Below are 56,763 nucleotides of genomic sequence, written 5' to 3'. Positions count from 1 at the left end.
GACCGGCTCGACTGTCCAAAACGACAGTTCGCAACCGGACCGGCCCGTCGGAACAAATGTCGCCCGCCACGACGGGCAAGGGAGAGGACCGGCATGACCAGCGAGCCCAACTTCGACTATCTCGGCGTCGACGTGGCCACCCGCGCGGCGCTGACCGCGCTGTGCACCGAATATGTCTGGCGGATCGACAATGGCCATGCCCAGACCGTGCCCGAACTGTTCAGCGACGATGGCGAGTGGATCGGCCCGTGGGGCACCATGGCCGGGCGCGCCGCGCTCGACGAGGCCTGGGCCGCGCGTTCGCTCCGGACGGTGCGGACCCGCCATATGCTGACCAATCTGCGCTTCACCCAATCGGCTCCCGACCGCGCCCATGGCCAGATCGGCCAGATCGTGTTCGTCGCCGACGGCCCCGATCCGATGCGGCCGACCCCGTCCATCGTCGCCGAGAATATCGACGACTATCTGCGCGGCCCCGACGGCGTCTGGCGGATCCGGATGCGCCGCGTCGCGATGCTCGCCGAATAAGGAGACCGACCATGCCCACCTTCATCGCCATCGGCTTCGATCGCCGTCCCAAGGAACGCGGCGCCCGCGACGCGATGCGCCCGGAACATCGCGCCTATGTGCTCGACCATGTCCGGCCGATCATCTGCGCCGGCAGCATGTATGACGACGACCGCTCGCAATGCGGATCGGTCTATATGTTCGAGTCCGACAGCATCGACGCGGTTCACGCCTGGCTGCGCGCCGAACCCTTCTTTTCGAACGGCATCTACGAATCGATGCAGGTCCGCGAGATCGAGGTCGGCCCGCTGTGGACGCTGCCTGCCCAGGCGCCCGAGCGCTGATCGTCAGGGCGCGGGGGGCGCCAGCGTGGCGATCGCCGCCGCGGGCGCCTCGCACGCCCACAGCGCCTCGTGCCGGCGGTGAGCGAAGCGCCACACCCCGTCTTCGCGCACGCAGCGGTCGACATAGCGCAGCCCGCGGATCGTCACGACGCCGGGCCGGTTGGTCAGGCAGGCGATCGCGCCGGTGCGCAGCCGCGCGACGTCGCCGTCGAGATCGACGAGGACATTCCCCATGACATGGGTGGATGGCGTCGCCATGCCGATGCCGTCGCGAAACGCCCTGTCCATGAAGGCGCGGATCGCCGCCCGCCCCTCCAGCCTTATGCCGCCCCCTTCCCTGGCGTCATATTCGGCGACGGCATCCTCGGCGAAGCAGGCCGCAACCCCGTCGAGGTCGCGATCGTCGATCGTCGCCGCATAGCGCGAGACGAGGTCGATCAGCGCCTCCCGGTCGGTCATCAGCGCAGACTCAGCACCTGCTTGCCGAAATTCTCGCCCTTGAAGAGCCGCAGCAGCGCGTCGGGCGCGTTCTCCAGCCCGCGGACGACGTCCTCGGCATATTTGAGCCGCCCGTCGCGCAGCCACCCGGCCAGCCGCTCGCGGGCCCAGGGAAACTCCTTCTCGTGGTCGAGCACGATCAGCCCTTCCATCTTCGCGCGGCGGAAGACGAGCTGCATATAGTTGGATGGTCCCGGCGGCAGGCTGTCGGCCGAATAGATCGAGATCGCCCCGCACACAACGATGCGGGCATGGTCGGCGATCCGCGGCAGCAGCCCGTCGAAGATCGGCCCGCCGACATTGTCCCAGAGGATGTCGATGCCGTTCGGTACCAGCGGCTTGATCTCGCGCCGGACATTGACCGCGCGATAATCGAGCGCGGCGTCGAAGCCGAGCTCGTCGACCAGCCAGCGGCATTTGCGCTCGCCGCCGGCAATGCCGATCACCCGGCAACCCGCAATCTTCGCCAGTTGCCCGACGGTCGATCCGGTCGCGCCGGCGGCACCGGTGATCACCACCGTGTCGCCGGGAAAGGGCCGACCGATCTTGTTGAGCCCGAAAAAGGCGGTGTAGCCGGTGACGCCGAGCACGCCCAGATTGGCGGTCAGCAGATCGTCGTCGGGAACCAGGGTCGCGTCCTTGGCCGCTACAGTCGCATGATCCTGCCAGCCGAACATGCCGCTGACCTTGTCGCCGGGCGCGAAGCCGGGCGCGGCGCTCTCGACCACCTCGCCGATGCCGAAGGCGCGCATCACGTCGCCGATCTGGGTCGCGTCGAGATAGTCGGCGACATTCTCCATCCAGCCCTTCTGCGCCGGATCGAAGCCGAGATGGTCGACCCGGACGAGAATCTCGCCCTCGGCCGGTGCGCGGACCTCACCCTCGCCCCACGAAAAATCGCTGGTCTCGATGCCACGCCCCAACGGGCGCGCGGCGATCCGCCACTGGCGGTTGATCATATTGCCTCCTCTTCGATCCGGATGAGCAGTCGCTCGGTCGCTTCGCGCACCAGCACCGCGTGCCGCACCGCGCCCAGCGCGGCGATCCGCGCGACATTGGGAACCTCGACGCTTACCGGCATGTCACCGGGCATCGCACGGACGAGCGCCGCAACGTCGAGCCCACCTTCACCGGGATCGAGTCGGGCTTCGCGCGCCTGGCCCATCAGTCCGGCAAGATCGCCGGGTGCGGCGAGCGGCGCGTCGCAAAGCTGCAGATAGCGGAACAATGGCCGCGGCATCGCCGCGACCGTTGCGGCATCGCCCCCCGATCGCGCGAGATGCAGGGCATCGACAAGGATCGCGGCATTCGCGGCGCCCGACGCCGCGAGCAGCGCGGCCGCCTCACCGATCGTCCGCAAATGCGTATAAGGCACGAATTCGATGTCGATGAAGAGGCCGAGTTCGCCCGCCAGTGCCGCGGCTTCGGCCAGGCGATCGGCGGCGCGGCCGCGATCGGCATCGTCGATGCACAGCACCAGCTCGCGCGCGCCCAGAGCGGCCCCCATCTCGAGCATCGGCCGGCTCGCGGCGATGTCGGTGGCGGGCGCGATCGTCAGCACCTCGAGTTCGTTGACGCGGAGCCCCTCGCCGTCGAGGATCGCGCGCAGTTCGGGCAATTCTCCGGCGTGTCGCACCAGCGGGGGCATATCGGCGGGCGGATCCAGCGGATCGCCGCCGATCACGCGCAGCGCAACCTCCCGATAGCCGGCGGCGGCGGCGCAGCGCAGAAACGCCGCAGGTCCCAGCGCCGGAAGCGTCAACGGTGCAAGCGACATGCGCCTCATCGGCGGGGTCGCGCGCGCCGCGGCCCATGGCCGGGCGTGACGATGACGAGGATTGCAGGGGCGGATCGCATGATTTCGGGTCCGGACGGCGCACGGTCGTTGGCGCCGCGCAGATCGCCACGCTTCTGGACCTTATTCACCGCCATGGCACCCTGCATATTGGATAGGTGGGCGCGTGGCCGGCTATTGGGTCATGCTGCGCCCCGACATGTGCCGAAGCGCAGCGCGCAGGAGAGTGAATTTGGCCGATCCATATGAGCTGCCCTTTCCGCGCGACCCCGATTATGGCGCGCGCATCCTGCGCCGGCGTATCCGGCTGACCAACCGCCCGGGACAGGTCGAAGCCCATCTGTCGGACGTGTTCCACGAGATGCATTGCATTCTCGACCATCGCGGCGGCATCGTCACCGACATCGATTGCCGAGCGCTGCGTATTCCCACCACCGCCTGTCCCGGTGCGGCTGCGGTGATCCGCGAACTGATCGGGCTGCCGCTATCGATCCCGCGCGCAGAGCTCTACCAGTCGTCGCGCGTGCGCCGTAACTGCACGCATATGTTCGATCTTGCCGCGCTCGCCATCGCCCAGGCCGCGCGCGGCGGCGAACCCGCCCGCGTCTACGACGCCGAGGTACCCGACGAAACCGATGCCCCGGTCTGGGTCGAGGTCCGGCGCGACGGCACCGTCGCCCATCGCTGGCAGGTCCGCGACCGACACATCGTCGCACCACCGAACCTCGCCGGCCGCCCCCTCCTCGCCGGCTTCACCCACTGGGCGAGCGAGGTCTTCAGCGGCGACGCATTCGAAAGTGCCTCGGTCCTTGCCAAGACCTGCTTCATCGCGGGCGGCGCGCCCTATCTGACCGAAAGCTTTACCGGCCGTACCCTTGGCCTCAACGACGCGATGACCGGCGTCTGTCACGCTTATGCCGCCGACCGGATCGACGACAGCTGGTTCATCGCCGGCGCGCGGCGCGACTTCACCGACGGTATCGTCGAACAGGCCGTCCATGCGACGCCCGCGGCGCCCCGGAATTGAGCCGTCTGGATTATGAAGACGACATGTCGTAGCGACGAAGGTCGAACAGCACCGGCACCACGCCGTTGGGAGGATGGCAGCCGCATGGCGCATGGAGAGACGAAGGCCGAGCCCGGTCTGATGCGCGGCGGCGGGCAACCCGAAGGTTCGCGCCGCGGCATGAAGACCGCCGAATTGGTCGCGCTCGACATCGTCCGCGATATCGTCGGGCAGCAATTGAAGCCCGGCGACCGGCTGCCACTCGAAGCCGAGATGCTCGCCCATTATCGCGTCAGCCGCTCGTCGCTGCGCGAAGCGCTGCGCCTGCTCGAAACCCAGGGCCTGATCATGATCCGGCCTGGCCCCGGTGCCGGCACGGTCGTCAGCGAAGCTTCGCCGCGCAGCCTCGGCCGAACGATGACGCTCTATTTCCATCTCGCCGACGTCAGCTACGACGAACTGCTGCGCACCTGGGTGGTGACCGAACCCCTGCTTGCCGAGCTCGCTGCCGGCAACCCCGACAAGGAACGGCGCGTCGCGCTGATGTCGCCATTTCTGCCGTCGGAGAAGCCCGACGAGTCGATGAGCATCTCGACTGGCTTGAGCTTCCACGATGCGGTCGCCGAACTCGCCGACAACAAGGCGCTATCGATCATGTTCCGCGCGATCGGCTTCATCGTGTCGGATCATATGCTGGTCCACAAGGAACGGACCGCGCTCGAGCCCTTCATCATCCGCGAGCATGAAGAGCTCGCCCGGGCGATCATCCTCGGCAATGCGAAGAAGGCCGGCAAGCTGATGCGCGAGCATGTCGAGCATGTCTCGGACGACTTCAAGGCCTATTGGCCGCGCAAGGTCGGCGAACGCGTCCTCTGGCGCTGAGCACGGTAAATTAGACCGCGCATAGTTCGGCGGGACGGTATCGGTGCGCGCCGATTCAGCCGTCCGATCGCAGCATGTAGCCGGCACCCCGCACGGTCTTGATAAGATCGAAATCCGACCCCTCGTTGATCTTCGTCCGCAAGCGGCTCACCTGGGTCTCGACCACGTTCGTTTTCGGATCGAAGTCGAACTCCCACACGGTTTGCAGCAACATCGTCCTTGTGACGACCCGGTCGGCGTTGCGCAGCAATATTTCGAGCAGCCGGAATTCCCGCGGTTGCAGTTCGATCACGCGACCGCCACGGGACACCTCCCGCCGCAACAGATCCATCGTCAGGTCGCGCGCTTTCAGCGCCGTCACCGTCGCTGTCGCGTGAGGGCGTCTTGTGAGGGCATTCAAGCGTGCCACGAGCTCGACGAGCGCAAAGGGTTTGGCGAGATAGTCGTCGGCACCGACATCCAGCCCCTCGACACGATGTTCGATCCCGCACAGTGCCGAGAGCATGAGGATCGGCGTCTCGACGCCGTCCCGCCGGGCCGCACGTACCACCGCGAGCCCGTCCAGGCTTGGGACCATCCGATCGATTATCGCAACATCCGCCTGCCGGCTCGTCAATTCGGCGAGCGCCTCAAGACCATCGCAAACCCATAGGACGTGGTGACCCAATTCCTGCAAGCCGCGCAGGATATGCTCACCGACTATCCGATCGTCTTCCAGCAAAATTATCTTCATTGCCCATTGACGTTAACGACGCCCGATTTCCGCAGCCTTGTCGTTTCTATACGATTTGGAAAGCTGTTCGGCGACGCGATATCGCCGGAAAATCGCCGTTCCTATACAATTGGGCAATGTTTGCGGCGGACGATGGACAGTCGATCCGCCAGCGCTAATGGCCGCCCTGAACTGCGAATTCGTCGCAGTAGCAAGATGAAGCTGGGGAGCCCTATGACGAAATTGATTTCCTTTACTGATGCGTCGCTTGTAGCCTTGGGCGCGGGCCTGTCATCGGTGGCCGCGTTCGCCCAGCCGGCCAGCGTCGAGCGCGATCTTGGCGGCACGACGGTCACCGCGACCGCGATCGACGCCGAAGAAGCCGACAAGGGCTATGCGGTGACGCGCAGCCGGACCGCGACCAAGACCGACACCCCGCTGATCGACGTGCCGCAGGCAGTCAGTGTCGTGACCGTGCGCAATATCGAGGATCGCGCCGCCAACAGCATCGGCGAGGCGATCGCCTATGTCCCCGGCGTCCAGACCGCGCAGGGCGAGAACAACCGCGAGACGCTGGTCTTCCGCGGCAACCAGACCACCGGCGACTTCTTCGTCGACGGCATTCGCGACGACGTCCAGACCTATCGCGATCTCTACAATATTGACCGGCTCGAAGTGCTGAAGGGGCCGAACGCGATGATCTTCGGCCGTGGCGGCATCGGCGGCATCGTCAACCGCGTCACCAAGCAGGCCAATTGGACCGCCGGCCGCGAGGCCCGGATCGAGGGCGGCAGCTACAGCTTCCTGCGCGGCTCGGTCGACCTCAACCAGCCGCTCAACGACCAGGTCGCGCTGCGGCTGACCGGGGTCTACCAGAATGCCGACACCTTCCGCGACGACACCAGGCTCGATCGCTGGGGCATCAACCCGACGGTCTCGGTCCGGATCGGCGCCGACACGACGCTGATGGCCGGTTACGAGCATTTCAAGGACGAGCGTACCGCCGAGCGCGGCATCCCGTCCGAGGCGCGGATCAACGGCATCACCGCGACCCAGGTGATCGGGCCGATCGCCACCGGCCGCTCGACGATCTTCGGCGATCCGAAGAACAGCCCGACCTTCACCAACACCGATGCCGGCACGATCGCGATCGATCATCAGATCAGCCCCGGCGTGTCGATCCGCAGCCGCCTGCGCTATGCCGACTATGACAAATTCTACCAGAACATCTTCCCCGGCACGGTCAACGCCGCCGCGTCGACCAACCCCGCCGGCCTGCCCGCCGGGGTCTACGCCCCGGGGACGATCGTCCAGATCTCGGCCTACAACAATGCGACCCGCCGCAAGAACCTGATCAACCAGACCGACTTCAACGCCGAATTCGAGACCGGGTCGATCAAGCACACACTGCTGATCGGCACCGAACTCGCCCGCCAGACCACCGACAATGTCCGGCTCGAAGGCTTCTTCCCGACCGCCACCGCCCCGGCCGGCGTAGCGACGATCTTCGTTCCGGTGGCATCGCCGAACATTCGCCGGCCCGACGCGATCTGGCGCGCGCAGGCGAGCAGCAGCAACAATTACAGCGTCGCCGAAGTCTATGCCGGCTATATCCAGGACCAGATCGAGATCACCCCGCAGATCCAGATCGTCGCCGGCATCCGCTACGATCATTTCAACGTGCGGCTGCACGACCGGCGCAGCGTCGCCTTCCGCACCTCTGGCACGGTGGTCTCGCCCGAATATTATGACGTGACCGACAATCTCTGGTCGCCACGCGCCGGCCTGATCTTCAAGCCGGTCGAGAATGCGTCGCTCTACCTCGCTTATTCGCGGACCTATCAGCCGCGCGCCGGCGACCAGCTCGCCTCGCTGTCGCTGACCACCGCGACCTTCGCGCCCGAGAAGTTCGACAATTACGAGGTCGGCGCGAAATGGGACGTGATGCCGGGCCTCAACCTCGGCGCGGCGGTCTACGAGCTCAAGCGCACCAACGTGATCGTGCCGGTCGATCCCAACAACGCCGCCCTCGGCAACGAACTGGGCGGCGCCCAGCGCACCCGCGGCGTCGAATTGAGTGCGGTCGGCAACATCACGAAAGAACTGAGCGTGATGGGCGCCTATGCCTATCAGGACGGCAAGTTCACCCGTGCGATCTCGACCACGGTCGTCGCCGGCAACCGGCTCGCCAACCTGCCGAAGCACAGCGCGTCGCTGTGGACCCGCTATGACGTCGGCGCCTTCGGCATCGGCGCGGGCATCATCCACCAGGGCGCTCGCTTCGCGTCGACCGACAATCTGGTCCGGCTTCCCGCCTTCACCCGGGTCGACGCGGCGCTGTTCTACGCCATCACCGAGAATCTGCGGGCGCAGGTCAATGTCGAGAACCTGCTCGACGAGAAATATTATATCAACGCCAACAGCAACACCAACATCTCGCCGGGTTCGCCCACGGCCTTCAAGGCCGCGATCACCGCGAAGTTCTGAGCCCGACGCGCGCGATGGGGCGGGTGCACCGCACTTTGGGCACCCGCCCGCATCACGAACGCCGCGTGATCGAATTGCTGCGCAACATGAATGCCGATCAGGCCGTGCGCGGCGAAACGGCCGCGTTCCCGGCCTGGCCGCGGGACGACATCATCGTCTTCGGCCGGTTCGCGCACATTGCCCGCCTCGTCGGCCTGCGGATATTGCCGCCGGGCGGGCGCTACATTTCCGACGACGAGGTGCGGACGATCGGCTGGATGGCCTTTCGCCAGCGCGAAAGCGGCCCCGGACCGATCAGCGACCCGGCGCTCGACGCCGCGATACGCGATTGCGCGGAGATATTGCTCCGGCATCGGATCAGGCTCTCCTACAAGGCCGCGCTCAAGGTCGTTTTACGCGAGGACATCGACGGCGAGACGTCCGTTGCCGAGCGCCCGCCGCTCCGTACGGGCTGCTCATCCGGCGCGCGGCGAGGCTCGCTGCGCGCGCGGGCACTCGACATGGCGGCAGGCCGCGATCATGTCCACACCAGCGAGTTCCGGCGCGCAGGCATCTCGCGGCAGACCGTCAGCGCGATGTGCACGGCCGGTCTTTTGATAAAGATGGGCTGTGGTTTCTATCGTGCCCCTATCGATCACAACGAACGAGCCAACGGGGAAGCAGAATAGACCGTGGCAGCCCCGGCCCCGTATCCCGGCTGATCGTCCCGTAGCGGCGACCGTCAGTCGAGCCTTGGCGAGAGTTCATCGCGTCCGCCGATCAGCGGCGAGCTTCGGGTCGGCTGCAGGCGATAAGATACCATATAGCCGACATGATCGGACAGCATCCGGTTATCGCGGTCGTGGCCGAACGGCGTCGCGATGAGTTCGGTACGCAATTCCACCCCCTGCCCTGCCCGCAGGAATTGCCAGTCCTTGGCGCGGCGCAGCGAACCGCGCGCATCGGTCGACATATGGTCGCGGCAATCCGCCTGCGTCAGGCATTGGGCGAAGGCATTGCGTGGGCCATCCCCCAGCCAGTGCGCGAGACGCGCCGCGGCGTAGCTGCGCCGGCCCGGATATCTGCCGATGTTGAAATCCCCGCCGAGCAGCACAGGCATGCCGGCGGGCACCGCCCGGTGGAGGAAGCCGACAAGATAGTCGATCTGCCCGCGATAGGCCACGAGCGAACGGTCACGCGGCACGCCCGCAGCCTTGCCCGAATTGAGATGGACGTCGATGACGGCGATCGGGTCGGCCTGGCCCGGCACCTCGACCACCGCCATCACCATGCCCTTGTTGGCCATGCAATCATAACCGGCGCATAGATTGGCCGGGAAAGCCTCACGCCGTGTCTGCAATACGCGATAGTCCGACAGGATCTGAAGCCCGCTGCCGACCAGCTTGCCTGACCGCTCCCCCTTCCAGAAGCTGCGCGCTGCGGCGAATTCCCGATTTTCGGCCCGCAGCGGTCGACCGCCGGGGGTCTCCGCATCCGGGCCGTCGACGACATAGCGATAGCCGGCCTGCGCACCGATCGCGCGCGCCTGGTCGGCGAATGCTTCCTGCAGCAGCACGATATGGGGTTGCGCCCCGGCATCTCGCAGGTCGCGCAGCCGCGCCGCGATGCGATCGAATGCAGCGGCACGGCCGAAACGTACCGGCCAGGGCAATCCTTCGATGTTGTAAGTCATCACCGACAGCGGCGAATTGACCGACACCGTATCGGGTCCTTCGAGCAGCGCTCCACGGGCCGGGCGCGGCAGATCGGGCAGCGCCAACGCCGCCGTCGACAGCAAGGCGAGCACCGCAATCCGCCATCCCATGGACCGCAATCCCATCGTCCGTCTTCTCGCCAATTCGCATGTTCAACCGCGATGACGGTGCCGGACGCCGAAAGCCGCAATCGATAATTTGTGGAAATATCTCCTGCGGGTCGACGCCGGGTGCGGCGTCTTTCAGGATATTCGGCACCTTTGTCCAAACGCGGTGCCCTGGCTGTTTCTGGGGGACGAGAACTATGCGAAACCATCTGGCATGGCCGGGACCGATGGCCGTCCTCATGTTCGCGACCGCACCGGCCGCAGCACAGTCGATCGCGCCCTGCCTGGACTGCGGCTCACTCCCATCCGCCCCCGTACCGACGCAGGTGACGGGCTTTCTGCACCACACTTATCCCTCTGCCGGCTGGGATCGCAGCGACCTGTTCCGGCGCGATGGCAATGCCGTCCGCTTCAACCAGGCGGTCCGCAGCAGTCGCGCGCTGATCGTCGGCGACGACCATGACTCGCTGACGCTGCACGCCGTGCGCCGCTTCGCGCGCCACCGCAGCCCGGCCGAGGCATCGCTGGGCAGGCGCGACAAGATCTCGGCGGCGATGCTCGGTCTGCGCTACGATCTGCAGACCGGCGATGACGATCGGGTGGGACTTTCGATCGACGGCGGCGTCGAACGGCGACGCTTCGCAAGCGATATCCTCGAAGGCAGATGGTCGACCAGCCGGTCGATGCGGATCGGCGGCGACTGGACCCACGACCGCAACTGGCGCTTCTCGGCCGGCTATGCGGTCACCGCAGGCAGCCAGCGCCAGACCGGCCTGCAACGCAGCATCGAGCTGACCCAGGGCGGAGTTTCCAGCCGGCGCGGTTATCGTGCCGCGCTGGATTTCAGCCCGACCGGATATGAGGGGAAAGCGCGGCTGACGCTGGGCCTGGAGGCTGGTTCGGACCATTTGTCCCATCGCGATGCGCTCGCGCTGGGCGCCGCGAACGAATCCGACCGAAGGCTCACCGCCAATATGAAATGGGCTTTCTGACATGGCGGTCGCGATGATGGTCGAAATGCGGTTTGCTCCGCCCGCGACGCGCGCCTATGAGGCGTTCGAAGCCAAGGCAGCCGGACCTGCACAGATGAGCGACCACGGCCTCGAAGCCGTCTTCCTGAACAACCGACCGACGCTGCTGCGCTTCCTCGCGGCGCGTGGCGGCGGTGCCGATGCCGAAGACCTGCTCCAGGAATTATGGGTCAAGGCCTCGGCCGGCCAGAGCGGGCCGATCGCCAATCCGATGGCCTATCTCTACCGGATGGCCGACAATCTGATGCTCGACCGGCGGCGCGAGACCGATCGCCGGATGCGGCGCGACAAGGCGTGGAACGATGCCTCGACCGGGGCGACACCCGATGCATCGGACCAGCCTTCGGCCGAACGGGTGTTGATCGCCCGCGAAAAGCTGCGCGCGGTCGACGCAAGGCTCGACGCGCTGGGCGAACGCACCGCGACGATCTTCCGCAGCCACCGGGTCGACGGGGTGTCGCAGCGCGACATCGCCGCCGAGGTCGGGATCAGCCTGAGCGCGGTCGAGAAGCATCTCCAGAAAGCCTATCGGGCGCTGGTCGAATTTCGCGAAGACGCAAGTGCGGAATTGCCCGAGGCACGGCGTCATGCGATCGAAGGGATCGACGATGTCGCAGGATAAGGCACGAATGCGCGAGGAGGCGGCGGACTGGTTCATGCGCCAGGCCGATCCCGCGCGCGCCGACTGGGACGGCTTCCTCGCCTGGCTCGAGGCCGATCCCGCGCACAACGACGCCTATGAGGCGATCGCGCTCGCCGACGGCGCCTATGCCGAACTGGTCGAGGACAGCCGCGGCACCGCACCGGCATCGAACGACAATGTGCCGAACCGGATTCGGCGCGGCCGCTGGTTCACCGGGATCGGCAGCGCCGCGGCGGCGATGGTCGCGGGCGTGGTCGCCTGGCCGCTGATCGTGCCGACGGCGGCGACCTACGCGGTCGAAACCGGCGCCGGCGAACGGCGCGCGGTGACGCTCGAAGACGGCACCCGGATCGAGATGAACGGCGACACCAAGCTCACCCTGCGCAAGGGCGACGCGCGCTTCGCGATGCTCGACCGCGGCGAAGCGGCGTTCACCGTCGTCCACGACCAGGCCGCGCCGTTCGAGGTCCGGGCTGGCGACACCACTCTGCGCGACGTCGGCACCGTCTTCAACGTCGTGCGATCGGACGGCGAACTCGAGGCGGCAGTCGCCGAGGGCGCGGTGATGCTCAATCCCGATGCGGATGCGGTTCGGCTCGACGCCGGGCAGATCGTGCGTGTATCGGGCCAGCAGGTCGTGGTCGGGAAGATCGACCCGTCGACCGTGGGGACGTGGCGCAAGGATCGGCTGGTTTATCAGAATGCACCCTTGTCACGGATCGCCGACGACCTTGCCCGCAATCTCGGACATCCGGTCCTGCTCGCGCCCGAACTGGCGCGCGAGCGGTTCAGCGGCGTCATCATCCTCGGCGAGGATCGCGCCCATCTGCGCGCGCGGATCGGCGCGCTGCTCGACGTCGATGCGGTGCAGGACGGGCGCGCGTGGCGGCTGGGCCCGCGCAAGCACGCGAGCCGCTGACGCCGCTCCTGTTCGACCGATCGGCATCGCGAGCGTTCCATCATGACCGCCGGTTCGCGGCCGACCGGACATCGGATCGTGATCGTCGCGGCCGCACTGGCGACCCCGGCGATCGCCCAGACGGTGCCGCGCTTCGACATTCCGGCCGGACCGCTGCCCGAGGCGATCGTCGCGTTCGGCGCGCAATCGGGCCTGACCGTCGGCGTCACCGGATCGATCGCGGGTCTGCGCGGCCATGCGGTCAAGGGCCGGATGCCGCCCGATCGCGCGCTGCGCCGGCTGCTCGCCGGCACCGGGCTGACCATCGACCGGATCGACGCGCGGACCTTCCGGATCGTGCGGCTGGCCGTCGCGGCGGCGCCGACGCGCCCGGCGCCGGTCCCGGCCGTCGCGTCCGTTCCCGCCATCCCCCAGGAGATCGTCGTCACCGCCAGCAAGCGCGGCACCCGGATCGGCGACTATGCCGGGGCGGTCTCGATCCTCGACGGCAGGTCGCGCGCGCTGGCGCGGATGGCCGCGCGCGGCAGCGAGGCGCTGGTCGACAGCGTGTCGTCGCTGTCGTCGACCAATCTCGGCCCGGGTCGCAACAAGCTGATCATCCGCGGCATCGCCGACAGCAGCTTCACCGGTCCCAGCCAGGCGATCGTCGGCCAATATCTGGGCGACGTCCGGCTCAACTATAATGCCCCCGATCCCAATCTGAGCCTGTACGACCTCGACCGGGTCGAGATCCTCGAAGGGCCGCAGGGCACGCTCTATGGCGCCGGATCGCTCGGCGGCATCGTCAAGCTGGTGCCGAGTGCACCCGATCCGAACGGCTGGGCGGGGGCGGCATCGGCCGGCCTGTCGAGCACGCAGGGCGGCGCGAGCAGCAGCGATGCGTTCGGGATGATCAACATCCCGCTCGCCGCCGACCGCGCCGCACTGCGCTTCGTCGGCTATCGCACGATCGCTGGCGGCTATATCGACGATATCGGTCGCGGCTTGCGCGATGTGAACCGGTCGAAGACGCTCGGCGGCCGGGCGGCGCTGCGGGTACGGATCGGCGACAGCTGGACGATCGACGCCGGCGCGCTGATCCAGAACATCAACAATGCCGACAGCCAATATGCCGAGCGCGGACTGCCGCCCTATCGGCGATCGAGCGCGATCGCGCAGCCGTTCGACAACGACTATCGGCTCGGCGACCTCACGATCAGCCGGCACTGGAACGGCTTCGACCTGGTGTCGGCCACCGGCGTGGTCAGCCATGATGTCGAGGAAAAATTCGATGCGACCGGCTATCCGTCACCGCTGCCGAGCCTGTTCGACCAGGAGAACCGCATCGTCCTGATCACCAACGAGACCCGGCTGTCGCACCGCGCCGTCGACGGCGATGGCTGGCTGGTCGGATCGAGCTTCATCAGCAATGGCGAGCGGCTGACCCGCACGCTGGGACCGGTCACCGCACCGATGCGCATCGCCGGCATCCGCAACAATCTGACCGGCGGCGCGATCTATGGCGAGACCACCTTCGGCGTTGTTCGCCATGTCCAGATCACCGCCGGCGGGCGGCTGACCTATACGCGGCTCGCCGGTACCGTGCTCGACCTGCCAGAGGACAGCCGCAGCGAGCCCAACCGCAACGAATTCTCGGTACTGCCGCTGCTCGCGCTCTCCTGGCGGCCCGACCCGCGGCTCAGCATCTATGCCCGCTATCAGGAGGGCTATCGCGGCGGCGGCCTGTCGGTCGCCGCAACCGGCACCGGCGACGGCGTCACCTCGCAGCGCTTCCGCGGCGACAGCATCGCGACCCTCGAGTTCGGGGCGCGGTTCGCGGATCCGGCCAGCGACCCGCTGAGCGGAGCGATCGGGCTGACCTATGCCAAATGGGAGCATATCCAGGCCGATCTGGTCGATTCCGCCGGACTCCCCTACACCGCCAATATCGGCGACGGCCGGACGATCGGGCTTGAGGCCAAGATCGGCTGGCGGCCGCTGGCGGGGCTCGCGACCGAGGCCAGCATCTTCGTCAACGACAGCGACCTTACGCGGCCCGAAGATGCCTTCGCCGATTTCCGCCACGCCGAACTGCCCGATATCGCCCGGGTCGGCGCGCGTGCCGCGATCGCCTATCGAACCAACCTGCGCGGCGCGATCGGCCTGTCGATCGACGCATCGGTACGCTATTTCGGCCATTCCCGGCTCGGGATCGGCACCGGGCTCGACATCGTCCAGGGCGGCTATATCGACACCTCGCTGAGCGCGCGGGTCGGAACCGAGCGTTTCGGCATTTCCGCCGACATGACCAATCTGCTCAACGACGACGACAACCGCTTCTCGCTCGGCAATCCGTTCGGGGTGATGCTCGGGCGGCAGATCACCCCGCAGCGCCCCCGTACGATCAGGATCGGGGTCGATGGGCGCTTCTGACAACCCGCCGGCCAAGCGCATGCTCGCGTCGATCCACGATGTCGGGCCGCGCTTTTCGGACCCGGTCGACCGGCTCGCCGACCGTCTGTCGCGGCATCTCGGCGGTCCGCGCTTCGCGATGCTGGTGGTCCCCGATCATTGGGGCGAGGCGCCGATCGCGCACGACCGCGCCTTCCATCGCCGGCTGCGCGGATGGTATCGCGACGGCATCGAGATGTTCGTCCATGGCTGGTATCATCGCGACGACAGCCGACATCGCGGCATCGCCGGGCTGAAGGCGCGTCACATGACCGCCAGCGAAGGCGAATTTCTCGGGCTCGACCGGCGCACCGCGCTCGAACGGATGCAGGCGGGCAAGGCGATGATCGAGGATATCATCGGCGGCCCCGTCAGCGGCTTCGTGGCGCCGGCCTGGCTCTATGGCGAAGGCGCGCGCTGGGCCCTGGTCGAGGCGGGCTTCGCGATCGCCGAGGATCATATGCGGGTGTGGAGTCCGATCGACGGCCGGCAGCTCGTGCACGGGCCGGTCGTCACCTGGGCGAGCCGCAGCCCGGGCCGCATCGCCAGCTCGCTGCTGTTCGCGCGGGCGGCGCGGCAGGTGCTGCGGCCGATGCGCACCGTCAGGGTCGCGGTGCACCCCGGCGACGCCGGGGTGCCGGCGCTGCTCGACAGCATCGACGCCACCTTCGCCAGCCTGATGCGCGGCCGATCCGCCGCACGCTACGACGCGCTTCTGGAAGATTAGTCCCTGAATTCGTTATCCCGGTGCGGTTGGCCGTGCCGTCCCCTGTCGATTGTCAGGGGAGGCCAATGATGGCGGAACGGCGCGACATCGGATTTCTGTTCGTCGGCGGCATGCACCAGGCGATGCACATCGCGCCGCTCGCCGCCGCGCTGGCCGCCCGCGACGTCGCGGTCACCGCCTATGTCAACGACGCGGCGGATGCCGACGCCCTCGCCGCCCTGCTTGCGCGTCTCGACCGCCGTCCGGTGGAGATCGAGGTGTTGGCGCTTCCGCGCTGGCTCCGCTCACCGCTCAGACGCTATGGTGGCAAGGAATTGCGGCTGTTGCTCGCGCGCCGGCGGCTGCTGCGGCACGACGCGCTGGTCGCCGCCGAGCGCACCTCGACGATCCTCAAGCGCCTGCCGGGTCGCAAGCCCCGGATGATCCATGTCCCCCATGGCGCCGGCGACCGCGCCAAGGGGTTCGAACCCCGCATCGCGCTGTTCGATCATGTGATCACCGCCGGCGAAAAGGACCGGCGACGGATGATCGAGCACGGCCTCGTCGCTCCCGAGAGCTGCACCGCTTCGGGATCGTTGAAGGTCGCGGCGATCCTGCGCACCATCCCCGCCCCGATGAGTCCGTTCGCCGGTACGCGGCCGATCATCCTCTACAATCCGCATTTCGACCGCCGCCTGTCGTCCTGGACGCATTTCGCCTGGGCTCTGACCGAACGGATCGTCGCCGACGGCCGCTATAATCTGATCGTCGCGCCGCATGTCCGGTTGTTCGCCGCGCTCGACCCCGCGGAGCGCGCCCGCTGGCTGGGCCGCGACCCGGCCGACAATCTGCTGATCGACTTCGGGTCGGCGCGGTCGATCGACATGGGCCATGTCCGCGTCGCCGACATCTATCTCGGCGACGTCAGCAGCCAGGTCTACGAATATCTGGTCGAGCCCCGGCCGGCGGTCTTCATCGACGCGCACGATGCCGACTGGCCCGACAATCCCGACTATCTGATGTGGCGCTTCGGCGCGGTCTGCCGCAGCGGCGACGAGATCATGGCGGCACTCGCGTCGGCTGCTGCCCGACACCGCGACTATCGCGACGCGCAGGTCCGGGGCGTTCGCGACGCGCTGGGTCCGATCGAGGGCGCCCCCGAGCGCGCCGCGCGACAATTTCTGGCCGCGCTCGACCGCGTCCCGTCGGCTGCGCGCCCTGCGACGAAATATTCGTCGCAGGGCGATGCGGGTTGAACGGGCCCGTGCCGTCCCACCGCGGACAGGGCGAGCGGAAAGGTGTTTCGTGTCGACAGAATCGCTGACTATTTCATCGCAGCTTCCTTCGCTTCGCCTTCCCGAACGATCATGGCAAAAATGGCTTTCCGCGGCGATCTCGCTGGCGCTGCTCGGGGCGATCCTCCTCCAGTTCAACCGGATCGGCATGGCCCGATTGCGCGACGCATTGCCCACCGCACCGGGCTTCTGGATCGCGCTTGCGGCTTATTATCTCGCCCTCCCCGCCTCCGAGTGGCTGATCTACCGACGGCTCTGGGCGCTGCCCGCGTCGGGCTTCGCCGCGCTGCTGCGCAAGCTGGTGAGCAACGAAGTCCTGCTCGGCTATAGCGGCGAAGTCGCCTTCTACGGCTGGGCACGCGCGCGGATGCGGCTGGCGTCGACCCCGTTCGGCGCGATCAAGGATGTCAGCGTCACCTCGGCACTGGCGGGCAATATCGCGACCCTGTTGATGATGGCCGCGGCCTGGCCGTTCCTCGACCGGCTCCATATGCCGGTGTCGGGCCACCAACTGGCGGCGTCGGTGACCGCGGTGATCGCGCTGACCGCGGTCGTCGGCTTCCTCAAGGGGCGGATATTCTCGCTGCCGGCGCGCGACCTGCGCTATGTCATGGCGGTGCATCTGGCGCGGGTGGCGCTGACGACGGCGCTGTCCGCGCTGCTGTGGCATTGCGCGCTGCCCGAGGTCGCGCTGTCGACCTGGATATTGCTCGCGGCGCTGCAACTGCTCGTCACCCGGCTGCCGCTGGTCCCCAACAAGGATCTGGTGTTCGCGGCGACGACCTGCTGGGTGGTCGGCGCGGCCAGCGGGATCGGCCCGCTGATCGCACTGGTTGCCGCGCTGATCCTCGCCGCGCATCTGATGATCGGCGCCGCCCTGGCGATCGTCGACCTGTTCGATGCGGCCGACGCGGCATGATCGCGCAGGCGCTGGCGATGGCGGCGGTGATCGCGTCGAACCCGTCGCTCGGCATCGCCGAAGGCCGGTGCCGCTCTGGCGAGCCGGGCCCGGCGTTCGAAGTGACGGTCGAAGGACTGATGGACCGCAGCGGGCAGTTGCGGCTCGAACTCTATCCCGCCAACGACACCGACTTCCTCGCCGACGACAATCTGCTGATCGCCGCCGGCAAGCCGTTCGCACGCGTGGTCGCCGCCCTACCGGCCCAGGGGCCGGTGACGCTGTGCATCCGCGCGCCGCGACCGGGGCGCTATGCGCTGTCGCTGCTCCACGACCGCAATGCGGATCACCGCTTCACCCTGAGCAGCGACGGGATCGGCTTCGCCGGCAATCCGCGGCTCGGCTGGTCGAAACCCAAGGCGGACAAGGCCAGCGCGACGGTCGGCCAGGAACTGGCCCGAATCGCGATCCGTCTCAACTATCGGCGCGGTCTCGGCATGCGCCCGCTGGAGGCCCCATGAAGATCGTCGACGTCTGCGCTTTCTACACCCCGCATGGCGGCGGCGTGAAAACCTATATCGACCAGAAATTGCGGATCGGCACCGCCATGGGGCACGAGATCGTCGTCATAGCCCCGGGCACCGAGGACCGGGTCGAAGCGCGTCCCGAGGGCGGACGCATCGTCCACCTTGCCGCACCCGCGCTGCCGTTCGACCGGCGCTATCGCTATTTCAACGATCCGGCTCGGGTCCATGCGCTGCTCGACGCCGAGCGTCCCGACATGGTCGAGGCGTCGTCGCCATGGCGCACCGCCTCGATCGTCGCCGACTGGCGCGGCGACGCACCGCGTGCGCTGATCATGCATGCCGATCCGCTGGCCGCCTATCCCTATCGCTGGTTCGGGGCGGTCGCCGACCGTCCGGCGATCGACCGGCAGTTCGCCTGGTTCTGGAATCATCTGCGCCGGGCGGCGGCGCGCTGCGACATGGTGGTGAGCGCCAATCCCGGCCTGTCGCGCCGGCTGCAGATGGGAGGCGTCCCGGCGGTGTCGACGATCCCGCTCGGGATCGATCCGGACACGTTCAGCCCGGGCTTGCGCGACGAGGCGATCAGGCGCGACCTGCTCGCCCGCTGCGGACTCGATGGCGACGCGCTGCTGCTGCTCGGCATCGGTCGTCACGCGCCCGAGAAGCGCTGGCCGATGGTGATCGATGCCTGTCTGCGCGCCGGCGTGCGCCGCAAGATCGGGCTGGTGCTGATCGGCGAAGGACGCGACCAGGCGCGGCTGCGCCGCCATGTCGGCGCCAGTCCGCATATCCATCTGCTCGCGCCGATCCGCGATCGCGCGCTGATCGCGCGGGTGATGGCGAGCGGCGACGCGCTGATCCATGGCTGCGAGGCCGAAACCTATGGGCTGGTCGCCGCCGAGGCGGCCGCGTCGGGACTGCCGCTGATCGTCCCGAGCGATGGCGGCGCCGCCGACCTCGCTACCGCGGAAACCGCGGAAACCTATCGCGCGGGCGACGTCCATGACGCGGCCCGGGCGATCTTGCGGCTGGCGCGGCGCCATCCGGCCGCGGCAGCCCGCGCCGCCGCGATCGCCGCCGGGCATGTCGGGACGATGGACGGGCATTTCGCGCGGCTGTTCGCCGCTTATGGCGGCTTCGCACGAATCGACAGGATCGCGGCGTGATGCACTGGCAAAGCCCCCGACGCGCCGGCCATATCGCGATCCTGCTCCACGATTTCTCGACCGGAGGCACCGAGCGGATCGCGATCCGGCTCGCCAATCGCTGGGTCGCCGCCGGGCGCAAGGTGACGATCGTCTGCGGCACCGACGAAGGCCCGGTCCGGGCCCTGGCGGCGGCGGCGATCGAGGTGATCGCGCTCGATCCGCCGATCCGGCGCAGCCCGGTGTCGCGCTGGCAGCTCGCCCGCCATTTCGCGCCGGTCGTCGAGCGGATCGCGCCCGACCTGATCTTCGCGCCGGGCAATTTCCATTTGCCCGTCGCCGGCCTGCTCGCGCGCCGGATGGGCGAAGACCGCCCGCCGCTGATCTGCAAGCTCAGCAATCCGCTCCACCGCGACGGTCGCGGCCCGATCGGCAAGTGGATCTTCAAGCAGGTCCTGCGCACCTTCGCCCGCCCGGTCGACGGCTTCGTGGCGATGTCGCGCAACCTTCATGCCGAGGCGTGCCGGATGCTCGGGCCCGCCTGGATCGACCTGATCGGCGAGCCGATCCTCGACACCGACGGCGATATCCCCGGACCGCCCGACGCGACCCCGCTGATCCTGTGCATCGGCCGGCTGGTCGCGCAGAAGAATTTCCTGCGCGCTATCCATGCGTTCGAACATGTCGCGGCCCGCACCGACGCCCGGCTGGTGATCCTCGGCGAGGGCGTGCAGCGGGCGCGCCTGACGCGCGAGATCGACCGCATCGGCCTGGCGCATCGGATCGACATGCCCGGCCATGTCGCCGACGTCCGTCCCTGGCTGGCGCGGGCGCGGGTGCTGCTGATCAGTTCGGACTATGAAGGCTATCCGGCGGTGGCGGTCGAGGCGCTGGCGATGCACCGGCCGGTGGTGGCGACGCGCTGTTCGCCGGCGATCGAGGAGTTCCTCCCGCATCCCGGGTTCGGACGGGTCGTACCCGACGATCCCGAAGCGATCGCGGCGGCGATCGTCGAAACCCTCGCCGCACCGCTGCCGGGCGGACGCGAGTTGGCGCATTTCCTCGACGGGCACCGGATCGGCAAGAGCGCCAGCCGCTATCTCGAGCTGTTCGACCTCGCCGTGCGCCGCCGGGCGCGGCGCCCCGCCGGAGCCGCGACATGCCGCGACTGACCGACATCTGGCGGGTCGGCATCGTCGAGGCCCCCCTCACGGAGATCGCGGTGACGGGGCTCGGCACCCACAAGATCGGCTGGATCTCGACGACCCGGCCATTCACCTTCCTCGCCGACCCGTTCGGGCTATGGCGCGACGATATCCTCCACCTGTTCGTCGAGGCCTATGACTATCGCGACCGGCGCGGGCGGATCGATCTGCTCCGTTTCGACCGCAGCTTCGCGATGATCGACCGCCAGACCTGCCTGAACGAGCCATGGCATCTGTCCTATCCGTTCGTGTTCGAGGCCGAGGGCGAGACCTGGATGCTTCCCGAGGCGCACCGGTCGGGCGGTCTGCATCTCTATCGCGCGACCGAATTTCCGCTGCGCTGGGAACGGCACGCGACGATCGCGCTCGACGGGGTCGCGGTCGACGCCACTCCGGTCTTCCACGACGGGCTGTGGTGGCTGTTCTACACGGTCGCGACCAGCAGGCAGTCGAAGATCGGTGCGCTCCATCTCGCCTTTGCCGAGAGACTGGCCGGCCCATGGCGCTGCCATCCGCGCAATCCGGTGCGGTTCGACGTCGGCAGCGCGCGCCCGGGGGGAAGCCCGGTGGCCATCGGCGGCATCCTTGCGGCGCCGATGCAGGACTGCACCCGCACTTATGGCGGCGGTATCCAGATGCTGTGGATGGACCGGCTAACGCCCGACGACTTCCACGCCCAGCCGGGCCGGACGATCATGCCACGGCATGATTTCGCGCCCTTCGCCGACGGGTTGCACAGCCTGTCGGCGTGTGGCGACATCACCCTGATCGACGCCAAGCGGATCGACCGGAGCTGGCGCGGACTGGCCATCGACATCGGCCGCGCCGCGCGCGGGGTCAGAAGGACCTGATCCGATCCAATATCTCACGGCCGCGCTCGGCGAAGGCGGCCGGGCCGAACCGCAGCAGGACCCGGCGGCGCGCCGCCTCGCCCAGCCCCGCAAGCATCTCGGGATAGCTGAGCAGATGCGCGATCGCGCGCGCCAGCGCCTGGGGATCGTCGGGGGCGACGGTCAGGCCGCAGCTCTGGTCGATGCTGTACTGGAGTTCGCCGACCGCCGAGGCGATCACCCCGACCCCGGCCTGCATCGCCTCGTGCGCGGCGATGCCGAAACCTTCGGAGCGCGACGGCTGCAGATAGAGATGGCGCCCGCCGAGAAAATGGCCGGGCCGCTCGACGAAACCCGCCAGCCGGACATTGGCGAGTCCGGCATCCGCGATCGCCGCCTCGAGCGCGCCGCGTTCGAGGCCTTCGCCGCCGATTGCCACCTCGAACGGCGCGGCGGGGCGGAAATCGGCGGATTTGAGGATCGTCAGCGCCGCGATCAGCACGTCATAGCCCTTGACCGGATGAAGCCGGCCGAGGCTGCCGATGCGGACGATCTGCCCCGGGCGCCACGGCTGCGACTGCGGCGCCGCCGGATCGGCTGCGAAGATCGGCCAGCAGGCGAGCCGCGACGGCGGCACCGCCAGCCGCTTCGCGGTCAGATCGGTCACGCATTCGGAATCGCCGATCCACAGCCGCGACAGAGGCTGGGTGGCGCGCAGCAGCCGGCGGTTGGCGGGCTTGAGATAGGCGGCGTGCTGCCAGCTGATCACCGGCCGCCGGCGCTTGAGCCCGGCCAGCTGGCCGAGCAGGGTCGCCCGGGTCAGCGAGGTCCAGATATGGCTGGGTTGCCAGTCGTCGAGCGCCGCGTCGAGCCAGCGAAACGCCGGCCAATGGTCGGTATCGCCGCCGGAGCGGACCCGAACGTCGAGCCCGGCGTCGAGCATTGCCGGCAGCCCGCGCCGATCGCGCGGGGTGAGCGCGAAGATGCGGACTGCGGCGCCTTCGGCCTGCAGGGTGCCGACGATCGCGGGCACCGGGGTCGCGGCCCCGCCCCCTTCGACCGAGTTGATGACATAGGCGATGCGCATCAGGGCTGGGCCATCGCCGGTCGGTGCACGCCATCGTCGGTGGTCGCGCGATGGAGAAGGAACACCAGCAGCAGCACGGTCGCCACCGCCTGGAGCCCGGCCTGGAGCCCGGCCCCGGCCAGCCCGAACCGCAGCAGCGCGGGCGGCAGCACCGCCAGGCAGAGCAGCGACGCCGCAATATTGGCGAGCACCGACCAGCCCGGCCGGCCGAGCGCGACCAGCGCCGAGCCGATCGGCGGCGCGGCGACCAGGATCAGCCGCGCGCTCGCGAGCCAGCCGATCAGCACCGCAGCGCCGGCAAAGGCGCTGCCGCCGAGCAGGACGGCGAGCGGCCGGGCGGCGACGGTCATCGCCAGCACCGCCGGCGCGGCCATCGCCAGTGCGAGCGCGATGCAGCGCCACAATGCCCGGCGCAATGCCGCGCCGGTCGCCGCGCCACCGCCCGCGACCAGGCGGGCGAATTCGGCATAGGCGGCCTGGCCGAGGATCTGCGCGGGCTGCTGGATCACCACCCCGGCACGCTGGGCGATCGCATAGAGGCCGGCCGCGACCGGCCCCATCACCCAGCCGATCACCAGCGGCACCATCCGCCCCGACAATTCGGTGAACGTGATATCGGCATTGGCGGCGATCATGAACCGCCAGATGCCCGGATTCTCGCGCCGCGCACCGGTGGCGCGGCCGATCAGCCGATGGCCGGCGACATGCACCCGCGCGACCCACCACCCCAGCGCCCACATCGCCAGCCATTCGGCAAGCGCCGCGACCAGCCAGGCGACCAGAAAGCCGCGCAGGCCGGCGCCCGCCAGCGCCGCGACGGTCGCACCCGCCAGCCGCACCAGCGGCGCGACGACGCCGTGCGCGCCAAGCAGGTCGAAGCGGCCGACGAGCTGGAGATAGCCGGCCGGAGTCGCCCGGATCGAGGCGAGCACCGCGAACGCATAAAGCGTCGCGAAGCCCTGCGCCTCGGCCGACCAGCCGAGCCGCGGCCCGATCAGCGGCGCGAGCGCGGCCGCCACCATGACCGACGCCAGGCCGCCGATCGCCTCGATCCCGGCGGCGAAGCGCAAAAGCCGTATCAGCCGCCCGCGATCGCCGGCCTCGAGCGCCTGCGCGCCATAGCGGACGATCGCATGCCAGCCCGGAAATTCGACGACCCCGCCGACCGCCATCGCATAGCCATGGACGAGGATGAGCACGCCATAATCGGCGGGGCCGAGCGCGCGCGCGGCGATCATCATATAGACGAGGCTGATCAGGCCGGCGGCGGCCTTGCCGCCGATCAGCAGGCCGAGATTGGCGTAGATCCTTCGAACGATCCCCCGACCCCGCCCGGCAGGCAGGTCAGCCATAAGCGCGGCGGTCGGGATGTTCGACCGATGGCGGCCCGAAATCGCAGCCGAGCGCATCGGCCACCGCGCGGGCGGCACGCTGTGACGACGGCTCGTCGGTCAGGTCGAAGCTGTAGTCGAACAACTCCTGCTGGACCGGGCGGTAGAGATCGGCATGGCGGGTCTGGGCGAAGCCGAGCGCGGTTTCGAACCGGGCGAGATCGCGCACCACCGGACCGGTCCGCCAGTGCGCGAAATTGGGATCGCCGTCGGCGTCGATCCCCTGTGCGTTCAGGAACAGGCAGGGCCGCGGCCGGACGAGGAACTCGTAGACCTGGCTGCTGACGTCGCCGAGATAGATATCCGCCCGGTTGGTATAGGCCATCGTCGTCGAGGCGCGGCTGCCCAGGTCGATGTGGATATTGGGCGCCCGCAGATAGCGTTCGTCGATATGGCCGGGCCGGTCGATCCGCAGCCGGTCGATCGTCAGCACGAACGGCCGCTCGAACAGCATCACATGCGGCGCAAAGATCAGGTGATATTCGTCATGTTCGACGAACCAGTCCAGAATCTGCCGGCCCCAGCGATACCAGGACGACAGATGCGGCGAAACATGGGGATTGTAGAGCACCACCGGCCGGCCGTCTTCGCACATCGGGTGCACGCCCGGCCGCGGATCGACCATGTCGAACTTGGGATAGCCGACCACCGAGATTTTCGCGGGCGGCAGCCCGGCCTCGGCGATCAGCCGGTCGCGGATCTTGGTGCCCGACACCAGCACATGATCGAACCCGGCGCTCGCCTTGTCGAAACCGATCGCCCGGTCGCCGGCGCCATGCCGGGTGTGGATGATCCGGAGATGGTCGAGGCCGTAGCGGGTCTTGAGCACCAGCGAGGTCTTCTCGGCGACGACCAGCGCGTCGAGCGCGCGGAAGAAATCGAGATTGTCCTGATAGATCAGCAATTTCGTCGCGGGCACCAGCTTTTCGAGCAAGCGCGCCGCGCCGGCGCTCGCCATCCGCCTGAGCCCGAGTTCGACGAGCCGGATGCCGCGCCCGATCTCGGCGCCGCCGAGCCGGACCACCTCGGCGGTGAGCCGCCGGTTGGTGGTGGCGACGACGATATCGAAGCCGAGACCCGACCGCGCCAGCGCGAGCGCGATCGGAAGACTATGCGCGAGCTGGTGGACCTGGTCGTGATTGAAGAGAAATCCTATCCGCATGATCGCCGAGACGCCGCGGCCGCGGCAGACCCGCACCGGCCTGGACGATCATTTTTCGCGCGGCATCAGAATTTCGTCGCCAGCGCCATGCCGCCGCCCCCCGATCCCGCCCAGGGGGTGAGCCGCACCCCGTCGTCGCGGCGCGAGGTCAGCAGAAAGCCGCTCGCGGTACCGATGCCGGCGCCGGCGACGACGTCATACCAGTGATGCCGCTTGGCCTCGACCCGCGCGGTGCCGACGAAGCTGGCGAGCGCGAAGGCCGGCAGGCCCACCTTCCAGCCATAGCGGTTCTCCAGCGTTGCCGCGGCGGCGAAGGAGAAGGATGTGTGCGCCGACGGGAAGCTGTCATTGCCGTTCCCGTCGGGACGCTGCTCATGGACCAGTTGCTTGAGGCCGTAAGCGGTGCCGCCGCCGACCACGAGGCTGCCGCCGGCCATCGCCAGCCCCTTCCAGTCCTCCTCGACGACCGGGACGCCAAGCGCCAATCCACCGAGAGTCAACGCGCCGATCGTGCTCGCACGATCCCAGCTGTGATGGCTGGCGGCGAAGGCGCCGTCGACAGGCCATGCGGCAAGACCGATGCAGAGCGATAGCAGGGCAGGTAAGCGCATCTGGGTTCTCCGAAAATCGAAGGACGACACGCATCGTCGAAACCCGCAGCAACCTCGCCGCCGCCCGTTCGCAACCGCCTTCATCGGCGGGTGATGATGTCGAACATTTCGGGCGATCCCGCCGCGAGGGCGGCGCATTGGGATATCGTATAGCGAAGCCAAGCCCGCCCCAACGCGCTCGCGCTAGGCTGGCGGCATGATCCATCTCCATCGCTCGTTGACGCTGCTGGCCACGGCCGTACTGACATCTGCCTGCAGCGGCGAAAAGGCGCCACCGGCCGCCCCGCCCGCCAAGACCGACATCGTCGCGCATGAGGCCGATCTGCTGCGGTTGACGCTCACGCCGCAAGCCGAGCGGCGGATCGGGGTGAAGATCGTCCGGATCGGCGACGGCGCGGCGACGCCGCTCCGCACGGCGAGCGGCGAGATCGTCGTGCCGCCGAGCGGCGAGGCCGGGGTGCCGACGGGTTCGACCAGCAACCTCGCGCAGATCGGCGCGCAGCAGGCGGTCGCCGACGGCGAGGTCGCGCGAACCGAGGCGCTGGCACGGCTGGCGGCGATCGCCAGCGATCGTGCCACGGCGCTGGTGCGCGAGGAAGCCGGCAGCGTGCGGGCGCGCGATGAAGCGGCGGCGGCGCTCGCCACCGCGAAGGCCGCCGCCGACGCTGCCCGCACCCAGCGTCGCCTGCTCGGCCCGCCGGTCGCGGCGATGGCGCGCCAGCCGATGCTGTGGGTGCGGGTGCCGGTGTTCGGCAGCGACATGGATGCGATCGCCAGCGGGCGCGCGGTCGAGATACGGCCGCTGGGTGGCGGCGACGCCGCCCCGCGCAGCGCGCGGCCCGTCGCCGCCCCGCCGTCGGCCAATGCCGCGACGGCGACGGTCGACCTGTTCTACGCGCTCGACAATCGCGACCATGCCTATCGGGTCGGCCAGCGGGTCGCGGTCGCACTGCCGCTCACGGGGCGCACCGACGGCCTCGCGGTGCCGACCGCGGCGATCGTCCGCGACATCTATGGCGGCGAATGGGTCTATCGCCGCACCGGCGCGCAGACCTATGTCCGCCAGCGGATCGAGGTCGCCAGCGTCGCCGGCAATCGGGCGCTGCTGGCGCGCGGGCTCGATCGCGGCGCGGAGGTCGTCACCGACGGCGCCGCCGAATTGTTCGGCACCGAATTCGGGACGCCGCACTGATGCTCGCCTGGCTCGTCCGCACCGCGCTGACCCAGCGCGTGCTCGTCCTCGCGATGGCGCTGCTGCTCGTCGTGCTCGGCCTGCGCGCCTCGGGCAATGTCCCGCTCGACGTCTTCCCCGAATTCGCGCCACCGATGGTCGAGGTCCAGACCGAGGCGCCGGGCCTGTCGACCGAAGAGGTCGAGAGCCTGGTCAGCGTGCCGATCGAAACCGCGGTCAACGGCGTTCCCGGCCTTGCGACCCTACGGTCGAAATCGGTCCTCGGCCTGTCGTCGGTGGCGATCCTGTTCGATCGCGGCACCGACCTGATCCGCGCCCGCCAGCTCGTCCAGGAACGGGTCGCGCAGGTCCAGGCGCGCCTGCCCGCCGCGGCAAGGCCGCCGGTGATGCTGCCGCCGCTGTCGTCGACCAGCCGGGCGATGAAGATCGGCATCTCGTCGGACCGGCTCGACCAGATGCAGCTTTCCGAATTGGCGCGCTGGACGATCCGGCCCCGGCTGATGGCGGTGCCCGGCGTCGCCAATGTCGCGATCTGGGGCCTGCGCGACCGCCAGCTCCAGATCCTCGTCGATCCCGACCGGCTGCGCGCGGCCGGGGTGACGCTTGCCGAGGTCCGCACCGCCGCCGGCGACGCGGTGCTGGTCGGCGGCGGCGGCTTCGTCGACACCCCGACCCAGCGGCTGGCGGTGCAGCAGAGCGGCGCGATCCGATCGGCCGCCGACCTGGCGCAGGCGATCGTCAAGCAGAGCGGCGAGGCGCCGGTGCGGATCGGCGACGTCGCGCGGGTGGTCGACGGCCATGCCCCGCCGATCGGCAATGCGATCATCGACGACGGCCCCGGGCTGATGCTGATCGTCGAGAAACAGCCGACCGGCAACACCCTCCAGCTCACCCGCGCGGTCGAGGCGGCGATCGCCGAACTCAAGCCCGGCCTCGGCGCGGTCAAGGTCGACACCACGATCTTCCGTCCGGCGACCTTCATCGAACGCTCGATCGACAATCTCACCCGGGCGCTGGCGATCGGCTGCGTGCTGGTGGCGGCGGTGCTGTTCCTGTTCACCCGCGACTGGCGGCAGGCGGTGATCAGCCTGGTCGCGATCCCGCTGTCGCTGCTCGGCGCCGGGCTGGTGCTGCTGTGGAGCGGCGCGACGATCAACACGATGGTGATCGCCGGGCTGGTGATCGCGCTGGGCGAGGTCGTCGACGACGCGATCATCGACGTCGAGAATATCGCGCGGCGGCTGCGCCTCAACCGCGCCGCCGCCGATCCGCGCCCGCCGTTCGAGGTGGTGCTGGCGGCATCGATCGAGGTGCGATCGGCGGTGCTGTTCGCCTCGCTGATCGTGATGCTGGTGTTCCTGCCGATCTTCTTCCTGGGCGGGGTCGCCGGCACCTTCTTCCGGCCGCTCGCGATCGCCTATGTGCTGGCGATCGCCGCGTCGCTGCTGGTCGCGCTGGTCGTCACCCCGGCGCTGTGTCTGATGCTGCTGCCGGGCGCCCCCGCCGGCGCCGAAGCCGACATGCGCTGGGTGGCCGCCCTCAAGCGGCGTTATGCCGGGCTGCTGCCGACCATGATCGCGCGGCCGGGCCTGGCGATCGGCATCGTCGCGGGCGGACTGCTGCTCGCCGGCGCCGGCTATGCGTCGTTCAAGGACCAGTTCCTGCCCGATTTCCGCGAGACTGACTTCCTGATGCATTTCGTCGAGAAGCCCGGTACCTCGATCGAGGCGATGGACCGCATCACCATCCGCGCCTCGAAGGAATTGCGCAGCATCCCCGGGGTGCGCAATTTCGGCGCGCATATCGGCCGCGCCGAGGCCGCCGACGAGGTGGTCGGCCCCAATTTCACCGAATTGTGGATCAGCCTCGACGAGAGTGTCGATTATGACGCCAGCGTCGCCCGGATCAAGGCGGTGATCGACGGCTATCCCGGGCTCTACCGCGACGTGCTCACCTATCTGCGCGAGCGGATCAAGGAAGTGCTGACCGGTGCCGGCGCGACCGTGGTGGTGCGGATCTTCGGTCCGGACCAGGCCGAGCTGCGCGCCGCCGCCGAGCGGGTGCGCGGCGGGATCGCCGGCATCCCCGGGGTCGCCGACCTCAAGGTCGAACAACAGGTGCTCGTGCCGCAGATCCAGATCGTGCCGCGCCCGGCCGATCTCGCGATGCTCGGGCTGACCGCGGGCGAAGTGCGGCGCCAGGCGCAAACGCTCGTCGCCGGACAGAAGCTCGGCGAGATCTACCGCGACCAGAAGGCGTTCGACGTCGCTTTGTGGGGCGAACCCGCGATACGCGGCGACATGCACGCGCTCGCCGACCTGATGATCCAGACCCCCGCCGGCGCGCCGGTGCGGCTCCGCGACGTCGCCGATGTCCGGATCATGCCCGCGCCCAACGAGGTGAAGCGCGAAAACGGCCAACGCCGGATCGACGTCACCCTGAACGTGAAGGGCGCCGACCTCGGATCGGTCGCCCGGTCGGTCGAGACGGCGGTGGCGAAGATGCCTTTCGCGACCGGCTATCATCCGAAGATCCTCGGCGAATATGCGGCACTCAAGGAGTCGCGCCAGCGGCTGTGGACGACCGGGCTACTGTGCCTGTTCGGCATCGCCCTGCTCGTCTGGCTCGAATTCCGATCGGGCCGGATCACCGCTCTGGTCGCGCTCAGCCTGCCCTTCGCGCTGATCGGCGGGGTGATCGGCGTGATGCTCACCGGCGGGGTGCTGTCGCTCGGCTCGCTGGTCGGCTTCGTCACCGTCATCGGCATCTCGGCGCGCAACGGCATCATGCTGCTGTCGCATTACGACCATCTGCGCCGGGTCGAGGGCGAGGCGTTCGGGCCGGCGCTGATCCTGCGCGGTGCCGAGGAAAGGCTGGTGCCGATCCTGATGACCGCCGCCTGTGCCGGCCTCGCGCTGGTGCCGCTGATCGCCGCCGGCAACGCGCCGGGGCATGAGATCGAGCACCCGATGGCGATCGTCATCCTCGGTGGCCTCGTCTCCTCGACCTTGCTCAACCTGTTCCTGATGCCGGCGCTCTATGCGCGCTTCGGTGAGGAGAAACGGCGCCCCAACCCCGAACCGACTGGGGTCCCGGCATGATCCGCCGCTTCGCCCCGCTCGCGGCGCTCGCGGCGCTCGCGGCCTGTGCCTGCATGACCGCCCCCGCTCCGCCGCCCACGATCGCGCCCGCGGGGGCGACCGGAGCCTTCGTCGCGGCCCCGGTCGCGTCGATCGCGCCTTTGCCCGACGACTGGTGGCGCCTCTACGACGATCCCGCGCTCGATGCGCTGGTCGCCGCCAGCCTCGCCGCCAATGCCGACCTGCGCGTCGCCTTCGCCAACCTCGATGGCGCCCGCGCGGCGCTGGCGCAGGCGCGCGCATCGCGGCTGCCCCAGACGACGGTCGAAAGCGCGCTGACCGTCGACGACAGCGCCGGCCAGCCGAGCGCCTCGTCGAACGTCCCCACCACCGACTACGACCTCGCGCTGACCGCGAGCTGGGACGCCGATCTGTTCGGCCGGCTGCGGTCCGGCGCGCTCGCTGCGCGTGCCGATGCCGACGTCCAGGCGGCCGCGCTCGACGGGGTGCGGGTCGCGGTCGTCGCCGACACCGTGCTGGCCTATGTCGAGCTGTGCGGCGCTACCCAGGCGCTCGGGGTCGCGACCGAGCAGCTTCGCGTCCAGCAAAGATCGGCGGCGCTGGTCCGCGAGCAGTTCGGCGCCGGCGAGGTCTCGCCGCTCGAGGTCTCGCAGGCGCAGGCGCTGCTCGAGGCGGGCCGCGCGACGATCGCCCCCTATGAGGCAGCGCAGGCCAATGCGCGCTACCGGATCGCGACACTGCAGGGACGCGCGCCGGCCGAGGCGCGGACGATGGCGGTCGCCTGCCCCACCCCACCTCGGCTGCGCGGCACCCTGCCCGTCGCCGACGGCCAGGCATTGCTGCTGCGTCGCCCCGACATCCGCGAGGCCGAACGGCGGCTCGCCGCCGCCGCCGCGCGGGTCGGGATCGCGCGCGCCGATCTCTATCCGCGCGTCAATCTGGGCGGTGCGATCGGCCTGCTGACCGGCGGTTTCGCCGCGACCGCCTCGCCGCTGGTGAGCTGGGCCTTCCCCAATGTCGGGCCGGCGCGCGCCAAGCTGGCGCAGGCGCGCGCCGGCGAGCGCGCCGCGCTGGCGGGCTGGGACGTCGCGGTGCTGCGCGGCCTGCGCGAGGTCGAAAGCGCGCTGGTCGCCTATGACGCCGAGGCGCGCCGCAACCGCGCGCTCGACGCGGCGCGCATCCAGGCCGATCTGTCGGCCCGCCGCGCCGCCGCGCGGGTAAGGCTGGGCGACGCCCCCTCACTGGTCCGGCTCGACGCCGAACGCACCGCCGCGCAGGCCGCGCTCGCCCAGGCGCAGTCGGACCTTGCGGTGGCGCAGGCGCAGGTCGCGCTGTTCCGCGCCCTCGGTGGCGGGTGGCAGAGTGCCACAACCCCGCTACTATGACGCCATGCGCATCCTGATCGTAGAAGACGACATCGACACCTGCCAGTTCGTGGCACGCGGCCTGGGCGAGCTCGGACACCAGGTGCTGACCAGCGGCGACGGCCGCGACGGGCTGTTCCAGGCGACCGAGGGCGGCTTCGACGCGATCGTCGTCGACCGGATGCTGCCCGGGCTCGACGGGCTGGCGCTGGTCAGGGCGCTGCGCGCGACCGGCGACCTCACCCCCGTGCTGATATTGACCGCGGTCGGCAGCATCGCCGACCGGGTGGCCGGGCTCGAGGGCGGTGCCGACGATTATCTGGTCAAGCCCTTCGCCTTTTCGGAACTCGCCGCGCGTGTCCAGGCGCTCGGGCGGCGGCAGATCGCTCCGGCCGAGCCCGCGCGGCTGGTCGTCGGCGACATCGCGATCGACCTCCATCGGCGGATCGTCACCCGCGCCGGCCGGCGGATCGCGGTGCAGCCGCGCGAATTCGCGCTGCTCGCCGAGCTGATGCGCAACCCGCGCCGGGTGATGACGCGGACGATGCTGCTCGAGCGGGTCTGGGATTTCGATTTCGATCCGAAGACCAACATCGTCGAGACCCACCTCAGCCGGCTGCGATCGAAGCTCAACGCCGGCTTCGACGACGACGCGATCGAGACGGTGCGCGGTGCCGGCTATATGATCCGTGAGCGCTAGACCGATCGCAGCCAGGCGCCAATGGTGGCGCTCGACCGTCGGTCTGGTGGTCCTCGTCGCCGCCGGAATCGCCATCGCGACGCTGGCGATCGGCGGCATCGCGTTCGAGCTGATGCACGAAGCGCTCGAACAGCAGCTCGATCACCGCATCGCCGCCGAAACCCGCGCGCTGATCGACGAAGGCCATGACGGCCCCGAAGGGGTTGCCAGCGCGATCCGCCGGCGCGAGGCCGCGCGCAACACCGCCAGCCTCGACTATCGGCTGGTCGCGCCGTCGGGCGACATTCTCGCCGGGCGGCTGGACGCCGTGGTCCCTGCCCGTCCCGGTTATGTCGAACTGCTCCCGTATCGCCGCGACGGCGGGCAGCGGATCGCGCAGTCTCTGACCACGGGCCTGCCCGGCGGCTATCGGCTGTTGGTCGCGGCCGATCGTGCGGTGGTCGACGAAATGGATGCGACGCTGATCCGCCTGTTCCTCGGCGCATTCGGGGCGATGCTGCTGCTAGGCATCGGCGCCGCCTGGCTGGTCGGCGCGATAACGCGTCGACGGCTCATGCAGATCGATCGTACGGCCCTGGCGATTATCGGAGGCGACCTGCGCCAGCGCATCGCGATCGACGGCACCGGCGACGAATTCGACCGGGTCGCAGCCACCCTCAACCATATGCTCGACCGGATCGGCACGCTGATGGACAATCTGCGCCAGGTGTCGAACGATGTCGCCCACGATCTGCGCACCCCGCTGACCCGGCTTCACAACCGGCTCGACGACGCGCTGGCGACCGATGATCGCGACATGCAGCGCGACGCGATCGCCGCGGCGGCGGACCAATCGCGCGAGTTGCTCGATATCTTCGCGGCGCTGCTGCGGATCGCCGAGGTCGAAGGACTGGATCCGCGCGCGCAATTCCGCAGCGTCGACCTCAGTTCTCTGGTCGACGGGATCGTCGAGACCTACGCTCCGGACATGGATGCGAGCGGGCATATGATCGACACCGCGGTTACGCCCGGGCTGATGATCGAGGGCGACAGGCGGCTGCTCCAGCAGATGCTGACCAAGTTGCTCGACAATATCATCGTCCACACGCCGCCCGGCACCCGCGCCAGGATCGAAGTCGCCGAAACCCCCTCGGATGTCCGGCTGACGATCTCGGACAATGGGCCCGGAGTGCCAACGGAAGCCCGCGACACGCTGTTCAGGCGTTTTTCGCGCGCCCAGAAGAGCCGCTCCAGCGACGGGCACGGCCTGGGCCTCGCTCTGGTCGCAGCCATCGCCGCCGCCCATTGGGGAAGCGTCCGTCTCGAAGAGGGACCGGGCTTCACCGTCACAGTGACCCTCGGCCGATCGAAAGCGCTTGCGAGACCGGCGCGGTAGATCGGCCGCAGACCGGTTCGACGGTCAATTGACCGATTGGACGGGACGAACGACGAGAATGTGAAAGCTTCCCGGGACCGGCTGGGGCCGAGCCCCCGGCTTGACCGCCGGAGCGAACTGCGCGGTGGGAAGGTAGATCATCCCGCTATCCTGATCCAGCGCACCGGTGCGCGCGCCGGCCTCGGTCACGACCTTGCCGACATGCGTGACCTGCGGTCCGGCCAGCGACAATATGTCGAGAACGCCGTCCTTGCCGCACGGAATGAAGGCCAGCCGCCGCGCCGCATCGAGGATGACCGCGTCGGGGCCGCGGCCGATCTCGACGAGCGCCGTCAGCCGGCGGCTGCGCGCATCGACGATCGCCGCCTTGCCGTTGGCGCAGGCAGCGATCAGGCGGCTGGTCCTGGCGTCATAGGCGAGGCCGCTGGGCGCCTCGCACCCGGGCAGCGCGATCGGCTTGCCCACCACACCACGGGGAACATCGACGACTTCCATCTCGTTGGCATCTTCGTCGTTGACGAACAATGTTCCGGACGGCGTCAGCACGCCATATTCGAGCGCCGGTTTGACGCTGATGGTCTTCTTCAGCTTCATCGTCCCGGTGTCGATCACCGATACCGTGCCGCTGTCGGCGTTCATCACCAGGGCACGCCGCCCGTCGGCGGAGACGATCGCGGCATCGGGCTTCTTGCCGACCGGCAGTCGTGCCAGTTCGGTACCGTCACCTGCACGCAGGAACCGGACGGTCGCGTCGTCGCCGCTGGTTACCAGCAGGCGGTTCCCGGACAGCGGTACGACGGCATGGCCATGGGCAAACTGACCGACCGATCCGGCCGGTTTTCCCGTCGCGGTGTCGATGACCGTCACCGACGAGGAACGCGCGACGTAGAGCCGGTGCGCGGCACTATCGACCCGCGCATAGTCCCAGCCGCCATCGGGGCCGGCGATCGAATATTCGACCCGATATTCGGGCGCTGCGGCGGGCGCAGCCATCGCCGGCGCGGCAGCGAGCATGGCAAGGGCAAGGGCAAGGGCCGAGGTCTTCATTCGTTGATCTCCCACATCCGATGGTGCGTGCTCAGCCGATCAGGCTGGCGCGTGAACTGATCTTGGCGGCGAGCGCATCGCGGATCGCGAAGGAACGGCGGACCGAAGCTTCGACATCGTCGCCGGGCTTGTAAGGGTACATCAGCCCGAGCGCGCCGATCACCTGGTGGCGCGCATCGCGCATCTGGACGAGGATGCCGAGACGGACGCCGTCCTTCTGCACCTCGACTAGCGGCGCTCCGGTCTTCATGACGCCGATATCGTCTTCGCCCGACGCCTCGCCATTGGCTTTGGTCAGATGCGCCGCGATCACGATATTCCTGGCGTCGGGCGCTGGGCTGACGTGCATGATGACATCGAGCATATCGGGGTTTTTCGATACCACGCCGTCAGCCAGCAGTTGCGCATGCGGATAGAGGACCGGGCCCTGGGCCAAGGTGGCGCCGGGGATCGCGAGCGCCGCCGCTGCGGCGATCAGAAGGGACTTCATGCGGATGGCCTTTCTTCGGGGGAAGCGGAACGGGGCGCGCGCGGCAGCGTCAGGCGCACCAGCACCGGCATCGCGAGCAGCACCAGCGGATATTGCAGGAGCAGGCCGGCGATGATCGCGATCGCCAGCGGCTGCTGGATGCCCGATCCCTGGCCGATCGCCAGCGCGAGCGGGAGCAGCGTCAATATCGCCGCCAGCGTCGTCATCGTGATCGGCCGCAGGCGGTTGCGGCTCGCCTCGCGGGTCGCCTCGACCGGCGGCATGCTGCGTGCCAGCTCCTCGAACTCGGATATGTAGAAGATCGCCATCTCGGTGCCGATGCCGATGATCATCGTCATGCCCATCAGCGCGGTGATGTTGAGGTCGACGCCGGCCAGCCACAGCGCGGTGAACACCGCCGTCGTCGACAGCAGCGAGCAACCGATGATGATGACCGGCAGCCAGAAGCGCCGGTACAGCACCAGCGGCAGCACCAGTTCGGCGATCAGCGCCATCGCGAAGACCTTGATCAGGCCCGAAAAGGCGATCTGCTGCTGCTGGTAGACGCCGCCGAGTTCGTAGCGCACCCCGGGGCTCAGCACGCCGGGCCTGTCGAGTGCGGTCTTCACGTCGTCCACCGCGGCGCCGATGCCGCGTCCCTGGATGCGCCCGGTGACGGCGACCATCGGCTCCAGATTCTCGCGCCCGATCTGCGGCTGGCCGGTAACGGCCTGGATTGCCGCGACCCGCGAGAGCGGGAAGATATGGCCATCGGTCGCCCGGATCGGCAGGGCGGCAAGACCCGTCTCGCTGATCGTCATCGCGTCGGGCAGGCGAACCCGCACGTCGACCGCCTTGTTCGGCTGTGCCAGCGTCGTCGCGATGCTGCCGGTCAGCGCGGTCGACAACTGTGCCTCGACATCGGCGGGGGCGACACCTTCCACCGCGGCGCGCACCGGATCGACATGGACGTCGAGCGCGTCGCCGGCGAGCTGGACGCCGTCCTTGACCTCGACCACCCCGGGGATCCTGGTGACCAGCGCGGCGACCTTCTTCGCCTCGCCTTCCAGCATCGTCGGATCGGCGGCGTAGATCTTGACCTCGATCGGCTGCGGCACCGCGGTGAGATCGCCGATCAGATCCTCGATCAGCTGCGCCACTTCGACCTGCACCCCGGGCACCTTGGCGGTGACATCGTCGGCGACCGCCGCGGCGACCTCCTCGGTGGGCTTGCTGTGGCCGGGCTTGAGCCGGACGAAATAGTCGCCATGATAGCTCTGTCCGAGATCGCCGCCGAGCCCGGTGCCGAGCCGGCGCGAGAAGGTGAGGACATCGGGATTGGCGCGCAGCATCGCGTCGATCTGGCCGACCTGCCGGCCGCTTTCTTCGAGCGAGGTGCCGGGGGCGGTGTAATAGTCCATGATGAAGCCGCCTTCGTCGACCTTCGGCATGAACCCGGTGGGAACGTTCGAATAGCCGATATAGCCGATGACGAGCAGCGGCACGGCGATCGCCGCGAGCAGCCACGGCCGGGCCGAAAGCCGGTCGAGGGTGCGGTCGTGGATCTGCGCGACGCGCCCCTCGCCGGCTTCGCCGGGATCGTGCCAGGTGTTGAAATCGACCAGCCAGCGCACCAGCACCGGCACGACGAACGCCGTCATCGCCCAGGAAATCGCGAGCGCCGCCGCCATCGTCACCGACAGCGCCTTGGAAAAGGCGCCGGTCACCCCGGTGAGGAACGACAGCGGAAGGAAGACGATGAGCGTCGCGAGGCTCGATCCGGTGAGCGGCGCCATGAACTCGCGCGCCGCCGGTATCACCGCGGCGTCGCCGGCTGGACGGCCGTCCGCGCCGGCAGCGCCTGCGCGGCGGGCGATATGTTCGACCATCACGATGACGTCGTCGATCAGCAGCCCGACCGCGGCGGCGATGCCGCCCAGCGTCATGATGTTGAAGCTCATGCCCAGCATGCTCAGCACGAGCACCGTCGCCGCCAGCGTCGCCGGCACGACGATCACCGCGACCAGGGTCACCCGCCAGCTGCGCAGGAACCACAGCAGCACGATCGCGGCGAGCACCAGGCCGATCAGCACCGCATCGCGCACGCTCGCGACCGACTGGGTCACCAGCTCGCTCTGGTCGTACCAGTTGACCAGCTTGACCCCGGGCGGCAGCTGCACGCCCGCCAGCTTCTGCTGGACCTCCTGGGCGATCTGCACGGCGTTGCCGTCGGGCTGTTCGTAGATGTTGAACAGGACGGCGGGCCTGCCATCCTCGACGATCCGCTGCCAGATCGGCACCGCCCCGTTCTGGACGGTCGCGACGTCGCGAACATGGACGACGCCGGCCGGCGCCGCCTTGACCACGACGTCGCCGACCTGCGCCGCGCTGGCGACGCTGCGGTCGGCGATCACCAGCGACAGACGCCCGCGGTCCTGGACCTGCCCGACCGCGCTCAGCACATTGCCGTTCCTGATCGCCGTGGCGAGATCGGTCATCGACAGGCCGTGATCGGCCAGCCGATGCGGATCGGCGAGCACCTGCACCTCGGCGGTATCACCGCCCTGCACGCCGACCCGGGCAAGCCCGCTGATCGACGAGAGCAGCGGCGTGATCTGGTAGCGGGCCAGATCCTGCAGCGCGATCGGGTCGGCGTTGTCGGACACCAGCGCGTAGGAGATGATCGGAAAGACCGTCGGATCCATCCGGCGGACATCATATTGGGTGCCGGTCGGCAGCGACGGCAGGATCCGCCCGACCGCGGTGTCGACCATCAGGGTGCTCGCGATCATGTCGCGGCCCCAGCCGAAATCGATCGAAATCTGGGCGGAGCCGCGGCTGGTCTCCGATCGCACATTCTGGACGCCGGGAATGGCGCGGATCGCCTCCTCGACCGGGCGGGTGACCGTCAGCGCGGTCTGGTCGGCCGGGCGGCTGCCCGAATCGAGATCGACGACGACCCGCGGAAACGACACCTGGGGGAACAGGCCAATCGGCAGCGACAATGCGGCGACGATACCGGCGAGCGCCACCGCCAGAGCGACGATGACGAACGCACGCGATTGGGTGCGAAGCAGGCGCTCGAGCATCAGTTGCTCCGGCGGACGGCATCGCCGTCATTGATCTGATAGGCGCCGTCGACGATCAGCGGCTTCGCGGGATCGACGCCGCCTTCGACGACATCTCCCTCGTCGGACGCGAGCAGGATGCGGACCGGCTTCGCCTTCGCCTTGCCGGCGACGACCTGGAATATGCGCGGGTTGCCGCCCGCGGTCACGACCGCGCGGTGGGGAACGACCCAGCCCCGCACCTGCCCGGTTTCGATCGCCACCTGCATCGCCTCGCCGGGCAGCAACGATCCCGCCGGGAAACCGAGATCGACGTCGATCAGCCGGGTCTGGGGGTTCAGCGCGCTGTCGACCCGGATCACATGTCCGGCCAGCGTCGCTCCACCGGTCAGCCGCTTGAGCGTCGCGGGTCGTCCGATGGCGACGCCCGTGCGATCGGCCGGATCGATCCCAACCGTCACGACGATCCCGCCCGCTCGGGCGACGGTCATGATCGCCGCGCCGGGCTGGGTGCGATCGCCCTGCGCGACCGATACGGTCGTCACGACCCCCGCGAACGGCGCGACCAGCGTGTGAACGGGGGCGCCGGCGCCTTCGGCCTGCATTGCCGCCAATGCGGTCTGCGCATCGGCCACCGCCTTGTCCGCCTGGACGAGCTGGTCCTGGGTGGCGAGCTGCTGCGACAGCAGTTGGGCGGTGCTGGCGCGCTGCTTGCGCGCCGCCGCCAGCGCGTTGACCGCCTGCTGGTAGCTGCTGCGCGACGACGGCGCGGTGACGAAGGTCGCCAGCTTCTGCCCGGCGCGAACCGCACTTCCCGGCGACACCATCAGCGCGGTCACCTGGCCGGGCTGCGCTTCGCTCAGCGTCTGAGTACCGTTCACCGCGGGACCGACCGAACCATAGGCGATCACGGTCGCCGGCAGCGATCCCGCCCTGGGCGTCATGACTCCGACCAGCGCACTCGGCGTCGGCGCCTGATCCGCGTCGGGCGCCGAACCGCCGCAGGCGGTCAGCGCGAGAATGACCGGGGCGATCAGCAGACCGCGCTTCATCGTGCACCCGCCGCCTGGTCGGCCGGCAGCCCGGCTGTCGGAAGACCGTCGCCGGTCATCGTCTGGATCGCGATCTGCCGATCGAGGAGGGCGAGCTCCAGCGTCATGATGTCCTGTTCCCTGGTAAAACTGTTCGAGACGAGGTCGACATAGCCGCGCTCGTCGAGGTTCGACGCGCCGAACGCCTGCTGGGCACGCTGCGCGGCCAGGCGGGCGGCGGGCAGATCGCGCCGCGCGACCGCGAGCTGGGCGGTCAACTGATCCATTTCGTCGAGCATGGCCTCGACCGAGCCCATCGTCGCCGCGAGCCGGGCGGCATAATCGGCGTGCAACTGGGCCCGCGTCGCCCGCGCGATCGCGATATTGCCCTGGTTGCGGTCGAAGATCGGCAGTCCGATCGTCGCGTTCGGACCGCCGTTGATCACCTTGGAATTGTCGCTCGCCACGCTGCCGCCGAAGATCAGATCGGGAAACTGGGCGAGGATGGCCTGGCGGACCTGTTCGTCCGCGGCGGCATATCCCATGCGCAGCGCCATCAGGTCGGGGCGCCGGTCGGGAAGCCCGGCCAGGCCGGCGCGGATCGCCGCGGGCGCGAAGGGCGGCAGGTCGACCTGCTGTGCCAGCGGGACGACGACGCCGGGTCTCAGGCCGAGCAGCGCATCGAGCTGATGCATCAGCGACAATTGACGCTGGTCGAGTGTGTCGAGCGCGGTGCGCGCGGCCTGCAGCGCGACGCGATCGGGCGCCACCGTCACCAGCGTCACCGTCCGGGCGGCCAATGCGGTCTCGAGCTTCGCGTTGCGTCCGGCGAGCAGTTGGTAAGCAGCGACATAGCTCGGCCGGCTGCGCGCGCCCATGATCAGGTCGGTCGCGATCTGCCGCGCCTGGCCGGCGACCTGCCATTCCTGCCAGACGATGTCCGCGGCGATCTGCCGCTCGTCATCGACCGCCGCGCGGTGCCGCGACCGATAGGTGACGATGCTCTTGATGTCCTGGGTGAGCCCGAGATTCCAGGCGGGAACCGTTCCGGCACCCGACAGCAGCGGCAGGACCGCACCGCTCAGCGATGGGTTCGGCAATATGCCGGCCTGTTTCGTCTGCGCGGCGCCCAGCGCCCGCTTCAACCGGGTAGCCTTGAGATCGGGATTATTGGCAAGCGCGAGCGCGACGACGTCCTCGACGCCCAGCGCCGCCGAAGCAGGAGCGGCGTCCAGTGCGCCGATCGCGGGGGCAAGCGGCGGCGCGCTGTCGAGCGGCAGCGGCGTGTAGCGCGCGCAACCGGCCAGCAGCAGCGCCGCGAGGGCCGATGCCATCGATCGCGATCGGGTTTTAATATGCGGCATGCGCTGGGAGTCACCTTCCATCGGTCAGGCAGGGGTCAGGGCCGGCGGCGCGGCCGCGACCACCCCATGCTCAATCGGGATTCTTGCCCTCGGCAATATTTTCCAGCACCGCCCCGGTCCTGGCGTCGATGCCGACTTCATATGGCTTGGCATGGCTGGTGATGTCGAAGGAATAGCGCAGGCCGCTGCCGCCCTTCTCCCGTTCGAGTTCCTGGTCGGTGATGATCCCCGGCCGCACCTTCAGCGCCGCCACCCGCGCCGTCGCGAGGTTGATCCTGGCCTGGCCGGCGAATTCGCTGCCTTTCAGCTTGCTGGCCGGCGCGGACATGGCCGCGGTCGCGGCACCGGCAACCACCAGGGTTGCAAGGGTCATAAGGGTGATACGCACGGTCTTCATCACGCCATCCTCCCGAGCGAAACTGCCCGAGCCCGATGTCTACGCGCTGCGACCTTCGCTCAGGATGAGGGCAACATTGATTATCCCCAACTTGTTGACGCAGGTCGGGAATCGCAAAAGCCATGACGGGCGATCGGGTTCGGAAGGAATGATCGATGAAGATCCTGCTGCTGGAGGACGATGAAGCGACATCCGCGCATATCGACCGCGTCCTGCGTGCGGCGGGCCATGTCGTCGACAGCTGCGCCACCGGTCGCGATGCGATCTTCCTCGCGTCGAGCGGCGATTATGCCGTCCTCGTCCTCGATCGGATGGTGCCGGAAATCGAGGGACTGGGCGTGCTCAAGGCACTGCGGGCCGCCGGAGTGCGAACCCCTGCCCTGTTCCTGACCGCGATGAACGGCGTCGAGGATCGGGTCGAGGGGCTCGAAGCCGGTGCCGACGACTATCTCGCCAAGCCGTTCGCCACGAGCGAGTTGCTGGCGCGGGTGAAGGCCCTGTCGCGCCGCCCGCCGATCGCCGACACGACCGCGATCCTCCAGATCGGCGATCTCGTCATCGATCGTATCAAGCGCACGGTGACGCGCGCGGGCGCGCGGATCGACCTGCAGGCGCAGGAGATGAAGCTGCTCGAATATCTCATGCTCCATGCCGGCGAAGTCGTGACCCGCACCATGCTGCTCGAAAATGTCTGGTCGTTCCACTTCGATCCCAAGACCAATGTGATCGAAAGCCATATGAGCCGGCTGCGGGCGAAGGTGGATCGCGGCTTCGGAGCCGAGCTGATCCAGACGGTCCGCGGCGCGGGATATCGCATCGATGGCCGATGACCGCCATATGCCAGCCCCCTTGCGGAGCGCGGCCTTTCGCTTCGCGCTGCTGCTGGCGCTCGTGTTCGCGGCCGGCGCCTTCGCGCTGCTGATCGCCGTCGAGCGACAGATCGGCGGCTATGCGAACGAGGCCACCAACGGCCGGATACGGGCCGAAACCCAGATATTGGCAGGCGAGTATCGCCAGCTCGGTCAGTCGGGCCTGATCGACGCGATGGAACGCCACCAGAGCGTCGGCGGCGATGCCGCGTTCCGCTATCTACTGCTCGACGGCCGGCAACGCCGCCTGTTCGGTGATCTTCCCGGATCGGGGCTGGCGATCGGCTGGAACACGATCGAGGTCATGGAGCATGAACCGGATCAGCCATCGAACCGGGAGAGCATGCGGGCGCTCGCGACCAGGCTGCCCGAGGGCCTCACTTTGGTGGTGGCGACCGACAATTTCGACGTCGAGAATCTGCGCGACCGGCTTGGCCGCTTCACCTTGCTCAGCGGTATCGCGATCACGCTGTTCGCGCTGCTCGGCGGCTATCTGACCGGCCGGCTGTTCCTGCGCCGCCTCGATCGCGTCAATCGCGCGGTCGACCGCATCATCGAAGGCGATAATGCGGAACGCCTGCCGATGATCGGTCTCGGCCCGGAATTCGACGAGCTCGCCGCCAACCTCAACCGGATGATCGATCGCAATGCCGCCGCGATGGAGGCGTTGCGTCAGGTCTCGACCGACATCGCCCATGATCTGCGCACCCCGCTGACCCGATTGCATCATAGCCTGGAAAGGATGCAGGACGCGGGCGCGGCCGACCCCGGAAGCATCGACGACGCCATCGCCCAGACCCGCGGCCTGCTCGAAACCTTTCATGCCCTGCTGCGCATCGGCTCGGTCGAGGGCGGCGTGGGACGGCGCCACTTCAAACGCTTCGACCTCAGCGAACTGATGGATCGCGTGCAGCAAGCCTATGAGCCGGTCGCCGAGGATGCCGGACATAGTCTGGTCGCGGACCATGAACCCGGCATCATGGTCGATGGCGACAGCGAATTGCTGGCCCAGCTTTTCACCAATCTGATCGAGAACGCGATCGGCCATACCCCGTCGGGAACCGTCATCACATCGCGCCTGGCCCTGGTCGATGGATTTCCGACCGCGGAAATCTGCGACGACGGACCGGGGGTTCCCGAAGACGAGCGCATGAAGATATTCCAGCGCTTCTACAGGCTGGACGCGAGCCGCCATTCCGAAGGGGCGGGTCTGGGACTTGCGTTGGTCGCAGCGATTGCCGCGCTCCATCGGGCGCGGTACGCCATCCCCCCCAGCGAAGGGCTCTGCGTGCGCATTACTTTTCCTGTATCTTCAATTGGATAAGCCGGACCATGGTCGTGAATGGGCCGGCGGCGACGCGAGGCATGTTTCGAAACGGGCATGTCGCGCTGCGGGCATCGGCGTCCGGCGCGCCGGATATCAGAATCTGGCGGTCGCGAACATGGCGACGGCATGGCGCACCCGGTCGGGACCGATATCGAACTGGGTCTGGTTGATGTAACCCGGTTCGACCGCGATCGCCTTGCTGACCGGAAGGCGGATGCCGGCGAAGTTGATCATCAGGCCCGGTCCCGCCTTGCCCGACCATCGGGTCCGCCGGAACTCGTGGAAATATTCGTCCCACAGGACGACGCTGACGCCTCCTATTCCCAGCGGCACCTCGAGCCGCGACAATTGCCGCCAGCGCAGCGAGGTGCCGGCTTCCCGCTCGCGCCACCGCTCCTCCATTTGCGAACGCAGCGAAACGACGGGGCCTGCACCTCCTATCGCCCACCGATAATCGAACTCCTGCAACGCCCGGTGTTCGGTGACACGAACGCCGGCGCCCGGCGCGATCCCGGTCCAGACATAGCCGCCGCCCAGCTTCACGCGATCGGTCAGCCTCGCGAGCATGACCGTGCGGACCAGTTCCTGGCCGACGCGAGAGGCATCGTCGGTGATCTGGATCAGCCCGTCGACCCGCAGTTCCGCGCGCGCACCGATCGGAACCGTCGCGGATGCCGAATTCCAGATCTGGAAATCGCTGTGCCGATCCTGCGCTTCCACCGCGGTGGACCACCCCAGCATGGCGAACATGGCCATCGGAAGGAATCCGCGGAGGATATCGGCGTGTGGCGGCCTGGCGGGCGATCGACCGCTCATCGGCGCCGACGCCCCCGGCGCCCCGCAGATGAAGTCGCCGCCGAACGAGCCACCATGCTCCATCTCCTGATCGTCGGCCGCAGGCAGGTCGTGGCCGGACCGGGTCGATCGCACTGTATTACCCGCCGCGCCGCGAACATCAGGCGATTTTGCAACATGCTGTCTCGGTTTCCGCCCAGCCCAGGCCCGACCGGCAGCCCCCTCAAAAATGGGTGGTCATGTTGAGTTCGAAGCGGCGGCCGCGCGGGTCGCCATAGGGGCTGTAGCCAAGGCTGCTGTTGACGACGACCGGCGGCATGTGGCCGAGAAGATTGGCGATGCCGAAGCGAAGCTCCAGCCCGTTCTCGCCGCCCCCTACTTGCCGGAAACGCCACGAGGCCTGGGCATCGAGATAGAATTGCGACGGGACCGGCAAGTCGATCCGGTTATAGGTGTTGAACCCATCGACGGCATGATAAGGGCCGTAAAATCGACCCTGCAGGCTCGCCCCGATGGCATGATGCTGCCATGCGATCCCTGCGGTCGCGCTCCATTTGAGCGCACCATCCGCATAGCCCGCATAGTTGGTGGCAGCGATCTCGCTGGTGTAGCGGCGTGAGAAGCGGGGCTGCCAGGTCGCCGATCCCAGCAGATGGAAGCGGTCGTCGGCGCCGGCGCGGACATCATAGCCCAGCGACAGATCGACGCTGTCGATCGAGGTCCGGCCGATGTTCAACGCCGAGGTGTCGATCAGCGTGATCCGCCCGCCCGTATATCCGTTGGCGATATCCTCGGCCGTGAGCGGATCGCGCCCGACGCGGTCGGGATAGGTCGCTTCGTTATCGAGGAAATATTGATAATCATATTGATGGTAGGTGTTAATCTCGTCCCGCTTTTCGATATGGATATAGTCGAGAGCGACCCGGACCCTGCGCGGGTCCTCCGGGTTCAGGATGAAACCGACCCCGATCGTTCTCGCCCGTTCCGGCCTGAGCATGTTCGTGCCGGCGATGAAGGATCGGAAGCCGACATATTCGAGTTCCCCGCCGCGACGAGGGTCGTAAAGACCGGTCGAGGCATAATTGCTATATTGCAGCATCTGCTGCGGTGTCGGAGGAAGCACGCCGGTCGCGACGCTTGCGCGCACCATGAGATGCTCCTGCGGGAACATGCGAAATCCGGCCGTGAGAGCGATCGCATCCTGCCTGGGCTTATATTGTATTTCCCTGAACCCATAGATCCCGGTCGCCGGGATCACCGATCGCGTATCGTCATAGCGTAGCGCCAGCTGGAGCTCGAGGCCACGCAACGGGACCGGGCCCGCGCTTCGGGAAACGAGCTGTCCGCGCAATTCCCCATAGATGGACGAGACCGTCTGCGAATATCGCGGATATGTGACCCCCGCTTCGCCATTCACCGTGTCGACCGTCATCGGGATGACCTCGCCGCGGCGTTCGGCCAGGAGCGAAAGCGAATATGTCCCGGCCTGCGTGCGCAAAAGCGGCCCAGCGAGCCGTAAACTGGCGTCATGGAAATGGCTGCGCCGTTCGAGTTCGGCGGTCGACGGAACGCTATAAGCGCGAAGCGCCGACAGGAATGCGTCCCATGGCCCGAACGGATCGGGCACCGGCGCCCCCGGATAGCCGGGGAGCCCGTTCTCGACCGCAAAGTAAAAGCCATTTCCCAGCACAAGGCCGCGCGTCCGGGTCCGCTCCCGGATGCCGCCGAGATTGAACGTCAGTTCGGCCTTCCACGCCGAAGGCAGGTCGAAGACGAGCCCGCTGGAGAGCCGCCAGGTCGTCAGCCTATCGCGGATGGTGCGATCGAAACCCGGAAGCGCGAGCTGTAGATAGAAATCCCCATCGAACGGATTGGTGGGAGCGCTCTGCGAAATATGAACCAGGCCGTCGTTCCCGGCAATGCTATGCCCGACATTCCGATAGCCGACGAAATCGACGAAAGCCTCGATGCTGTCGCCGAAGCTGTGGCGGATGTTGAGCAGCGCGGACGTCGTCCGGGCGCCGTTGGTGAGGCTTCTGGTCAGCCCGTTGCCGTCGGGCGAAAGGCCGAGGGGGATCAGGCCGGCGTTGCGGACGAGCGTCGCGCCGCCGTCGCTCGCCACACCGGCATAGCCCGCAGGCAAATAGGTGAAGGCGCCATCGACAGACTGGCTTCCAAACTCGGGTTTCAGCACCGTGTAGCCGGACCGGATGAGGATGCCGTCGACATAGGGAAAATAGTCGCTGACGAAGGTGGGATTGCTGGCGATGTTGAGCGCGCGGGATTTGCGGGCGAAGGCGCGGTCGCCAGCCTCGAGAGGCGTGCTGACCGAACGCGAGACGGCGAACATGATGCCGGTGCGGCCGCCATCGGGCGTGAACCCGGCGCGTGCGTCGAAGCGCCGGTAAGCGGCATCGCCGCGGTCGGACAGGCCCGAGGTCAAGCTGGCGTCCACCCCGTCATAATCCCGCTTCACCACGACGTTCACCACGCCACCGGTGGCGCCGGGTCCGTAAATGCCGCCGGCGGTCGCGGTGATCGTCTCGATGCGCTCGATCAAGAGGAGCGGAATGCCGTTGATGTCGGGCTGCCCCACCGACAGGTCCAGATATTGCGAGGGCACGCTCGGCATGCGCGATCCGTCGACAAGGATCAGGGTCTGGCTGGCGCCAAGACCGCGCAAATTGACCTCGGAGCGATTGCTGCCGGAATTTCCGAACGGGTCCTGGGACGGGGACAGGGCTTCGGCATTGCTGGTCAGGCGGTTGCGCAAGAATTGGCCGAGATCGTCGGATTGCGACGACCGGATGTCCGGTCCGGCAAACACATGATAGGCCTGTATGTCGTTTTCGGTGCGGCGGATGTCCTGGTTCTGCGTGCGGCGGGCAACGACGAGGATTTCGGGAATGGCCGGCGGTGCTTCCTGCACCGCCGGGAAGACGATGATGGTGCCGGCCGGGGTTTCGCGAAATGCCAGACCCGAACCGGACAGCAGCCTGTCCAGCGCTTCGAGAACCGACATGCCACCGGCAACTCCCGCTGTCTGCAGGTCGCCGACGACGTCGGGTGCGAAGAGAATGCCGATGCGCTTCTGCATGGAAAGCTGACGCAGCGCGGCATCGAGACGGCCTGGGTTGAGGACGATCGCCCGTTGGTCGATCGCCGTCGCCGCCATGGTCGGCGACGCCAGCACGACCGCGGCAATCGCGCAAAATGACGCACAAATTGATGGGCCCAATGCGACTGCTCCGACACGGCACGCCGTGGGGATATTAACTTCGCGTCCAGGCCCGGACAATGATGCGAGACGGCCGCAAGCTGCGAGTCTTACGGATCCTGGTCTCGATTTACCTTTTTTAACCGCCCCGCGCGAACGATCGCCAAGGGTCCTGCAGATCATCGAGCGCGCCGTCAACGCTCCGCGTAAGCGCTAAGACTGCCATTGCTGGCGACCTCATAGGACCAGTGCGGGACACCCATTGGTTGCCGCGGCGGCGTAATGGAAGAGCACGACCTGATTCTCATTTAACTACGGCAGACAGAAGCTTGTTCCGAGCGCCTGCGCGCGCACTACCAGCGTACCCCTTCCTTCTTTGCCACGAACGGCCGCTCATAGGAGGGGTCCTCCCTGCTCCACAGCGCCTTGAGGAAACCTTTGACGTTCGTCGAGTGAACCCAGGTGCCGTCGGTGTCCGCCGACATCTCGATCGTGCAACGTCGAACCAGCATGCGCCACTCGCCATCGCGCTTCTCAAGCTGATCGAGATAGCGACCGAACGCGATCGTCGTTGTCTTGTCGTCGAGCCAGAACAGCCCGCCGACGACATAGGATTCGCAATAGGCGGTATCACCATCGATCTCGCAGAGGTGGTTGGTTATATTATGGCTGGTCATATTGAAGTTGCCGGAATGACCAAGATTGGCCCGAGCCGGATAATCAGGCATGCCGGTGATGACCGGTCCATGTTCGTCCACGCCATCCGGCCACCAGCAACCCGCAATCTGCTCGGCATCCTGGCGGTCTCGCGCGCGACTTTCGCGCTGGACGCAGTCGAAAATATCTTGCCTATCCTTCAGATAGCGGACCGTCGTCAGAAGCTCTTCGATCTGGTCCATTCATCCGCTCCTTTGCTTTACGTCATTGCTGTCGGCGTGCGATTGCGCGTCCTGGCAATCGATTATCAGCGCACGATGTTTGGATATTGCACGCGGGGTGCGATGCCATGCGTGTCCCGGCAGGATGGCGGCTGCCGCCCACCTTCGTCCTGCAAGTGATATTTGATCGCAAGTTCGGCGCCGATCACCGTTTGCCCCGCGAGTTCCGTCCGCCTCGGATCACTGTAGAGCGCCCAGATTACATGCCCGGTGAACTCGGGCGTCTCGATCCTACTGTTCAGAAAAGCATATTTTTCAGGGTCCCCGGAAATCATCATCCTGAGGCGCTCGGTCAGCAACGCTCCCATCCAGATCGATAGCGCGGTGACGCCGGTCCCCTCGAAGTCGACCGCCATGTCCGCGGCGAGCTTGTCGACCCCTGCCTTGTGCGCACCATATCCGGGCCCAAACACATAATGGACGCCACCCGAACCCGACGTGTTGACGATCAGGCCATCGCCCTGCCGCACCATCTGTGGCGCTGCATGGTAGCTGGCGACATAACTGCTCCGAATCCCGACATTGATGATGTCGGCAAGCTTGAGCGGCTTTTCCCAGAAGCGACCTGACGCGGTAAGTTCATCATGGATCGCCGCTGCATTGTTGACGAGGATATCGAGTTGACCTTGCTCGTCCTCGACCCGATCGAAGAGACCGCGAACGGCCTCGTCGTCGGCATGGTCGACACGCACCGCGATACCAGTGCCGCCCGCAGCCGTTACCGCCGCTGCAGTCTCGTGGATGGTGCCGGATAGCGCCGCATCGCCGGCCTTCTCCGACCGACCGGTCACATAGACCGTACAGCCATGGCTGCCGAGGCCGATCGCGATCCCTCGCCCCGCCCCGCGGCTTGCCCCCGTGACGATCGCGATTGTCGGACGTCCGGTCATTCCCTTCTCCTCAAACCCTTCACTTTCGGTGATGTGCGGCCGGACCTGGCCGCCGCCACTCGGCCACACACTCCTAGAAGGCGCTGGTACGCACGACCGGGTCGGCTTCGAGCAGATAGCCATATTTGACGAGCCCGACGCGGGTGCGCCGGATGTGCATCGCCAGCGTGACCTGCGCGGTCTCGACCTCGCGGCGCTCGATCGCGCCGAACAGTAGCTCATGTTCGACCCGCAGAATCTTGCCGCCATTCTTTAGCGCGATCTTGGCATAGGCGCGGCGATAGCTCTGGGTCGTGTCCCAGAGCCGCTCGACGATCTGCGCGAGTTCGGGGGCGTTGCCGCCCTTGTAGGACAGCCAGTGGAACGCTCGATCGAGCGGCAGGAATTCCTCGACATCCTCGACCTTGACCAGATCGGCCAGGATCGCGCGCATCTCCTCGATATCGGCATCGCTGAGATTGGGGATACTCTCGCCGATCAGCATCGGCTCGAGATGCTCGCGGATCTTGTAGGAAATCTCCATGTCGCGGATGGTCATCGTGCTGACCCGGGCGCCGGCATTGGCCCGCAGCTGGACCAGCCCCCGCATCTCGAGCATGCGCAACGCATCGCGCACCGGAATGCGGCTGATGTTGAGTTCCTTGGCAAGCTCGTCCTGCTTGATCCAGGAGCCGGGCTTGAGCACCCCCGCCAGGATCCGCTCCGCGACGACATCGGCCACGCGCTGGCTCGCGACCGTTGACTGTCCGCCTTGCCTCACCTGCCTGACCTCCACTGAAATACGTTTCGCGAGTCTAGCTGATCCCACGAACGCGAACTGCGACACCGCGACGAGCGCCATACCGCCAATCCCACTACACCGACTATCACTCTTCATTTTCGTATACAATATGTCAATGGAAACCAGACACTCTCCAGCTCTAGATTAATTTCAGCCGAGCTTTTCCCAATGGCACCTACTCGTCATTATATCCATTTTATCGAACACTGGTGGTTTTCCATCGGCAAATATGGCGTGCGGAATGCCGGAGGTCGCATAAGCTGACGCTTGCCCCACGCTCGTCACGGCCACCCCAATCCATAAGCAGGGCTTATATGCTGTTACGGAGATTGCAGACCGATCGCGGAGCAGACCATCTGTAAACTTATCAGCATCGCCCTAGATGGCACATCGATAAGGAGATCGGGACCATGTCTCTCCAGCGAGCGCATGCTGCTCACCACAACCCCGTTTCAGCGCCGGCCGAAGTGGTCGGCCGCCTGCAGTTCGCCGTGCCGGCATCGGCCAAGCCCTACGCCTATGCCACCGAGCCCCCTGCCGGGGTTCCGGCGAGGCGTGGCGAATATCGCGAACATGACGTGTCGATCCGCGACGCCCGCCCGCACGCCGGCAATCTGAGCCTCGACGTCGAAGGCTTCGCGGTCATACGCCACGCCAGCGCGGTCGACGATTTCTTCGACGAGGCCCAGACGCTCGCGCTCGGCCACCCCGAAACCGCGCGGATCGTCCAGGCCGCCACCGGCGCGTCGCGGGTGGTGGTGTTCGACCACACAAGGCGCCGGCGAAGCGATGGCGCGGCGACCGGCGATCGCAGCCAGCCGCAACAGCCATCGATCCGCCTCCATGTCGACCAGACGCTCTGGTCGGGGCCGAAGCGGGTTCGCGAGATCATGGGCGGTCAGGCCGAAACGCTGCTCGGTCGACGCGCCGCCATCATCAATGTCTGGCGACCGATCGCCCATGCGGCACGCGACTGGCCGCTGGTGCTCGGCGATGCGCGCAGCATCGCCGCGGACGACCTGATCGCCACCGACCTCATCTTCGCGCACCGGCGCGGCGAGACCTATGCGATCGCGCATGATCCCGCGCAGCGCTGGTACTATATCCCCGACCTGCAGCCCGATGAGGCGATCCTGATCAAATGCTGGGACTCCGATCCCGCAGTCGCGCGCTTCACCCCGCACAGCGCCTTCGCGGATCCGACCACCCCACCCGGCACGCCGCCGCGCCAGAGCATCGAGTTCCGCACGATCGCCTTCTTCGACTGATATCGCCCACCGGCGCGTGCCCCGCGCATGCGCGGCCAAAGCGCCGATGCATCGACAAAGCCACCTGCAAGCGCGTCTATGAGCGATTTTATCGATCTGTCCGAGTGGCAGAAGCAATTTCCCCTCGGCAAGCTGTGCACCTATCTACGACTCACCACAGCAGCATGGAGAATATTGCATGGGTATCATCGGCAGCTCGATCAAGCCGTTCACCGCGCAGGCTTTCAAGGAAGGCAAGTTCGTCGAGGTCAGCGAAGCTGACGTCAAGGGCAAGTGGGCCATCTTCTTCTTCTATCCGGCCGACTTCACCTTCGTCTGCCCGACCGAGCTCGAGGATCTCGCCGACAATTATGCCGAGCTGCAGAAGCTGGGCGTCGAGGTTTATTCGGTCTCGACCGACACCCATTTCAGCCACAAGGCGTGGCACGACACCTCGCCGGCGATCGGCAAGATCAACTATTACATGCTGGGCGACCAGAACCATGTGATCAGCAACAATTTCGGCGTGCTGCGCGAAGGCCAGGGCCTCGCCGACCGCGGAACCTTCGTGGTCGATCCCGAGGGCGTCATCCAGGTGATGGAAATCACCTCGGAAGGCGTCGGCCGCAACGCCGCCGAACTGGTCCGCAAGGTCAAGGCCGCGCAATATGTCGCAGCCCATCCCGGCGAAGTCTGCCCGGCGAAGTGGGAAGAAGGCGAGACCACCCTCGCCCCCTCGCTCGACCTCGTCGGCAAAATCTAACCCTCGCGGGTCGATGACAGGCACGGGGGCGGTTCGCCGCCCCCGGCGCTTCCCCGCGCTCAACCATGGAGTACAGGATCATGTTGGACGCCAATCTCAAGCAGCAGCTCAAGGCCTATCTCGGCAACATCACCCAGCCGATCGAGCTGGTCGCCTCGCTCGACAGCGGCGCGAAATCGACCGAGCTCAAGGACCTGCTCGAAGAGATTGCCGGGCTGTCGGACAAGGTCGCCTTCGTCCGCAAGGATGACGACCGGCGTACCCCCAGCTTCATGATCCGCCGCGTCGGCACCGATATCGGCGTCCGCTTCGCCGGCATCCCGATGGGGCATGAATTCACCTCGCTCGTGCTCGCACTGCTGCAGGTCGGCGGCCATCCGTCGAAGGCGGCGCAGGAACTGATCGAGCAGGTCAAGTCGCTCGACGGCGATTATGCCTTCGAAACCTATTTCTCACTCTCGTGCCAGAATTGCCCGGACGTGGTCCAGGCGCTGAACCTGATGAGCGTGCTCAATCCGCGCGTCAGCCATGTCGCGATCGACGGCGGCCTGTTCCAGGACGAGGTCGCCGATCGCAAGGTGATGGCGGTGCCGACGATCTTCCTCAACGGCGAACCGTTCGGCCAGGGCCGGATGGAGCTCGAGCAGATCGTCGCCAAGCTCGACAGCGGCGCCACCGCGCGCGCCGCCGAAAAGATCAAGGCGAAGGACGCGTTCGACGTACTGGTCGTCGGCGGCGGGCCTGCGGGCGCCGCGGCGGCGATCTATGCCGCGCGCAAGGGCATCCGCACCGGCATCGCCGCCGAGCGTTTCGGCGGCCAGGTGCTCGACACGATGGCGATCGAGAATTTCATCTCGGTCCCGCACACCGAAGGCCCCAAGCTCGCCGCGCATCTCGAGCAGCATGTCCGCGACTATGACGTCGACATCATGAACCTGCAGCGGGCGACCGGGCTGGTCCCGGCGCGCACCCCCGGCGGGCTGCACGAGGTCAAGCTCGAGAACGGCGCCTCGCTCAAGGCACGCACGGTGATCCTGTCGACCGGCGCGCGCTGGCGGCAGATGAACGTGCCCGGCGAGGACCAGTATCGCAACAAGGGCGTCGCTTATTGCCCGCATTGCGACGGGCCGCTCTACAAGGGCAAGCGGGTCGCGGTGATCGGCGGCGGCAATTCGGGGGTCGAAGCGGCGATCGACCTCGCCGGCATCGTCGCCCATGTCACGCTGATCGAATTCGACAGCGACCTGCGCGCCGATGCGGTGCTCCAGCGCAAGCTGGCCAGCCTGCCCAACGTCAAGGTGATCACCTCGGCGCTGACCACCGAGGTGCTCGGCGATGGCGAGAAGGTGATCGCGCTGACCTACAAGGACCGCAACCACGACACGCTGCACGAGGTCGAACTCGAGGGCATCTTCGTCCAGATCGGGCTGGTGCCGAACACCGAATGGCTCAAGGATGCGATCGCGCTGACCCCGCGCGGCGAGATCGAGATCGACCATCGCGGCGAAACCTCGCAGCGCGGCATCTTCGCGGCCGGCGACGCCACGACCGTGCCGTACAAGCAGATCGTGATCGCGATGGGCGAAGGCTCCAAGGCCGCATTGTCGGCGTTCGACTATCTCATCCGCCTGGCGCCGGCCGAGGACGTGGCGGCGGCGGCCTGACATCCGGGGCCTGACAAGGATAAGGCGGACGGCGGCTTGATGCCGCCGTCCGTATCTCCCATGATCCCCGCCGAGCAAATCCGGACGGAGAGACGGACCTGACCAGAAAATCGCCGTTCGGGCCCGTTTGAATGTCCGGCCAGAGCTATAATCTGTGCGGCTGGCACGTGCGCAGCAGCTTGGCCGTTCCCGAATTTCCGGCCTGGACCGGCCCGGCCGACGCGCCGGTCGACATCGTCCTGCGCGAAGGCGAGGTCCCCGAAGCGATCGACGACCGGATGATCCCGGGCCGTTATCTGATGGCCGACGTCGAGGGCGCGGTGCTGGTCCATATCAGCGACCTCGTGCGCATCCTGCTGAAACCCGGTGGCCGCGAGATCGTCGTTCAGCGGCTCGCGGGTGAGGCCGACCAGGGCTGGCGGCTGTTCCTGCTCGGCGGCGCCCTCGCCTATCTGTGCCATCAGCGCGGCGTGCTGCCCTTTCATGCCGCATCGATCGAGATCGACGGCCGCAGCGTCGCCTTCGCGGGCGATCGCGGCGCCGGAAAATCGACGCTGGCGCATGCGCTGGTTCGCCGTGGCCATCGCCTGCTTTCGGACGACCTTACCGTGCTGCGCCCGCTGGCGAACCATATCGAGATGCTGCCCGCCTTTCCGCGGCTGCGGTTGTGGCGAGCGTCGATCGAGGCCGCCGGCATCGACCCTGCCGGCCTTGCGCAGGTCCGGGACGGCATCGAGAAATATGATCTGAGACCATCGTTCGAGGTCGAGCCGATCATACGGCCGCTCGACGCGATATTCCTGCTGCGCGCCGGCGAAAGCCCTGCCATCGCCCCTCTCTCGGCGGCCGAGGCCATCCCGGCGATCGATCGGAATGTCCCGCGCATGCGGATCGCCCAATTGCTCGGGCGCCGCGCCGCGATCTTCGCCGATGCCGCGCGTATCGCGGCAGCCGTGCCGGTACGGCGACTGATCCGGCCGGTCAGCTTCGATGCGTTGCCCGCCACCGTTGCGGCGATCGAGGCGGCACTCGCGGCATGAACCGTGCCGGCACGATCTGGATCGCCTCATACCCCAAATCGGGCAACACCTGGATAAGGTCGATCCTCGCCAGCCTGCGGGCCGGGGGCAGCCTGCCCGATCTGGCGACATTCGGCCGCCTGAGCCCCAACAGCGCCTCGCTGCCCTGGATCGAGAGAATCGTCGACCTGCCGACCTCCGACATGACGCCCGCCGAACAGCGGGTCGTCCGCATCGAGGCCCACCGCATCCTGCACGCCGCCGCTCCTCCGCCGCATTGGCTGAAGGTGCATGATGCGTTCGATCCGGAACTGTTCGCGGCCGACATCACCGCCGGCATCATCTATATCGTCCGCGATCCCCGCGACGTCGCGCCATCCTGGGCCGATCATATGCGGATCCCGCTCGATGCCGCGATCGCGCGGATGGGGGATCCGCATTTCACCCTGTCGCACACCGATCTGGAGCTTCGGCAGCAGGCCCGGCAGCGGCTGACAAGCTGGTCGATGCATGTCGGGTCCTGGCTCGATGCGGCGTCCGCCCCGCTCCTGCTGCTCCGTTACGAGGATATGCTGGACAATCCCGCGACCGCCATCGCCGCCATCGCCGATTTCGTCGGGCTGACCGCCTCACCCGATCTGGTCGCAGCGACCGCCGCCGCATGCGCCTTCGCCAATCTTCGCCGGTCCGAAGAACGGAGCGGGTTCCCCGAACGCCAGCCCGGTCAGGCCTTCTTCTTCCGCAGCGGACGCGCCGGCGACTGGCGTACGGGACTCAGCGCTGCGCAGGCCGACCGGATCGTCGCCGATCATGCACCGATGATGGCCCGGTTGGGCTATGCCGTAGAGGGCGCCGCCGGATCATAGGCCACGGTGGGCGGATGGAGCCGGCGGCCGCCCGTGAATTCGCGATAGGTCTCGTCGCGCAAGGCAAAGGCGAAGCGGATCCAATGGACCATCGCGACAGCCCTTGCCTGGCGATATTCGGGCAGGACGATGGGCGGCGGGACGAAGCGGCCGCGCAGTTCCGCCTCCAGTTCGGCCAGATCGTCGTCGAACGTCCATCGGTCGGACGGCCCGACCGCCATCTCATAATTGGTGCAACCGCGCTTGATCGTGATCGGCGTCGATGGCCCCAGCGCCGGATCGGCATCGACCCGCGCGCGCAGATCGCGCCATGCCGCCCGCGCCGCCGGCAATCCGTCGAAATAGGCGAAGCCGGCATAAGCATCCTGCGAATGCGGATTGTAGAAATCGACACCGCATTTCGCATGATAGGGTGCTGCCTCCAGCAGATCGCGCAGCGCGACCAGCCCGCGCAGGTTCGACGGCGCCAGCTTGATCTTGAAGCATGCGGCGCAGCCGGACGGCACCGTCGTCCCGGCATAAGCGACCTGGAACAGGAAATCGTTGAGGACCGGGCATTCCAGCGGCAGCACGAACCGGACGTGAAGATACCAGGGCCGCGCCGGTCGCGCCGGCATCGTCCAGCGGCCATCGGGCCGGGCGTCGATCTTCCCGTCGCGGGCGGCACGCGCGAGGTTGTCGGCGATGCTGCGCGCGCCCATCGAAACCGTCGCAAGATCACGCCCCATCGGTCGCTTCATCTCCTCTCAGCCGGAACTGCCGTGGATGCGCCATGCGCGCAACCCCATGATCATGGATGGCGGACCATGTGCCAGGCGATCTCGGCGTCGGCCTCGACGACGAAGCCCATGCGCTCGTACAGCGCCCGCGCCGGGTTGCCCTTGTCGACCTGCAGCCGGACCGCCATATTACGGGCCCTGGCAGCATCGACGAGCGCCGCGATCAGCGCGCCTCCGACCCCAACCCCGCGCACATGCTGCGCCAGCAGAATGTCGACCAGCCGCCAATGCGCCGATTGACGGACGAGATAGAAGCGACCGACTGCGCTGTCGTCCTTGGCCAGGACCAAGGGGTCGTGCGCACCATCGATCGCCCGATAATGGCGGCGCTGATAATCGAATTGTGCATCCAGCATCGCCGTCTTCTGCTCCCGCGGCAGCGGCATCATCGCGAACATCGGCGCGCGCTCGTCGGCAAACAACCGTCGCAGCGCGGACTCGTCGCGCGCCTCTTCCGGCCGCAGGACGAACCCCCGCGCCGCGAGCGGCGCGGGGGTCGACAGCGTCGCGACCGCAGGCACCGTCAATTGAACGGCGGATAATTGCCGAACGCGCAGATGCACCACTCCATCACCAGCACCGGCTGCC

The 56,763-nt window shown here is 67.7% G+C and carries 52 protein-coding genes (1 of these 52 only partly in view); 29 read left to right on the top strand and 23 right to left on the bottom strand.

Going from position 1 to position 56,763, the window contains the following annotated elements; translation table 11 throughout:
- Positions 1–93 precede the first annotated feature (93 nt).
- Together AC1RM6_RS05485 and AC1RM6_RS05480 are read left to right on the top strand one after the other, a co-directional pair.
- Positions 94–528: a nuclear transport factor 2 family protein gene (locus AC1RM6_RS05485; protein ID WP_493098853.1), complete on the top strand. Its 435-nt coding sequence runs from the start codon at positions 94–96 to the stop codon at positions 526–528.
- A gap of 11 nt (positions 529–539) precedes the next feature.
- A complete protein-coding gene (locus tag AC1RM6_RS05480) occupies positions 540–851 on the top strand; it encodes a YciI family protein (protein ID WP_493098851.1) in 312 nt (103 codons plus the stop codon).
- Between the two features lie 3 nt (positions 852–854).
- On the opposite strand, the gene AC1RM6_RS05475 is transcribed toward AC1RM6_RS05480, so the two are convergent.
- Genes AC1RM6_RS05475 through AC1RM6_RS05465 form a run of 3 tightly spaced genes read right to left on the bottom strand, consistent with a single transcriptional unit; the run spans position 855 to position 3,126 of the window.
- On the bottom strand, positions 855–1,310 hold the full coding sequence (locus AC1RM6_RS05475) for a nuclear transport factor 2 family protein (protein ID WP_493098849.1): 456 nt from the start codon (positions 1,308–1,310) through the stop codon (positions 855–857).
- Positions 1,310–2,308, bottom strand: coding sequence for an NADP-dependent oxidoreductase (locus tag AC1RM6_RS05470; RefSeq protein ID WP_493098847.1), 999 nt, complete (start codon positions 2,306–2,308; stop codon positions 1,310–1,312). Before AC1RM6_RS05470 ends, AC1RM6_RS05475 begins: the two co-directional genes overlap by 1 nt.
- Positions 2,305–3,126: a TIM barrel protein gene (locus tag AC1RM6_RS05465; RefSeq protein WP_493098846.1), complete on the bottom strand. Its 822-nt coding sequence runs from the start codon at positions 3,124–3,126 to the stop codon at positions 2,305–2,307. The genes AC1RM6_RS05470 and AC1RM6_RS05465 overlap by 4 nt, the downstream gene beginning before the upstream one ends.
- A gap of 250 nt (positions 3,127–3,376) precedes the next feature.
- Between AC1RM6_RS05465 and AC1RM6_RS05460 the strand changes: the two genes are divergently transcribed.
- On the top strand, positions 3,377–4,171 hold the full coding sequence (locus tag AC1RM6_RS05460; protein ID WP_493098845.1) for a DUF2889 domain-containing protein: 795 nt from the start codon (positions 3,377–3,379) through the stop codon (positions 4,169–4,171).
- Between the two features lie 84 nt (positions 4,172–4,255).
- Positions 4,256–5,032: a FadR/GntR family transcriptional regulator gene (locus tag AC1RM6_RS05455; protein ID WP_493098843.1), complete on the top strand. Its 777-nt coding sequence runs from the start codon at positions 4,256–4,258 to the stop codon at positions 5,030–5,032.
- Between the two features lie 55 nt (positions 5,033–5,087).
- Here the strand turns inward: AC1RM6_RS05455 and AC1RM6_RS05450 are convergent, their stop codons facing one another.
- On the bottom strand, positions 5,088–5,753 hold the full coding sequence (locus tag AC1RM6_RS05450) for a response regulator transcription factor (protein ID WP_493098841.1): 666 nt from the start codon (positions 5,751–5,753) through the stop codon (positions 5,088–5,090).
- A gap of 288 nt (positions 5,754–6,041) precedes the next feature.
- Between AC1RM6_RS05450 and AC1RM6_RS05445 the strand changes: the two genes are divergently transcribed.
- Positions 6,042–8,231, top strand: coding sequence for a TonB-dependent receptor (locus AC1RM6_RS05445; RefSeq protein WP_493098839.1), 2,190 nt, complete (start codon positions 6,042–6,044; stop codon positions 8,229–8,231).
- A gap of 65 nt (positions 8,232–8,296) precedes the next feature.
- On the top strand, positions 8,297–8,899 hold the full coding sequence (locus AC1RM6_RS05440) for a hypothetical protein (RefSeq protein WP_493098837.1): 603 nt from the start codon (positions 8,297–8,299) through the stop codon (positions 8,897–8,899).
- Positions 8,900–8,952: 53 nt separating this feature from the next.
- On the opposite strand, the gene AC1RM6_RS05435 is transcribed toward AC1RM6_RS05440, so the two are convergent.
- A complete protein-coding gene (locus AC1RM6_RS05435; RefSeq protein WP_493098835.1) occupies positions 8,953–10,050 on the bottom strand; it encodes an endonuclease/exonuclease/phosphatase family protein in 1,098 nt (365 codons plus the stop codon).
- A gap of 23 nt (positions 10,051–10,073) precedes the next feature.
- On the opposite strand from AC1RM6_RS05435, the gene AC1RM6_RS05430 reads away from it, so the two are divergent.
- The 11 genes from AC1RM6_RS05430 to AC1RM6_RS05380 all read left to right on the top strand — a co-directional run bounded on the left by AC1RM6_RS05430 (position 10,074) and on the right by AC1RM6_RS05380 (position 21,682).
- Positions 10,074–11,024: a hypothetical protein gene (locus tag AC1RM6_RS05430; RefSeq protein ID WP_493098833.1), complete on the top strand. Its 951-nt coding sequence runs from the start codon at positions 10,074–10,076 to the stop codon at positions 11,022–11,024.
- 94 nt (positions 11,025–11,118) lie between these two features.
- Positions 11,119–11,685: an RNA polymerase sigma factor gene (locus tag AC1RM6_RS05425; protein WP_493098831.1), complete on the top strand. Its 567-nt coding sequence runs from the start codon at positions 11,119–11,121 to the stop codon at positions 11,683–11,685.
- Positions 11,672–12,625: a FecR family protein gene (locus tag AC1RM6_RS05420; RefSeq protein ID WP_493098829.1), complete on the top strand. Its 954-nt coding sequence runs from the start codon at positions 11,672–11,674 to the stop codon at positions 12,623–12,625. Before AC1RM6_RS05425 ends, AC1RM6_RS05420 begins: the two co-directional genes overlap by 14 nt.
- Before the next feature lie 42 nt (positions 12,626–12,667).
- Positions 12,668–15,037: a TonB-dependent receptor gene (locus AC1RM6_RS05415; RefSeq protein ID WP_493098827.1), complete on the top strand. Its 2,370-nt coding sequence runs from the start codon at positions 12,668–12,670 to the stop codon at positions 15,035–15,037.
- The gene (locus tag AC1RM6_RS05410) at positions 15,024–15,782 is read left to right on the top strand and encodes a DUF2334 domain-containing protein (protein WP_493098826.1); all 759 of its coding nucleotides are present in this window, start codon (positions 15,024–15,026) and stop codon (positions 15,780–15,782) included. Before AC1RM6_RS05415 ends, AC1RM6_RS05410 begins: the two co-directional genes overlap by 14 nt.
- 65 nt (positions 15,783–15,847) lie before the next feature.
- Entirely contained in the window at positions 15,848–17,017 is a 1,170-nt protein-coding gene (locus AC1RM6_RS05405; RefSeq protein ID WP_493098824.1) for a CDP-glycerol glycerophosphotransferase family protein, read from the top strand.
- A gap of 49 nt (positions 17,018–17,066) precedes the next feature.
- Positions 17,067–17,975 carry a hypothetical protein gene (locus AC1RM6_RS05400; protein ID WP_493098822.1) on the top strand — a complete coding sequence of 303 codons (909 nt, stop codon included), beginning with the start codon at positions 17,067–17,069 and terminating at the stop codon, positions 17,973–17,975.
- A complete protein-coding gene (locus tag AC1RM6_RS05395; protein ID WP_493098820.1) occupies positions 17,972–18,475 on the top strand; it encodes a DUF2141 domain-containing protein in 504 nt (167 codons plus the stop codon). The genes AC1RM6_RS05400 and AC1RM6_RS05395 overlap by 4 nt, the downstream gene beginning before the upstream one ends.
- Positions 18,472–19,647: a glycosyltransferase gene (locus tag AC1RM6_RS05390; RefSeq protein WP_493098818.1), complete on the top strand. Its 1,176-nt coding sequence runs from the start codon at positions 18,472–18,474 to the stop codon at positions 19,645–19,647. Before AC1RM6_RS05395 ends, AC1RM6_RS05390 begins: the two co-directional genes overlap by 4 nt.
- Complete coding sequence (locus AC1RM6_RS05385) at positions 19,647–20,798, top strand: glycosyltransferase (RefSeq protein ID WP_493098816.1); 1,152 nt, start codon at positions 19,647–19,649, stop codon at positions 20,796–20,798. Before AC1RM6_RS05390 ends, AC1RM6_RS05385 begins: the two co-directional genes overlap by 1 nt.
- The gene (locus AC1RM6_RS05380; protein WP_493098814.1) at positions 20,786–21,682 is read left to right on the top strand and encodes a glucosamine inositolphosphorylceramide transferase family protein; all 897 of its coding nucleotides are present in this window, start codon (positions 20,786–20,788) and stop codon (positions 21,680–21,682) included. Before AC1RM6_RS05385 ends, AC1RM6_RS05380 begins: the two co-directional genes overlap by 13 nt.
- Here AC1RM6_RS05380 and AC1RM6_RS05375 read toward each other — a convergent pair.
- From AC1RM6_RS05375 to AC1RM6_RS05360, 4 genes are all read right to left on the bottom strand, one after another.
- Complete coding sequence (locus tag AC1RM6_RS05375) at positions 21,669–22,748, bottom strand: glycosyltransferase family 4 protein (RefSeq protein WP_493098812.1); 1,080 nt, start codon at positions 22,746–22,748, stop codon at positions 21,669–21,671. The genes AC1RM6_RS05380 and AC1RM6_RS05375 overlap by 14 nt on opposite strands.
- The gene (locus tag AC1RM6_RS05370; RefSeq protein WP_493098810.1) at positions 22,748–24,100 is read right to left on the bottom strand and encodes a lipopolysaccharide biosynthesis protein; all 1,353 of its coding nucleotides are present in this window, start codon (positions 24,098–24,100) and stop codon (positions 22,748–22,750) included. Before AC1RM6_RS05370 ends, AC1RM6_RS05375 begins: the two co-directional genes overlap by 1 nt.
- Positions 24,093–25,301: a CDP-glycerol glycerophosphotransferase family protein gene (locus AC1RM6_RS05365; protein ID WP_493099550.1), complete on the bottom strand. Its 1,209-nt coding sequence runs from the start codon at positions 25,299–25,301 to the stop codon at positions 24,093–24,095. Before AC1RM6_RS05365 ends, AC1RM6_RS05370 begins: the two co-directional genes overlap by 8 nt.
- Before the next feature lie 65 nt (positions 25,302–25,366).
- Positions 25,367–25,912 carry a phosphatase PAP2 family protein gene (locus tag AC1RM6_RS05360; protein WP_493098808.1) on the bottom strand — a complete coding sequence of 182 codons (546 nt, stop codon included), beginning with the start codon at positions 25,910–25,912 and terminating at the stop codon, positions 25,367–25,369.
- 196 nt (positions 25,913–26,108) lie between these two features.
- Between AC1RM6_RS05360 and AC1RM6_RS05355 the strand changes: the two genes are divergently transcribed.
- The 5 genes from AC1RM6_RS05355 to AC1RM6_RS05335 are packed head-to-tail and all read left to right on the top strand — an operon-like array spanning position 26,109 to position 33,644.
- Positions 26,109–27,104 carry an efflux RND transporter periplasmic adaptor subunit gene (locus tag AC1RM6_RS05355; protein WP_493098806.1) on the top strand — a complete coding sequence of 332 codons (996 nt, stop codon included), beginning with the start codon at positions 26,109–26,111 and terminating at the stop codon, positions 27,102–27,104.
- Positions 27,104–30,205, top strand: a complete 3,102-nt coding sequence (locus tag AC1RM6_RS05350; RefSeq protein WP_493098804.1) for an efflux RND transporter permease subunit — start codon at positions 27,104–27,106, stop codon at positions 30,203–30,205. Before AC1RM6_RS05355 ends, AC1RM6_RS05350 begins: the two co-directional genes overlap by 1 nt.
- Entirely contained in the window at positions 30,202–31,590 is a 1,389-nt protein-coding gene (locus tag AC1RM6_RS05345) for an efflux transporter outer membrane subunit (protein ID WP_493098802.1), read from the top strand. The genes AC1RM6_RS05350 and AC1RM6_RS05345 overlap by 4 nt, the downstream gene beginning before the upstream one ends.
- A 4-nt stretch (positions 31,591–31,594) precedes the next feature.
- On the top strand, positions 31,595–32,269 hold the full coding sequence (locus AC1RM6_RS05340) for a response regulator transcription factor (RefSeq protein WP_493098800.1): 675 nt from the start codon (positions 31,595–31,597) through the stop codon (positions 32,267–32,269).
- Positions 32,259–33,644 (top strand): sensor histidine kinase, encoded by a 1,386-nt coding sequence (locus AC1RM6_RS05335; RefSeq protein WP_493098798.1) that lies wholly within the window; start codon positions 32,259–32,261, stop codon positions 33,642–33,644. Before AC1RM6_RS05340 ends, AC1RM6_RS05335 begins: the two co-directional genes overlap by 11 nt.
- 24 nt (positions 33,645–33,668) lie before the next feature.
- On the opposite strand, the gene AC1RM6_RS05330 is transcribed toward AC1RM6_RS05335, so the two are convergent.
- The 6 genes from AC1RM6_RS05330 to AC1RM6_RS05305 all read right to left on the bottom strand — a co-directional run bounded on the left by AC1RM6_RS05330 (position 33,669) and on the right by AC1RM6_RS05305 (position 41,020).
- A complete protein-coding gene (locus tag AC1RM6_RS05330; RefSeq protein ID WP_493098796.1) occupies positions 33,669–34,691 on the bottom strand; it encodes a YncE family protein in 1,023 nt (340 codons plus the stop codon).
- 31 nt (positions 34,692–34,722) lie between these two features.
- Positions 34,723–35,181: a hypothetical protein gene (locus AC1RM6_RS05325; protein WP_493098794.1), complete on the bottom strand. Its 459-nt coding sequence runs from the start codon at positions 35,179–35,181 to the stop codon at positions 34,723–34,725.
- Complete coding sequence (locus AC1RM6_RS05320; protein ID WP_493098793.1) at positions 35,178–38,249, bottom strand: efflux RND transporter permease subunit; 3,072 nt, start codon at positions 38,247–38,249, stop codon at positions 35,178–35,180. Before AC1RM6_RS05320 ends, AC1RM6_RS05325 begins: the two co-directional genes overlap by 4 nt.
- A complete protein-coding gene (locus AC1RM6_RS05315; RefSeq protein WP_493098791.1) occupies positions 38,249–39,280 on the bottom strand; it encodes an efflux RND transporter periplasmic adaptor subunit in 1,032 nt (343 codons plus the stop codon). The genes AC1RM6_RS05320 and AC1RM6_RS05315 overlap by 1 nt, the downstream gene beginning before the upstream one ends.
- Entirely contained in the window at positions 39,277–40,593 is a 1,317-nt protein-coding gene (locus tag AC1RM6_RS05310) for a TolC family protein (RefSeq protein WP_493098789.1), read from the bottom strand. The genes AC1RM6_RS05315 and AC1RM6_RS05310 overlap by 4 nt, the downstream gene beginning before the upstream one ends.
- Before the next feature lie 100 nt (positions 40,594–40,693).
- A complete protein-coding gene (locus AC1RM6_RS05305; protein WP_493099548.1) occupies positions 40,694–41,020 on the bottom strand; it encodes a PepSY domain-containing protein in 327 nt (108 codons plus the stop codon).
- A 155-nt stretch (positions 41,021–41,175) separates the two neighbouring features.
- Here AC1RM6_RS05305 and AC1RM6_RS05300 point away from each other — a divergent pair, with 155 nt between their 5' ends.
- Both AC1RM6_RS05300 and AC1RM6_RS05295 read left to right on the top strand, forming a co-directional pair.
- Positions 41,176–41,850 (top strand): response regulator transcription factor, encoded by a 675-nt coding sequence (locus AC1RM6_RS05300; RefSeq protein WP_493098787.1) that lies wholly within the window; start codon positions 41,176–41,178, stop codon positions 41,848–41,850.
- Complete coding sequence (locus AC1RM6_RS05295; RefSeq protein WP_493098785.1) at positions 41,840–43,213, top strand: sensor histidine kinase; 1,374 nt, start codon at positions 41,840–41,842, stop codon at positions 43,211–43,213. The genes AC1RM6_RS05300 and AC1RM6_RS05295 overlap by 11 nt, the downstream gene beginning before the upstream one ends.
- A gap of 96 nt (positions 43,214–43,309) precedes the next feature.
- On the opposite strand, the gene AC1RM6_RS05290 is transcribed toward AC1RM6_RS05295, so the two are convergent.
- From AC1RM6_RS05290 to AC1RM6_RS05270, 5 genes are all read right to left on the bottom strand, one after another.
- Entirely contained in the window at positions 43,310–43,972 is a 663-nt protein-coding gene (locus tag AC1RM6_RS05290) for a DUF2490 domain-containing protein (protein WP_493098783.1), read from the bottom strand.
- Between the two features lie 262 nt (positions 43,973–44,234).
- Complete coding sequence (locus AC1RM6_RS05285) at positions 44,235–47,426, bottom strand: TonB-dependent receptor plug domain-containing protein (RefSeq protein ID WP_493098781.1); 3,192 nt, start codon at positions 47,424–47,426, stop codon at positions 44,235–44,237.
- 155 nt (positions 47,427–47,581) lie between these two features.
- A complete protein-coding gene (locus tag AC1RM6_RS05280; RefSeq protein ID WP_493098779.1) occupies positions 47,582–48,127 on the bottom strand; it encodes a nuclear transport factor 2 family protein in 546 nt (181 codons plus the stop codon).
- 65 nt (positions 48,128–48,192) lie between these two features.
- Positions 48,193–49,056, bottom strand: coding sequence for an SDR family NAD(P)-dependent oxidoreductase (locus AC1RM6_RS05275; RefSeq protein ID WP_493098777.1), 864 nt, complete (start codon positions 49,054–49,056; stop codon positions 48,193–48,195).
- A 73-nt stretch (positions 49,057–49,129) separates the two neighbouring features.
- Complete coding sequence (locus AC1RM6_RS05270; RefSeq protein WP_493098775.1) at positions 49,130–49,777, bottom strand: GntR family transcriptional regulator; 648 nt, start codon at positions 49,775–49,777, stop codon at positions 49,130–49,132.
- Positions 49,778–50,247: 470 nt separating this feature from the next.
- Here AC1RM6_RS05270 and AC1RM6_RS05265 point away from each other — a divergent pair, with 470 nt between their 5' ends.
- The 5 genes from AC1RM6_RS05265 to AC1RM6_RS05245 all read left to right on the top strand — a co-directional run bounded on the left by AC1RM6_RS05265 (position 50,248) and on the right by AC1RM6_RS05245 (position 55,396).
- Positions 50,248–51,105 (top strand): CmcJ/NvfI family oxidoreductase, encoded by an 858-nt coding sequence (locus tag AC1RM6_RS05265; RefSeq protein ID WP_493098772.1) that lies wholly within the window; start codon positions 50,248–50,250, stop codon positions 51,103–51,105.
- Positions 51,106–51,283: 178 nt separating this feature from the next.
- A complete protein-coding gene (gene ahpC, locus AC1RM6_RS05260) occupies positions 51,284–51,847 on the top strand; it encodes an alkyl hydroperoxide reductase subunit C (protein ID WP_493098770.1) in 564 nt (187 codons plus the stop codon).
- Positions 51,848–51,927: 80 nt separating this feature from the next.
- Positions 51,928–53,511, top strand: a complete 1,584-nt coding sequence (gene ahpF, locus AC1RM6_RS05255; protein ID WP_493098768.1) for an alkyl hydroperoxide reductase subunit F — start codon at positions 51,928–51,930, stop codon at positions 53,509–53,511.
- A 131-nt stretch (positions 53,512–53,642) separates the two neighbouring features.
- Positions 53,643–54,551: a phosphoenolpyruvate carboxykinase (ATP) gene (locus AC1RM6_RS05250; RefSeq protein ID WP_493098766.1), complete on the top strand. Its 909-nt coding sequence runs from the start codon at positions 53,643–53,645 to the stop codon at positions 54,549–54,551.
- The gene (locus AC1RM6_RS05245) at positions 54,548–55,396 is read left to right on the top strand and encodes a sulfotransferase domain-containing protein (protein ID WP_493098764.1); all 849 of its coding nucleotides are present in this window, start codon (positions 54,548–54,550) and stop codon (positions 55,394–55,396) included. The genes AC1RM6_RS05250 and AC1RM6_RS05245 overlap by 4 nt, the downstream gene beginning before the upstream one ends.
- Here AC1RM6_RS05245 and AC1RM6_RS05240 read toward each other — a convergent pair.
- The 3 genes from AC1RM6_RS05240 to AC1RM6_RS05230 form a co-directional block, all read right to left on the bottom strand.
- Positions 55,366–56,124, bottom strand: a complete 759-nt coding sequence (locus tag AC1RM6_RS05240) for a hypothetical protein (protein WP_493098762.1) — start codon at positions 56,122–56,124, stop codon at positions 55,366–55,368. The genes AC1RM6_RS05245 and AC1RM6_RS05240 overlap by 31 nt on opposite strands.
- A 62-nt stretch (positions 56,125–56,186) precedes the next feature.
- On the bottom strand, positions 56,187–56,738 hold the full coding sequence (locus AC1RM6_RS05235; RefSeq protein WP_493098760.1) for a GNAT family N-acetyltransferase: 552 nt from the start codon (positions 56,736–56,738) through the stop codon (positions 56,187–56,189).
- Positions 56,699–56,763, bottom strand: the end of a protein-coding gene (locus AC1RM6_RS05230) for a phage tail protein (protein ID WP_493098758.1). It continues 520 nt past the right edge of the window; the window shows 65 of its 585 coding nt (coding positions 521–585); its start codon lies off the right edge, out of view — the gene reads right to left on this strand; its stop codon occupies positions 56,699–56,701. The genes AC1RM6_RS05235 and AC1RM6_RS05230 overlap by 40 nt, the downstream gene beginning before the upstream one ends.

Source organism: Rhizorhabdus sp. GW822-FHT03C02, from assembly GCF_058801765.1.
Note: the sequence above shows the minus strand (reverse complement) of the source record. Positions and strands in the feature narration are given on the sequence as shown.

Bases quoted from the DNA above. Each gene is read 5' to 3' on its own strand.
- AC1RM6_RS05275 (WP_493098777.1), bottom strand. From the start codon at position 49,056: ATGACCGGACGTCCGACAATCGCGATCGTCACGGGGGCAAGCCGCGGG.
- AC1RM6_RS05420 (WP_493098829.1), top strand. From the start codon at position 11,672: ATGTCGCAGGATAAGGCACGAATGCGCGAGGAGGCGGCGGACTGGTTC.
- AC1RM6_RS05385 (WP_493098816.1), top strand. From the start codon at position 19,647: ATGCACTGGCAAAGCCCCCGACGCGCCGGCCATATCGCGATCCTGCTC.
- AC1RM6_RS05390 (WP_493098818.1), top strand. From the start codon at position 18,472: ATGAAGATCGTCGACGTCTGCGCTTTCTACACCCCGCATGGCGGCGGC.
- AC1RM6_RS05360 (WP_493098808.1), bottom strand. From the start codon at position 25,912: ATGCGCTTACCTGCCCTGCTATCGCTCTGCATCGGTCTTGCCGCATGG.
- AC1RM6_RS05465 (WP_493098846.1), bottom strand. From the start codon at position 3,126: ATGTCGCTTGCACCGTTGACGCTTCCGGCGCTGGGACCTGCGGCGTTT.
- AC1RM6_RS05435 (WP_493098835.1), bottom strand. From the start codon at position 10,050: ATGGGATTGCGGTCCATGGGATGGCGGATTGCGGTGCTCGCCTTGCTG.
- AC1RM6_RS05350 (WP_493098804.1), top strand. From the start codon at position 27,104: ATGCTCGCCTGGCTCGTCCGCACCGCGCTGACCCAGCGCGTGCTCGTC.
- AC1RM6_RS05340 (WP_493098800.1), top strand. From the start codon at position 31,595: ATGCGCATCCTGATCGTAGAAGACGACATCGACACCTGCCAGTTCGTG.
- ahpF (WP_493098768.1), top strand. From the start codon at position 51,928: ATGTTGGACGCCAATCTCAAGCAGCAGCTCAAGGCCTATCTCGGCAAC.
- AC1RM6_RS05280 (WP_493098779.1), bottom strand. From the start codon at position 48,127: ATGGACCAGATCGAAGAGCTTCTGACGACGGTCCGCTATCTGAAGGAT.
- AC1RM6_RS05455 (WP_493098843.1), top strand. From the start codon at position 4,256: ATGGCGCATGGAGAGACGAAGGCCGAGCCCGGTCTGATGCGCGGCGGC.
- AC1RM6_RS05295 (WP_493098785.1), top strand. From the start codon at position 41,840: ATGGCCGATGACCGCCATATGCCAGCCCCCTTGCGGAGCGCGGCCTTT.
- AC1RM6_RS05290 (WP_493098783.1), bottom strand. From the start codon at position 43,972: ATGGCCATGTTCGCCATGCTGGGGTGGTCCACCGCGGTGGAAGCGCAG.
- AC1RM6_RS05265 (WP_493098772.1), top strand. From the start codon at position 50,248: ATGTCTCTCCAGCGAGCGCATGCTGCTCACCACAACCCCGTTTCAGCG.
- AC1RM6_RS05365 (WP_493099550.1), bottom strand. From the start codon at position 25,301: ATGCGGATAGGATTTCTCTTCAATCACGACCAGGTCCACCAGCTCGCG.
- AC1RM6_RS05470 (WP_493098847.1), bottom strand. From the start codon at position 2,308: ATGATCAACCGCCAGTGGCGGATCGCCGCGCGCCCGTTGGGGCGTGGC.
- ahpC (WP_493098770.1), top strand. From the start codon at position 51,284: ATGGGTATCATCGGCAGCTCGATCAAGCCGTTCACCGCGCAGGCTTTC.
- AC1RM6_RS05325 (WP_493098794.1), bottom strand. From the start codon at position 35,181: ATGAAGTCCCTTCTGATCGCCGCAGCGGCGGCGCTCGCGATCCCCGGC.
- AC1RM6_RS05310 (WP_493098789.1), bottom strand. From the start codon at position 40,593: ATGGCATCGGCCCTCGCGGCGCTGCTGCTGGCCGGTTGCGCGCGCTAC.
- AC1RM6_RS05405 (WP_493098824.1), top strand. From the start codon at position 15,848: ATGATGGCGGAACGGCGCGACATCGGATTTCTGTTCGTCGGCGGCATG.
- AC1RM6_RS05425 (WP_493098831.1), top strand. From the start codon at position 11,119: ATGAGCGACCACGGCCTCGAAGCCGTCTTCCTGAACAACCGACCGACG.
- AC1RM6_RS05475 (WP_493098849.1), bottom strand. From the start codon at position 1,310: ATGACCGACCGGGAGGCGCTGATCGACCTCGTCTCGCGCTATGCGGCG.
- AC1RM6_RS05330 (WP_493098796.1), bottom strand. From the start codon at position 34,691: ATGAAGACCTCGGCCCTTGCCCTTGCCCTTGCCATGCTCGCTGCCGCG.
- AC1RM6_RS05250 (WP_493098766.1), top strand. From the start codon at position 53,643: ATGTCCGGCCAGAGCTATAATCTGTGCGGCTGGCACGTGCGCAGCAGC.
- AC1RM6_RS05320 (WP_493098793.1), bottom strand. From the start codon at position 38,249: ATGCTCGAGCGCCTGCTTCGCACCCAATCGCGTGCGTTCGTCATCGTC.
- AC1RM6_RS05480 (WP_493098851.1), top strand. From the start codon at position 540: ATGCCCACCTTCATCGCCATCGGCTTCGATCGCCGTCCCAAGGAACGC.
- AC1RM6_RS05245 (WP_493098764.1), top strand. From the start codon at position 54,548: ATGAACCGTGCCGGCACGATCTGGATCGCCTCATACCCCAAATCGGGC.
- AC1RM6_RS05410 (WP_493098826.1), top strand. From the start codon at position 15,024: ATGGGCGCTTCTGACAACCCGCCGGCCAAGCGCATGCTCGCGTCGATC.
- AC1RM6_RS05395 (WP_493098820.1), top strand. From the start codon at position 17,972: ATGATCGCGCAGGCGCTGGCGATGGCGGCGGTGATCGCGTCGAACCCG.
- AC1RM6_RS05305 (WP_493099548.1), bottom strand. From the start codon at position 41,020: ATGAAGACCGTGCGTATCACCCTTATGACCCTTGCAACCCTGGTGGTT.
- AC1RM6_RS05315 (WP_493098791.1), bottom strand. From the start codon at position 39,280: ATGAAGCGCGGTCTGCTGATCGCCCCGGTCATTCTCGCGCTGACCGCC.
- AC1RM6_RS05380 (WP_493098814.1), top strand. From the start codon at position 20,786: ATGCCGCGACTGACCGACATCTGGCGGGTCGGCATCGTCGAGGCCCCC.
- AC1RM6_RS05345 (WP_493098802.1), top strand. From the start codon at position 30,202: ATGATCCGCCGCTTCGCCCCGCTCGCGGCGCTCGCGGCGCTCGCGGCC.
- AC1RM6_RS05355 (WP_493098806.1), top strand. From the start codon at position 26,109: ATGATCCATCTCCATCGCTCGTTGACGCTGCTGGCCACGGCCGTACTG.
- AC1RM6_RS05300 (WP_493098787.1), top strand. From the start codon at position 41,176: ATGAAGATCCTGCTGCTGGAGGACGATGAAGCGACATCCGCGCATATC.
- AC1RM6_RS05375 (WP_493098812.1), bottom strand. From the start codon at position 22,748: ATGCGCATCGCCTATGTCATCAACTCGGTCGAAGGGGGCGGGGCCGCG.
- AC1RM6_RS05370 (WP_493098810.1), bottom strand. From the start codon at position 24,100: ATGGCTGACCTGCCTGCCGGGCGGGGTCGGGGGATCGTTCGAAGGATC.
- AC1RM6_RS05240 (WP_493098762.1), bottom strand. From the start codon at position 56,124: ATGGGGCGTGATCTTGCGACGGTTTCGATGGGCGCGCGCAGCATCGCC.
- AC1RM6_RS05485 (WP_493098853.1), top strand. From the start codon at position 94: ATGACCAGCGAGCCCAACTTCGACTATCTCGGCGTCGACGTGGCCACC.
- AC1RM6_RS05430 (WP_493098833.1), top strand. From the start codon at position 10,074: ATGTTCAACCGCGATGACGGTGCCGGACGCCGAAAGCCGCAATCGATA.
- AC1RM6_RS05415 (WP_493098827.1), top strand. From the start codon at position 12,668: ATGACCGCCGGTTCGCGGCCGACCGGACATCGGATCGTGATCGTCGCG.